The organism is Aporhodopirellula aestuarii (assembly GCF_023701485.1).
GTDB lineage: Bacteria > Planctomycetota > Planctomycetia > Pirellulales > Pirellulaceae > Rhodopirellula > Rhodopirellula aestuarii.
In genome coordinates this window covers 21,178-78,848 of sequence record NZ_JAMQBK010000063.1, presented here as the reverse complement: position 1 = coordinate 78,848, position 57,671 = coordinate 21,178, and the positions used below count along the sequence as shown (strand labels likewise).

50 protein-coding genes (1 of these 50 running past the window's edge) are annotated in these 57,671 nt (G+C 55.0%); 23 read left to right on the top strand and 27 right to left on the bottom strand.

Annotation, left to right across the window (positions count from 1 at the left end; translation table 11 throughout):
• From NB063_RS23855 to NB063_RS23845, 3 genes are all read left to right on the top strand, one after another.
• Positions 1 to 82, top strand: the end of a protein-coding gene (locus NB063_RS23855; RefSeq protein ID WP_250931431.1) for an esterase/lipase family protein. The gene continues 632 nt to the left of window position 1, outside the view; the window shows 82 of its 714 coding nt (coding positions 633-714); its start codon lies off the left edge, out of view; its stop codon occupies positions 80 to 82.
• Positions 79 to 414, top strand: coding sequence for a hypothetical protein (locus tag NB063_RS23850; RefSeq protein ID WP_250931429.1), 336 nt, complete (start codon positions 79 to 81; stop codon positions 412 to 414). Before NB063_RS23855 ends, NB063_RS23850 begins: the two co-directional genes overlap by 4 nt.
• A 146-nt stretch (positions 415 to 560) precedes the next feature.
• A complete protein-coding gene (locus tag NB063_RS23845; RefSeq protein ID WP_250931427.1) occupies positions 561 to 1,733 on the top strand; it encodes an App1 family protein in 1,173 nt (390 codons plus the stop codon).
• A gap of 86 nt (positions 1,734 to 1,819) precedes the next feature.
• Here NB063_RS23845 and NB063_RS23840 read toward each other — a convergent pair whose 3' ends face one another.
• A complete protein-coding gene (locus NB063_RS23840; protein WP_407652701.1) occupies positions 1,820 to 3,112 on the bottom strand; it encodes a vitamin K epoxide reductase family protein in 1,293 nt (430 codons plus the stop codon).
• A 706-nt stretch (positions 3,113 to 3,818) separates the two neighbouring features.
• On the opposite strand from NB063_RS23840, the gene NB063_RS23835 reads away from it, so the two are divergent.
• Positions 3,819 to 5,486: a hypothetical protein gene (locus NB063_RS23835; protein ID WP_250931423.1), complete on the top strand. Its 1,668-nt coding sequence runs from the start codon at positions 3,819 to 3,821 to the stop codon at positions 5,484 to 5,486.
• A gap of 106 nt (positions 5,487 to 5,592) precedes the next feature.
• On the opposite strand, the gene NB063_RS23830 is transcribed toward NB063_RS23835, so the two are convergent.
• Positions 5,593 to 6,393, bottom strand: coding sequence for a hypothetical protein (locus NB063_RS23830; protein ID WP_250931422.1), 801 nt, complete (start codon positions 6,391 to 6,393; stop codon positions 5,593 to 5,595).
• A 414-nt stretch (positions 6,394 to 6,807) separates the two neighbouring features.
• Between NB063_RS23830 and NB063_RS23825 the strand changes: the two genes are divergently transcribed.
• Genes NB063_RS23825 through NB063_RS23815 form a run of 3 tightly spaced genes read left to right on the top strand, consistent with a single transcriptional unit; the run spans position 6,808 to position 10,606 of the window.
• Positions 6,808 to 7,593 (top strand): N-formylglutamate amidohydrolase, encoded by a 786-nt coding sequence (locus tag NB063_RS23825; RefSeq protein ID WP_250931419.1) that lies wholly within the window; start codon positions 6,808 to 6,810, stop codon positions 7,591 to 7,593.
• Positions 7,590 to 9,560 (top strand): flavohemoglobin expression-modulating QEGLA motif protein, encoded by a 1,971-nt coding sequence (locus NB063_RS32490; protein WP_250931417.1) that lies wholly within the window; start codon positions 7,590 to 7,592, stop codon positions 9,558 to 9,560. The genes NB063_RS23825 and NB063_RS32490 overlap by 4 nt, the downstream gene beginning before the upstream one ends.
• Complete coding sequence (locus NB063_RS23815) at positions 9,560 to 10,606, top strand: glutathione synthetase (RefSeq protein WP_250931415.1); 1,047 nt, start codon at positions 9,560 to 9,562, stop codon at positions 10,604 to 10,606. The genes NB063_RS32490 and NB063_RS23815 overlap by 1 nt, the downstream gene beginning before the upstream one ends.
• A 175-nt stretch (positions 10,607 to 10,781) precedes the next feature.
• On the opposite strand, the gene NB063_RS23810 is transcribed toward NB063_RS23815, so the two are convergent.
• The 12 genes from NB063_RS23810 to NB063_RS23755 all read right to left on the bottom strand — a co-directional run bounded on the left by NB063_RS23810 (position 10,782) and on the right by NB063_RS23755 (position 27,014).
• A complete protein-coding gene (locus NB063_RS23810) occupies positions 10,782 to 12,098 on the bottom strand; it encodes an SGNH/GDSL hydrolase family protein (protein ID WP_250931413.1) in 1,317 nt (438 codons plus the stop codon).
• A gap of 33 nt (positions 12,099 to 12,131) precedes the next feature.
• Entirely contained in the window at positions 12,132 to 14,891 is a 2,760-nt protein-coding gene (locus NB063_RS23805) for a right-handed parallel beta-helix repeat-containing protein (RefSeq protein WP_250931411.1), read from the bottom strand.
• A gap of 17 nt (positions 14,892 to 14,908) precedes the next feature.
• Positions 14,909 to 15,550 (bottom strand): 3-keto-disaccharide hydrolase, encoded by a 642-nt coding sequence (locus NB063_RS23800; RefSeq protein ID WP_250931409.1) that lies wholly within the window; start codon positions 15,548 to 15,550, stop codon positions 14,909 to 14,911.
• 195 nt (positions 15,551 to 15,745) lie between these two features.
• A complete protein-coding gene (locus tag NB063_RS23795) occupies positions 15,746 to 17,020 on the bottom strand; it encodes an SGNH/GDSL hydrolase family protein (RefSeq protein WP_250931407.1) in 1,275 nt (424 codons plus the stop codon).
• A 67-nt stretch (positions 17,021 to 17,087) separates the two neighbouring features.
• Entirely contained in the window at positions 17,088 to 18,086 is a 999-nt protein-coding gene (locus tag NB063_RS23790) for a hypothetical protein (RefSeq protein WP_250931406.1), read from the bottom strand.
• Between the two features lie 106 nt (positions 18,087 to 18,192).
• Complete coding sequence (locus NB063_RS23785; RefSeq protein WP_250931405.1) at positions 18,193 to 19,488, bottom strand: DUF1552 domain-containing protein; 1,296 nt, start codon at positions 19,486 to 19,488, stop codon at positions 18,193 to 18,195.
• Between the two features lie 42 nt (positions 19,489 to 19,530).
• Entirely contained in the window at positions 19,531 to 22,257 is a 2,727-nt protein-coding gene (locus NB063_RS23780; RefSeq protein WP_250931404.1) for a DUF1592 domain-containing protein, read from the bottom strand.
• A 160-nt stretch (positions 22,258 to 22,417) separates the two neighbouring features.
• Complete coding sequence (locus NB063_RS23775; protein WP_250931403.1) at positions 22,418 to 23,662, bottom strand: DUF1559 domain-containing protein; 1,245 nt, start codon at positions 23,660 to 23,662, stop codon at positions 22,418 to 22,420.
• Between the two features lie 83 nt (positions 23,663 to 23,745).
• A complete protein-coding gene (locus NB063_RS23770; RefSeq protein WP_250931402.1) occupies positions 23,746 to 23,925 on the bottom strand; it encodes a hypothetical protein in 180 nt (59 codons plus the stop codon).
• A 425-nt stretch (positions 23,926 to 24,350) separates the two neighbouring features.
• Entirely contained in the window at positions 24,351 to 25,325 is a 975-nt protein-coding gene (locus NB063_RS23765; RefSeq protein ID WP_250931401.1) for an anti-sigma factor family protein, read from the bottom strand.
• Entirely contained in the window at positions 25,322 to 25,876 is a 555-nt protein-coding gene (locus NB063_RS23760) for a sigma-70 family RNA polymerase sigma factor (RefSeq protein WP_250931400.1), read from the bottom strand. The genes NB063_RS23765 and NB063_RS23760 overlap by 4 nt, the downstream gene beginning before the upstream one ends.
• A 667-nt stretch (positions 25,877 to 26,543) precedes the next feature.
• Positions 26,544 to 27,014 (bottom strand): VOC family protein, encoded by a 471-nt coding sequence (locus NB063_RS23755; protein WP_250931399.1) that lies wholly within the window; start codon positions 27,012 to 27,014, stop codon positions 26,544 to 26,546.
• A gap of 275 nt (positions 27,015 to 27,289) precedes the next feature.
• Here NB063_RS23755 and NB063_RS23750 point away from each other — a divergent pair, with 275 nt between their 5' ends.
• From NB063_RS23750 to NB063_RS23740, 3 genes are all read left to right on the top strand, one after another.
• On the top strand, positions 27,290 to 27,754 hold the full coding sequence (locus NB063_RS23750) for an SRPBCC family protein (RefSeq protein ID WP_250931398.1): 465 nt from the start codon (positions 27,290 to 27,292) through the stop codon (positions 27,752 to 27,754).
• 336 nt (positions 27,755 to 28,090) lie between these two features.
• Entirely contained in the window at positions 28,091 to 28,591 is a 501-nt protein-coding gene (locus NB063_RS23745; RefSeq protein WP_250931397.1) for a YciE/YciF ferroxidase family protein, read from the top strand.
• A gap of 53 nt (positions 28,592 to 28,644) precedes the next feature.
• Positions 28,645 to 30,093, top strand: a complete 1,449-nt coding sequence (locus NB063_RS23740; protein WP_250931396.1) for an FAD-dependent oxidoreductase — start codon at positions 28,645 to 28,647, stop codon at positions 30,091 to 30,093.
• A 56-nt stretch (positions 30,094 to 30,149) separates the two neighbouring features.
• Here NB063_RS23740 and NB063_RS23735 read toward each other — a convergent pair whose 3' ends face one another.
• Positions 30,150 to 30,329, bottom strand: coding sequence for a hypothetical protein (locus tag NB063_RS23735; protein WP_250931395.1), 180 nt, complete (start codon positions 30,327 to 30,329; stop codon positions 30,150 to 30,152).
• A gap of 52 nt (positions 30,330 to 30,381) precedes the next feature.
• Here NB063_RS23735 and NB063_RS23730 point away from each other — a divergent pair, with 52 nt between their 5' ends.
• The gene (locus tag NB063_RS23730; RefSeq protein WP_250931394.1) at positions 30,382 to 31,203 is read left to right on the top strand and encodes a hypothetical protein; all 822 of its coding nucleotides are present in this window, start codon (positions 30,382 to 30,384) and stop codon (positions 31,201 to 31,203) included.
• A gap of 596 nt (positions 31,204 to 31,799) precedes the next feature.
• On the opposite strand, the gene NB063_RS23725 is transcribed toward NB063_RS23730, so the two are convergent.
• Positions 31,800 to 32,309, bottom strand: coding sequence for a hypothetical protein (locus tag NB063_RS23725; RefSeq protein WP_250931393.1), 510 nt, complete (start codon positions 32,307 to 32,309; stop codon positions 31,800 to 31,802).
• Positions 32,310 to 32,499: 190 nt separating this feature from the next.
• On the opposite strand from NB063_RS23725, the gene NB063_RS23720 reads away from it, so the two are divergent.
• From NB063_RS23720 to NB063_RS23705, 4 genes are all read left to right on the top strand, one after another.
• Positions 32,500 to 33,519, top strand: a complete 1,020-nt coding sequence (locus NB063_RS23720) for an SDR family NAD(P)-dependent oxidoreductase (RefSeq protein ID WP_250931392.1) — start codon at positions 32,500 to 32,502, stop codon at positions 33,517 to 33,519.
• Between the two features lie 26 nt (positions 33,520 to 33,545).
• A complete protein-coding gene (locus tag NB063_RS23715) occupies positions 33,546 to 34,007 on the top strand; it encodes a hypothetical protein (protein WP_250931391.1) in 462 nt (153 codons plus the stop codon).
• Positions 34,008 to 34,058: 51 nt separating this feature from the next.
• Complete coding sequence (locus tag NB063_RS23710) at positions 34,059 to 34,676, top strand: class I SAM-dependent methyltransferase (RefSeq protein WP_250931390.1); 618 nt, start codon at positions 34,059 to 34,061, stop codon at positions 34,674 to 34,676.
• A 504-nt stretch (positions 34,677 to 35,180) separates the two neighbouring features.
• Positions 35,181 to 36,509 carry a carboxypeptidase regulatory-like domain-containing protein gene (locus NB063_RS23705; RefSeq protein ID WP_250931389.1) on the top strand — a complete coding sequence of 443 codons (1,329 nt, stop codon included), beginning with the start codon at positions 35,181 to 35,183 and terminating at the stop codon, positions 36,507 to 36,509.
• A 146-nt stretch (positions 36,510 to 36,655) separates the two neighbouring features.
• On the opposite strand, the gene NB063_RS23700 is transcribed toward NB063_RS23705, so the two are convergent.
• Positions 36,656 to 36,952 (bottom strand): hypothetical protein, encoded by a 297-nt coding sequence (locus tag NB063_RS23700; protein ID WP_250931388.1) that lies wholly within the window; start codon positions 36,950 to 36,952, stop codon positions 36,656 to 36,658.
• 643 nt (positions 36,953 to 37,595) lie between these two features.
• Between NB063_RS23700 and NB063_RS23695 the strand changes: the two genes are divergently transcribed.
• Positions 37,596 to 39,440: a sulfatase-like hydrolase/transferase gene (locus NB063_RS23695; RefSeq protein ID WP_250931387.1), complete on the top strand. Its 1,845-nt coding sequence runs from the start codon at positions 37,596 to 37,598 to the stop codon at positions 39,438 to 39,440.
• Positions 39,441 to 39,552: 112 nt separating this feature from the next.
• Here NB063_RS23695 and NB063_RS23690 read toward each other — a convergent pair whose 3' ends face one another.
• The gene (locus NB063_RS23690; protein WP_250931386.1) at positions 39,553 to 40,980 is read right to left on the bottom strand and encodes a sulfatase; all 1,428 of its coding nucleotides are present in this window, start codon (positions 40,978 to 40,980) and stop codon (positions 39,553 to 39,555) included.
• Positions 40,981 to 41,142: 162 nt separating this feature from the next.
• Positions 41,143 to 42,513 (bottom strand): hypothetical protein, encoded by a 1,371-nt coding sequence (locus NB063_RS23685; RefSeq protein WP_250931385.1) that lies wholly within the window; start codon positions 42,511 to 42,513, stop codon positions 41,143 to 41,145.
• Positions 42,514 to 43,062: 549 nt separating this feature from the next.
• Here NB063_RS23685 and NB063_RS23680 point away from each other — a divergent pair.
• The 6 genes from NB063_RS23680 (at position 43,063) to NB063_RS23655 (ending at position 49,699) form a co-directional block, all read left to right on the top strand.
• A complete protein-coding gene (locus NB063_RS23680) occupies positions 43,063 to 43,209 on the top strand; it encodes a hypothetical protein (protein ID WP_250931384.1) in 147 nt (48 codons plus the stop codon).
• 199 nt (positions 43,210 to 43,408) lie between these two features.
• Positions 43,409 to 44,341, top strand: coding sequence for an AraC family transcriptional regulator (locus tag NB063_RS23675; RefSeq protein WP_250931383.1), 933 nt, complete (start codon positions 43,409 to 43,411; stop codon positions 44,339 to 44,341).
• A gap of 335 nt (positions 44,342 to 44,676) precedes the next feature.
• Positions 44,677 to 44,904, top strand: coding sequence for a hypothetical protein (locus NB063_RS23670; protein ID WP_250931382.1), 228 nt, complete (start codon positions 44,677 to 44,679; stop codon positions 44,902 to 44,904).
• 84 nt (positions 44,905 to 44,988) lie between these two features.
• Positions 44,989 to 46,209: a DUF1559 domain-containing protein gene (locus tag NB063_RS23665; protein ID WP_250931381.1), complete on the top strand. Its 1,221-nt coding sequence runs from the start codon at positions 44,989 to 44,991 to the stop codon at positions 46,207 to 46,209.
• Positions 46,210 to 46,319: 110 nt separating this feature from the next.
• Complete coding sequence (locus NB063_RS23660) at positions 46,320 to 46,499, top strand: putative periplasmic lipoprotein (protein ID WP_250931380.1); 180 nt, start codon at positions 46,320 to 46,322, stop codon at positions 46,497 to 46,499.
• A gap of 845 nt (positions 46,500 to 47,344) precedes the next feature.
• Complete coding sequence (locus tag NB063_RS23655) at positions 47,345 to 49,699, top strand: family 78 glycoside hydrolase catalytic domain (protein WP_322975286.1); 2,355 nt, start codon at positions 47,345 to 47,347, stop codon at positions 49,697 to 49,699.
• Positions 49,700 to 49,710: 11 nt separating this feature from the next.
• Here the strand turns inward: NB063_RS23655 and NB063_RS23650 are convergent, their stop codons facing one another.
• On the bottom strand, positions 49,711 to 50,010 hold the full coding sequence (locus NB063_RS23650) for an MTH1187 family thiamine-binding protein (RefSeq protein WP_250931378.1): 300 nt from the start codon (positions 50,008 to 50,010) through the stop codon (positions 49,711 to 49,713).
• 366 nt (positions 50,011 to 50,376) lie between these two features.
• Between NB063_RS23650 and NB063_RS23645 the strand changes: the two genes are divergently transcribed.
• Complete coding sequence (locus NB063_RS23645) at positions 50,377 to 50,940, top strand: FKBP-type peptidyl-prolyl cis-trans isomerase (RefSeq protein WP_250931377.1); 564 nt, start codon at positions 50,377 to 50,379, stop codon at positions 50,938 to 50,940.
• 243 nt (positions 50,941 to 51,183) lie between these two features.
• Here NB063_RS23645 and NB063_RS23640 read toward each other — a convergent pair whose 3' ends face one another.
• The 7 genes from NB063_RS23640 to NB063_RS23610 form a co-directional block, all read right to left on the bottom strand.
• Positions 51,184 to 53,028, bottom strand: coding sequence for a YHYH protein (locus NB063_RS23640; protein WP_261367555.1), 1,845 nt, complete (start codon positions 53,026 to 53,028; stop codon positions 51,184 to 51,186).
• Positions 53,029 to 53,405: 377 nt separating this feature from the next.
• The gene (locus tag NB063_RS23635) at positions 53,406 to 54,164 is read right to left on the bottom strand and encodes an aromatic aminobenezylarsenical efflux permease ArsG family transporter (RefSeq protein ID WP_250931375.1); all 759 of its coding nucleotides are present in this window, start codon (positions 54,162 to 54,164) and stop codon (positions 53,406 to 53,408) included.
• 49 nt (positions 54,165 to 54,213) lie between these two features.
• Positions 54,214 to 54,624 (bottom strand): nitrophenyl compound nitroreductase subunit ArsF family protein, encoded by a 411-nt coding sequence (locus NB063_RS23630; protein WP_250931374.1) that lies wholly within the window; start codon positions 54,622 to 54,624, stop codon positions 54,214 to 54,216.
• Positions 54,625 to 54,671: 47 nt separating this feature from the next.
• Positions 54,672 to 55,313, bottom strand: coding sequence for a nitrophenyl compound nitroreductase subunit ArsF family protein (locus tag NB063_RS23625; protein WP_250931373.1), 642 nt, complete (start codon positions 55,311 to 55,313; stop codon positions 54,672 to 54,674).
• Positions 55,314 to 55,363: 50 nt separating this feature from the next.
• The gene (locus NB063_RS23620) at positions 55,364 to 55,600 is read right to left on the bottom strand and encodes a thioredoxin family protein (RefSeq protein WP_250931372.1); all 237 of its coding nucleotides are present in this window, start codon (positions 55,598 to 55,600) and stop codon (positions 55,364 to 55,366) included.
• A 15-nt stretch (positions 55,601 to 55,615) separates the two neighbouring features.
• On the bottom strand, positions 55,616 to 57,031 hold the full coding sequence (locus NB063_RS23615; RefSeq protein ID WP_250931371.1) for a permease: 1,416 nt from the start codon (positions 57,029 to 57,031) through the stop codon (positions 55,616 to 55,618).
• A 65-nt stretch (positions 57,032 to 57,096) separates the two neighbouring features.
• Complete coding sequence (locus NB063_RS23610) at positions 57,097 to 57,420, bottom strand: ArsR/SmtB family transcription factor (RefSeq protein WP_250931370.1); 324 nt, start codon at positions 57,418 to 57,420, stop codon at positions 57,097 to 57,099.
• Positions 57,421 to 57,671 lie beyond the last annotated feature (251 nt).

The window sequence follows — 57,671 nt, the reverse complement described above, 5'->3', positions numbered from 1 at the left end:
GCCCGGAAATGCCGCCAACATGTCGCCCATGACGAAAACGACGGCATCAGATCAACAACAACGACAGGAAAAAGAACGATGAAAACTCTACTTAGCATTTTGACTTTGGCTCTCGGACTCAGCTTCGTTGGCTGCAACGATTCCGTCTATGACGAACGTGCCGATGAGGTCCGCGACACGACCCAACAGTACGCCGACGACGTCCGTGACAACTACGACAACGCCGCCGAAAATGTCGAGAACCGCTACGAGTCGGCTCGCCCAGCGTTGGAAGACCAGGCTGATGAAGCCGCCGATAATCTCGAAGACCGCGGCGAACAAATTGCAGATCAAATCGAGCAATCGGGCGAAGAACGTGCCGACCAGCTCGAAGAGATGGACGATGAGGAAGCCGCAATCGAGGAAGTCGAATAAGGCGACCGTCCCCACCCCAGTAAGTTCCACCGATGGCTCGCCATCGGCCTGCATAACCGCAGCCCTCGCGGCGGGACCTGAAAACAACAACGTAACAGCCGATCCCTTGATCGGCTGTTTTCTTTCATAGATGGAGAATGACACCGATGAGCGCTGCGACCTCAGACGAATGGAAACGGCACATTTCCACTTGGCTCACCCGCACAGCTTCCTCGGCAGACGATATCGCTGATGCGAGCATTCGCAAGCTGCGCAAGCGGGTCGGCAGCGTGGGCGTTCCCAAGATTTTCCCATACATGGGCTTCGCTTCCTCCGATGCCGTTCATCTCCAAGGCCGGGTTCTGACGAATCCGCCCAATGTCCCCGATTTTCGCAATGACCGCTGGTGGCGAAACCTCAATGCCGCCGTCCGCCGGTTCATGAGCGATGAAGTCCCTGGTGTCACCGTTGAAGCGTCATTCGGAAACAAAACCGCGACCGCGACGAGCGATCCAGAGGGCTACTTTCATATCTCGCTGCCACGTAGCGGAGATCATACGAATACGTTCTGGGACGTCGCTTCGCTGCGAATTGTCGGTCATCCCAAATCACGTCGCCAGAGCGACCAAGTGAAGTGCGGTGTATTGACGGTCCCGGACAGCGCTCAATTTGCGGTCGTCAGCGATGTTGATGACACCATCCTACATACCGGTGCCACCGACATTGCGACGATGGCAAAGTTAACGTTCTTCGGCAATGCCCGCACGCGTGCTCCGCTCAATGGCGTGGCTGAACTGTACAAGCAACTTCAAAATGGCGGCTTCGACAAACCGACCAACCCGATTTTCTATGTCTCCAGCTCACCTTGGAATCTCTACGACTTTCTCGAAGATTTCTTAGAACTCAATTCAATTCCACGCGGCCCGCTCCTGCTGCGCGACCTTGGACTCGATGCTGACAAATTCATCAAATCCGGTCACGATCACAAACTGGATAAAGTTCGCCGTCTTCTCACCACGTTTGACAACCTTCCCTTCCTGCTGTTCGGAGATTCAGGCCAAGAGGATGCGCGGCTCTATGCGACCGCCGCGGAGGAATTCCCCGAACGAATCAGCGGGATCTTTATTCGCGATATCGACCCTCAAGTAGCAAGCGACCACGACCGCAGGGTGGATCAGTACGTTCGTCGGTCCGCCGCGGTGGGAGTGCCGATGTACCTTATTCAAGACAGTACGGCAGCCGCGGAGATTGCGATCGAACACGGCTGGCTCGATGCGGCGGTGCTCGACCAAATCAAACGGGCGACCAATCGCGACGAAAGCCGCCCCGAATCATCGTAATTTCAAACTCGCCAGATGCCGTCAAATGCATCTGACCTGACATGATCCGAGCAAGCCGCAATTCTTCGAGGGCTTGCGATCCAGCTTCAGCGATTCTGATTGATCAACTGAATCATCGTCTGGGGCGATTCCACCGCCCCCACGGTCGTCGTTCTCGAAAACAACAGCTTCGGAATCGTTCCCGCTCCAGCCTTCTGATACAACTGCACGTGACGCTTGACGTACTCGCCTGGCACCGATCCTTGAAGAATCCCGTCGAGCTTCGACTTGCCCACCAGAGACGCGGCATGGCTCACCGCCTGGGAATAATTCGGTTTTGATTCGAATAGGTAGTTGTGGAATTCCGCGAACTTTTCACGATCGCTCATCCACACAGCCACGGCCAACTTCGCCAGCTCGCATGATTCCGCGTGGCTTGCGTGTGTCGACTGGACGGTCGGGTTACATTTTCCGTCCAACGGAACAGGCAAGACAATCACCGCCAGCCGATCGCCAAAATGTTCCTTGGCCGCTTTCAGTGACGCATGCGTACGCTGACAGTGCGGACAGGTGTAATCAAACATTTCGACAAAAACGATTTCGGCATCCGGGCTTCCAATCAACGGCCAGTCTTTGGTCGAGAGTTTGACGCCACCCAAGATCTGAACGGTCTTGGCAGACTCCGCTTGCGACGCCCCGACATCACCGTACACGAGGGTTGCAGGGTTCGCTAAAGCGAGCGTCAACCGCGAAAGATCGGGGATGTTCCAGCTGGCGAGGGTTTCATCCATTTGATGTTGCAGGCTGACCGATGGTGGCGGAGCGAAAAACTCCTCTTCGGTGGCTTCTTCAGACAAACCGCTATCCGACTCAATTGTTGGCGCGGCCCCATGCTCGATTGTCTCAAAAGTCTGTGGCGGCTCGCTGTTCACTTGCAACGTGATCAACACCGCGAGGGCAGCGGAAGCTCCACCGGCGATCCATCGCAGAACGCTCGCTTTGACAGGGTGACTCCACAAAAACACGCCCGCCAAAACTAATCCCGCGACGTGAGCGACGAGGCAATAAGGGCACAGATGCCCCAGGGCGAAAATCTGCAGCCCGATGAACCAGATCGCTGCTCCACCGGCAGCGAGGCTTGCCAAACCAATCCCGGACCATCGAAGTCGCTGCCACCGCACACTACTCGGCCGGACAAGCAATAATCCGATCACGCAAGCGTGAGTGGCGATTGCGGGAACGCTCACCGGAACACCGAGGACCTTCGACCAACGACTGTGGAGCACGTGATGGCAGTCAAAAACGCTGCCGCCACTGCATCCCGCAACCGGAGACAAAGTGAGCGCCGACCAAGCTAGGTAAATGCTCGTCGCGATCGCGATCGTGCTGCACGTCAACATCACCGCCCACACCGTGGACGTCACGCCAGCCGTTGTCCCAGAAAAAAATGGCTTGCGTGAGGACAGTGAGTGGTGCCAGTTTGCTGAAGAACGGGAGATCGGGCGGTGCAGGTGAACGGTCGACATGGGGGGCTCCGGATACAGGTTGAAAACTCGAGTTGCCGAGCCCGCACCAATGCAGTTTGCATGCCAAAAGTCTCCCGCTCATTCGGCCATTCGTTACGGGCGCAAAGTCCCACGCCATTCGGTTCTGGTGCGGAAAAACGACGTGGGTCTGGTTGATTCGAAAGCAAATCGACCGCCTGGCGATCAACTCTTCCACCGGGCCCACGCAGCTCGCACTCCCATCGCTGCTACGCCCGCGTGATCTCACCGAACGCGACAACGAGCGATCCGTAAAACGCTTCCCCACGCCGCCTGCACGGCTGCGCCGATCGCAGCCTCGAAAGAACGCGGGCCATTTTCATGCTCCGCACCTAGTCCGCTCTCCTTCGTTGCGTCGTGGCAATATTGGAGAGCTCAGAATACGGCGGAGAAAACTTGGGTCGATTACGTCCGTCGAAAAGACAATTCCGCTGACCGAGCATGGCGATCGAGTTACAACTGATTGCGAACGGATAGAGTTATTGTTTCCTCGCGAACGATTGGGCCAAGTTTCGTAACCTGTCCGAACGCCCCCTCCCACATCCCCACCTCAAAGCTCCCCATGCTAAAAATCCGTCCAGTTTTCGTCACCGCGTTTCTGGCGATCATCGCGATCACTGCGTTCGATCACCCGTCAATCTATTCGGACGACGCGGCCCCCAGCCCCCAAAAAACATCCCGCCCTCGCCGCGCCGAAATGGCCGGCTACTTGCTCGTTCCCCATGAAAAGCTGCCTGAAAAGTATGACGCTGGATTTTCGCTCTACGTCTCCGCCTGGCCGTTGCTAGACAAATACCCAGGGAACCGGTTCCAAACCGGCCTCTTCGGTACCTGGATGTTTGCAAAGTCTGATGTGAAACGTTCGATGGCAAACTACAGTGACATCGAAGGCGGATTGGGTTGGTGGCGTGATACCCGGTTTGCCACCAAGACACCAAAATTCATCATGGGCGGCGTCGCAAAAAGCTTTAGTGAATGGGCCAACGGACCGGGTGCGGGTAAAGGACGCGACTGGGAAAATCCCCGAGGTAAGTACGGCATCGCTCAGCTAAGTCCTCACGTCGTTTGGCCACCAGACGGTCTGAACTTAAAACAAGGAACATGCGGCCAATTGTTCGGTTACGGATACCTTCCATTGCCACTCACCGAAGCAAAACCAACCACCGAGGGGACCGATGTACCAACGGGCGATCAAAGCTGGACGCTGTTTCTGAACACCGGCAACTTCAAAGGCCCTGTCGCGTTCTTCACTCCCAACTTTTGGGCCAAGCCGAGCGTCAAGGATCCTTCGTACGCCGGCACGTTTCTCGATAGCCAACCGGCCAATCCGAACAAAGCCATCCAAATGGAAACGCAGTACATCCCCGCGTATCAATCCACTGACTCAAACGGTGTGACCTATGCCCGCGTCGCTCCGACTTCGTTCCCTCGCGACGCCCAGGGCACGTCGCCAGTCGTTCATCAAGTCACCGCGTATTCCAAAGCCGCACTATGGGATTCCACGAAAGCATGGTTCCACGGTGGCGAACCGGTGAGCGGGACGATCAACACCGATGCTTCCGCAGTTCACGACTTCGAGAAAAGAGGCGGATCGACTTGGAAGCTTTATCCCGAATCGACACCCAAAGAACAGAGAACTCCCATTCGCTGGAACGCATTCGCAACCCCAATAACCCTCGGACCAACCACGTATGGTTATCGATGGGACAAAGAACTCACCACGCAAACGGATACGCCCGAAGGCCCACTCGTCACGTTGCCCCAATACTACCGCTTGGACGAAACGAGCGGATCCGGTCCGATTTGGGTTGCCGTTGAGCCCTCGGACGTTCCCGCTGAAACCGGATTGGTGGACGTTCAATTCGGAAATCCTCGTTCGACAACTCCAGAACCTTACATGACACCGGACGCTCCCGAAAGCTGCTGGAAATCTCCAGGTCCGGTTGCGGGTCCTTTCGAAACCAAACTCGGTGATGGAAGCACCGTCACGTACTACTGGTATCGATTTGCCGACCAACCGGCGTTATTAAACGCAGATTTAACTGACGAAGAGCGCGAAGCGATGCAGGCGAAAGTCGAGAAGCTCCATCGTGCGTGGAGACAAGACCAAGAATACCTGCCACCGCCGCAGGACGGCGAACTCGCCGATCTCGATCCCGCCGTCCTGGTGACTCCACCGGCAGGCATGGAAGTCGGTTTCGTACCGATCGCGACTCACCAAGGTCGATAGACCGATGGGCGCGGCGAGTCTGCAATTTGCCAACCTCTCCGAAAAAGATGACACAATAAAAAAGCCCCGCACCGAGGTGCGGGGCGAAGTTTCAAGTCACACGATCTCAATCAATGAACGCGACATGTCGCATCGCGATCGACTCGTTTTCGGTGTTCATCAGAACTTGATGCCAACCGTTCAAAACGATGGTTTTGTGGTCTCGGTGACGAACTCGTCCCCGAACAAACACACTCGGGTTGCGACGCTGGGCGACCCAGTGCAGGTTACGCAATTGCGGCCGACGGCTGATCAACCGCTCCCGCTGCGCTTCGGTCACCCCCTGAGGATATCCCGCCGCGACGTACACCAATTCCCCGCCTTGACGAACGACCTCTTCGCACAGGTGTGGTTTTCCGCCACCGCGTGCGATCGGTTCGCTTCGTAAAATCAAGCGTTCATTGACGAACGAATCACTCGGCAAAGGCACAAAGAACCATTCACCTTGGCGAACAAACGCCTCATTGCGTCGGCGATTCCGCTTGCGTGGCTTCACACCGAGTCGATTCTCGAGTGCTCGTACAGCAACCGGCTTCAATGCGTCGAACGCCGTTTGAACCGTCGAGACCGCAGCACGTTCGGGCACCGCGGCCACAAACCAATGTCGTTCATCGTGACCGCATAGAAACTTGTGCTTCCCGTCACGCTGGTCCGCCATCAACAGCAGGTGCCGCATGCTCGGCTGAACATCGAGCACACGAGTCGTCGAAATGAGTGGTGACGCCACCGCAATATCGAAGAATTCACCATCGCCATCGTTTCCGATATCGATCGTGATCCCTTCGATGCCATTGCGTCGCGAAGCACGATGAATTTGCGCACGTGCGCCAATCCGCGTGAATTGACGCTCAATCAATTGCATGTTCATGACATTGCCTTTCAAGAACTGTCAAACACATGGATGCACGCCGGCGGCCAACATGGCCGCTCCACTTCGCGTCATTCGTCCCAACACGTCGGGCCTTGCTCCTCTCGCGATCGCGCCAACAAGCAACCGTTAAGAGTTGAAAGAGAGAGAACGGAAATCTGAGATGGGTTCGCTGCTTTCTCAAATTCTCCCAATTTCGATTAAACAAAAGACCACCATCTACGAGCGGGATACGGTGACAGGACATCATCCCGTTCGGTTGATGGCCGACCACCTTTCGATGCGATCATGACGCGGGGTGGGGCCAGACCTTGGCACAGCGATTGCGTCTCCACGAACTTACCTCAGCCGGGATCCTCACCAACCCTTATTGAACGTGCGAGATCAAACCACACCACGCAGGAGTTTCTGTCCATGGCACTCAAACCTCATTGCATCTTCCAGCGTGGTACCGGACCGATCGTCGCTGCGGCGATCCACAACGGGCACCAAACCCGTAAAAGTGTTGAGCAAAGGTTAGCGATCGATGAGAAGCAACAACTTCGCGAAGAAGACCCAATCACCGGCGAATGGACGCAAATTGCCAAGACTCAAATTGTTGGCCTGCGTTCCCGTTTCGAAGTCGATTTGAATCGACCGAGGGACAAGGCCGTCTACGAAACACCCGCCGATGCGTGGGGACTTGAGGTCTGGGACACCCCGCCCGACCAGTCACTGATCGACGCGTCCCTACGCGAATACGACCTATTCTATGCAGAGGTGAAAGAACTACTCGAAGAAATGCTCGAAGAGTACCCGCGAGTCGTCGTGTACGACCTGCATACCTACAACCAACGTCGACAAGGCCCGGACGGCCCCGTCGCCAATCCGGCGACCAACCCAGAAGTCAACATAGGCACGGGAACCATGGATCGGCAGTTTTGGTCCCCTGTCGTCGAACGTTTAATGCGTGAACTAAGGTCCTACGACTTTCACGGTCGCCAGCTGGATGTACGAGAAAACGTGAAATTTCAAGGCGGGTACTTCTGCGAGTGGATTCACAAGACGTTCCCGCAGCAGGTCTGTGCGATCGCCATCGAATTCAAAAAGTTCTTCATGGACGAATGGGAAGGCGAGCCGGATCCGGATCAAGTCGAGTGCATCTACCAAGCACTCGAGGCAACAATACCAGGGGTACGCGAAGCATTGGAGAAAATGTGAACGCTACGTCTCAAGACGCTCCGTCGCGTCGATCCATAACCGATCAATACGAAGCAATCGCCGAAGCCGCCTGCGACCGTTTAGCGAAGAATAAACGGGTGCGACGTAACCTGCCCGGTGGCGGAAGACTGCGCATCGACCGCCAGTTGCCATTTCTATGTTTGCATCGTGGTAACGAGGAAGACGCCGTAACGCGTGAGCTGATTACGTCCGAGGCCGCCTATCTTTTTGCATCGGACAGCGTCAAACATCACGAAGGCTTGTCGCATCTGTGCTCTGAAATTAGCGCAGCGATGCAGGAACATTTTGGAACGTTTTTGTTGATTGAAGTCTGGGCGAAAGACTTGTCCGCCCAACGCAGCTCGTCCGCTGAATTCCAGATCGCATGCATCGATGGAGACGCGATCCCCTCCACCATCAACGCATTCGAAGAGGCCCTCAAGGCGATCCGCGTTGACGGCCGCCCACCTCAGGTCAATCGTCTCGTCGCCGACGTTGCTGAACTACGTGGCTTGCCGTCCCTGGCATCGGTATGCCCCGAAAACGGTTCCGGAGCTTGCTGTACCCTGGGCCTCATCGTCAATCCGTTTTACCGAGATCGTGTCACGGGCGCCGTCTATCCCGTCGCATTGCAAGTCCTCCGCTCGCAATTGGCAATCGCATTTCGCAAGACAGTTGCTGAGTTCACTGGCAATCCCAAAGGAAAGCACAAAGCACACTATGACACGCTCGGGCCGTCCTCAATGGTCAAAGCCGCCCGACTGATCGACCAACAACTATGCGAAGTTTCAGGATCGTTCGATTTTTTGTTGCAAGTCACCCCAACCAACGCAGACGAGGCTCGCATGGAGTTCGCAGCGTCGAGTTCCAAGGAACTTCCTTCTCTGCGATACCGACATCTGCCTTATCATCCCAACATTCTGAAACGGCGTTTGTTCGATATCGAGATCGAGCGTGTCGAAGATCCCACGCTGGCACATTTGTTCTGGGAAAAGCAAGACGAAATCGACCGACAACTGACCTCGCTTCGCGATTTGCATGCACCCGAACTGGCCCTGCACGAACTACCAAAGCAGTCGCATTTCCTGACCAGTAGCCTGCAACTTTATGGCACCGCCGAAGACTCCTTGGTCGAATTGGCCGAACAAATTCTCGAGCGGTTTGCCAAGGCTCCCCCTGCCTCGCAAGATTCAGCGAGTCAACGATCATCGGGAAAAAAGAAGTGTGTGGATTCAGAGGAACTCGCCTCCGCCGCTCGGGAGGAGATCGATCGTTACCACACGCGGATGAACGAATTCACCGCCTCGGTCGAACTCAGCGACACGATCGCATCCGGCATCATGGTATCGCATGACCGTCTCTTGATCTCGCGAGAAGTTTCCATCCCACGACGTCGTCTCGCGCCACTTTTGCATCATGAGGTAGGCACGCACCTGTTGACCTACTTCAACGGCCGATGCCAGCCGTTTCGGCAACTTTACGCGGGGCTAGCAGGCTACGAAGAGTTGCAAGAGGGGCTCGCCGTCTTGGCGGAATACCTGGTTGGTGGACTCACCCGTATGCGAATCCGAACTCTCGCGGCTCGCGTGATGGCGGTGCACTGGATGGTCAACGGAAAGTCGTTCGCTTCCGTGGTGAACCGCCTGCAACGACACCACCGATTTTCACGTCGCCAATCGTTTACGACAACCTTGCGAGTGTTCCGCGGCGGCGGACTGACAAAAGACATCATCTATCTCCGCGGCTTGCGAGATCTACTCGATTACCTGGCCAAAGGCCACGACATTGAACCGCTCTACGTTGGAAAGATCGGACTGCAACACGTTCCCTACATTCAAGAGCTAAGACGGCGCGGAATTATCACCCCGCCGCGTATCCTTCCTCGTTTCTTGGACGACGAATCCGCCCGCGATCGGCTCGAAGCTTGTCGGGGGAAGTCAGTCCTGGACCTTATGGAGACCGACTGATGAAAATCGCTTTTGTTGTCAATGATGTGATGACCGAACAAGCCGAGTACACGACAACACGCTTGGCGATGTCGGCAGTGAACATGGGACACGAGGCCTATCTGCTAGGCGTCGGCGATTTCATCTATGCACCCGAAGGATCGATCCAAGCTCATGGACGCAGCGCAAACGGCGCGACCTATGAATCGCTAGAGGACTATCTCGCTGCGGTGCAGAACAAAGAAAACGAAGACCAACGAATCAACTTAGACGAGCTCGACGTACTCTTGCTGCGGAACGACCCATCCGACGACGCGACCGAACGCCCCTGGGCTCAAACAAGTGGCATCCTGTTCGGACAGCTCGCGGCGACTCGCGGCGTGCTCGTACTCAATGATCCCTTCAGCCTCGCCAATGCCATCAACAAAACCTACTTCCAACACTTCCCCGAGCAGGTTCGTCCCAAGACGTGCATCAGCCGCGATATCGACGACATCAAGGCATTCATTGCCGAACAGGATGACAAAGTCGTTATCAAACCCTTGCAAGGTTCAGGCGGGCAAAGCGTTTTCCTCATCGGGGAAGACGAAAAAGCGAACCTAAACCAAATGATCGAAGCCGTCATCCGCGATGGCTACTGCATCGCCCAAGAGTATTTACCCGCCGCCGTTGAAGGCGATGTCCGGATGTTCGTGATTAACGGACGCCCGCTCATGAAAGACGGCAAATACGCGGCATTTCGACGCCGAAACGATACCGGAGATGCACGCAGCAACATGCATACGGGCGGCAAGTGCGTCGAAGCGGAAGTCACCGACAAAATGCTGGAACTCGTCGAAATGGTCCGCCCCAAACTCGTGCAAGATGGCATGTTCTTAGTTGGCTTAGACATCGTCGATGACAAACTGATGGAGATCAACGTCTTCAGCCCCGGCGGACTGGGGAGTTCCCAAGCTCTGACTGGAATCGACTTTGCCACCGAAGTTATCCATGACCTCGAACGCAAAGCCCAATACCGTTCCTACTACGGCGCCAGCATGTCGAACCGTGCACTCGCAACATTGTGATCGCTCACTCGATCCTCCTCCCGAAAGCGTCGAGCGAGGGGAGGGAAGAGCCTGCGATTAAGGTCAGCGAATCCAGGCCTCGCCCCTAAGCGGGCCTCCTCTTCGCGTTACGGCGAAAGCCTACGCAACTCGGCGAGACAAGAGCGCCCCCAACGGACCGTCATCGAAGTGTTGGTCACGGGACAATATCGCCGATGATCTGAATCTGTCCGACGCGAATGCACGTGCCTTGATACTTCGGCGACTTCAATTCGGTCTCGGGATCCTTCAATCGAAACGCGACGCTTTGGCGATCAGGCTGTTCCGAATCGACCTCCACGATCACCGTGTGCACCTCATCGGGATCAACGCCCATGGCGACGCCCAGCGTGGCGATACGGTGATAGGTACAGTAGCTATCAAATCGTGGCAGAGGACGATCCAATTTCTTGCCATCCACGGTCACAATCACCTGTCCGCCGTCGGTCCCCAAAAGGTCATATAGTTTTGCAACCGAGCCACGAAATTGGAAACTTAACTTGCTGCCCGGCTGAGTCGTCTCCCAAATCGTCCCCAGACGTTTGCTGAAGCTCTTGGCGAGTCTGTCGTCTGGCCCCAATTGTTTCCACTCCGGCGTCAACATGCTTTGATCGACCGGGATCATTTTGGCGGCTTGCCAGTGATCTTCCACGAACGTCGTTGCGAGTTTGGAGGCATGATCCATCGGTTGCGAAGTTTCACCGAACTTGGTCACCGCATCGGCTACCAGATCCGCGTAGATTTGGTGTCCCTCATCCAACGGATGGACCCCATCAGATGAGAACCGAACAACACCCTCACTGGCCGGCTCGTCCGATTTGAAAATCAAGCTTCCGGTCGCTTCCAACTCCACGATCTTTTTGGCGAAGTTGATCGATGGGATTGCATAGTGATCAGCGAGCAGTTCCATCGCGGACGCCGCACGCGGGTTGAAACCATTTCGCAAATCGTTTTCGTACCCGACTCGAAACGTGTATACGAAACAGATATCCGTGTTCGGATCCGCAGCCCATGTTTGCCTCACGATCCCTTCCATCGCCCGCCAAATCTGTTCCGGCTGAGCCCCGCCATCGTTGACCGCAAATTCCACGAACAACAAATCAGGTTTGTATTGCAACGCATCTCGCTGCAAACGAAAAACGCCCAGATCGCTCCCCGTCCCACCGATCGCCGCATGGATTTCCGAAACGTCCGCCTCTGGATACGCTTGCCGGAACCACTCGAGTGACTTCACCCGCCATCCATTGGCAGCCGTGATCGATCCGCCGAGATAGGCAATGCGAACGGTCTTACCATCACGAAGTTTCGCCAACACGTTGCCGATCCCGTCTCGAGCATGACAATGCTCCGCCTTCACCGGCTCAAACGTCGGCGTTTCAGCACGCACATCGGAGACGGAAAGGAAAACCGGCGAAATCAAAACTAGAAACAGGTGAAACCAAGAATGGCGACTCCTCTGGGAGCAATACATCATCGTGGCAATCTCAAAAGTGATCGTAAAGTTGAATTATCGTTTGTTGGTCATGTGGACATCGTCCAAGAAATAGGCCGCATCGCTACGAGCGGACGCGATAAAACCGACCCACCCAGTTTGAGTCCATTCAGGATCGCAATCCAGATCAACAAACTCGTGGCGACTTCCATCCGGAAGCAACAAAGTTGATTTCCAGCGGCTGTTGGAAACTCCCTGCACGGCTTCGATCGTGACTTCCACCCACGTATTGGCAGGAACGTCCATCAGCTTGCGACCGCGGGTATGAATCGCCCTATCGCTAAACTGGAGACTCGGTCCCGTTCGGTAGGGACTCGACTTGTTCCGCCATTCACACGACACCGCGACCGTCGGCTCCAAACGAATACGAAAGCTCAGTCGCGATTTACCGTCGGTGTACTTGGGATCCCAATGGAAGTGAGGGTTGTAGGCAGCCTTCATGTCGGCTGCGTCTTGGATCTTCAAACAGCGGCCACCACCATCGGGTGAATCTGCCACTGTGATCAGCGATTCTCTTCCCTCATGGCTCAACGAAGCAACGCGCAGGAGTGATACCGGACTGTCAGATTCAAAATCATCATTCAAATCCAAAACGAGCGGTGGGGGGACGACGTAGGGCTTGCGGAACTTCGTCGATGCCGCCAGTTTTTTCCATGAAGGATCACCTTGCACCCCGGCTGATTTCGTATCAAACGGGGCAAAACCGATTTGTTTCGCCGGCGAGTCGGGCTGGAGTCGGAAATCACGAGTGGCAGCGTCGACAAACATCGGATCGGCGACGACCGAATCGGTGTCGTGACCATCTGCGCGCCATTGATCCCAATCCTTGCCAGCGAAATCGAACGGTTGACCGCCCACGCGCCAGTAGAGATTGTGGTTCATGGCAACGCGGCTACCGTTCTTCCATCCCGAGTATCCGAGCAATCGTCCTTCATCAAAGAGCACCAAGTTGCGTTCAAAGGTAAACGACAAATGCGGTTCCGCTCGCGAGACTGCAACTTGCCCCTCTTGGCTAAATGCCAGAATGTTGTTGCGGACGATATTTTCGCGACCGTAGTGCTGATGAAAGCCGCCGTCACGCACGTCGTAGACCAAATTATTTTCGAACACGATGTGGGAACTGCCTTCGTCGGGATAGAGCCCCCAACCTCCATATCGGGTCGCGTAGATATCGTGGATGACGTTGTGCCTCACCGTCGTGCCTTCCGATGGGCCCAACGTGTAGACGCCTCCCATGTCGCTGAGAATGCGGTAGCCGACGTGATGTAAATGATTGAATTCAATCCGGTTGCGTTTGGCTCCACTCTCGGCATAGCCCCAACGCCAACCGACCGACACAGCCGTGTAGAAGAAATCCGCAATATCACAGTGCGTGATTGCGTTGTCCGAACTGTGCCCGATCCACACCCCGACAGCATGCGGAAGAATCCGACCACCACTGTGCAGAATACAGTTGTCGATCGTGATTCCGCCCGCCCGTACAGGCTCCGGTACCAACCCCGGCTCACCGATGCGTACCGCGCTGACACCAATGTCAAAGACGCGTGTCCGTTCGACCCGGCAATCACGACACGCCTTACGAAACCAAAACCCACTGCCTCCGACGTGTTCGACTGCGCAGTTGTGAAAACCGATGTCCGTCGCCCCATCGAGCTGGATCGCGGTGGCGTCCACATTTAACGCCGCTTGATGCGAGCGGATTCCCTTCTCAGGTATACGGTATTCAGCATGCTGAAAACGAAGGTTCTCAAACCGGATGTGCCTAACCCATTGCTTTGGATCATCGACAACACCTTGCATCTCGATCAAACGCGGCAGATTGCCCGCATACGACTCGACCGTCTCGATTTTGTCGTTTACATGGGGCTGATAGTACAACCAACCGTCCCCGCCGAGAAACCATTCACCTGGGGCATCGAGTGCACCAAAATAGTTCTCTAAGAAGTACAAACAATCCCGGTTCATGGGGTTGTGCGGCTTCATTCGCTCTCCGTGCGTCGTGAACAGCCCGCGATCAGCATCACAGGCTTGCAACCACTCACGCGTCGTGTCCCATTTGTGATAGGTAACGATCTGCACATCACGCAGCGCTTCCGGATCGATCGGTTTTAACGAAGCCAGATCCTCGGACGGCGCAGCGAACTGATGACGAAACGTTCCTGAGGACTTCTCAAGGGGTGTTTCACTGACGCCAAGCAACCGAAAGAAGTCCTCTTCGTTAGGCGTCCGCGCTCTCACGGCGCGCCGCCCGTTAACCCACATTTGCTCGAACCGCCAATCGTCATTTCCGGCTTCCTTTGGCACCTCAACACGTGTTCTCCAGAGTCCCGGATGGTCCGGGTCTCGTTGCCAGTCGAAAATCTTACGGCCACCGGAAAGCACAACGTCGCCGTCGGAATCACCGACGTAGCGAACCGGATGCCTCGCCGAAAAACCTGAATCCGCAGGCGTAAAAACGAGCGTCTGGTCCAGACGGTAGTGCCCAGGTCGGAGATGCACGGTCACCGCTCGTTCGCGTTTCGCAGCGAGGGCATCAAGGATCGCCCGTTGTGCTCGCTCGACCGACGCAAATGGCCGCGACTCGGTACCGGCCTGGTCATCTGATCCCGCCGGCGAAACATAGAAATGTGTTTCTGACTCATCCGCTGCACGACACAGCGTCGGCACGAGCACCAACATCCATGCGAGACCGAGAGCGTTTATCTCGCGAGATCGCAAACGGTTGCCGAAGTCAAAAACCCGGCAGACGAACCTCGTTAGCTTCCATGAACCCATGTTATCGTTTCCGTTGATTAAAGTTCACGAATCTTCAAATGTCGCCAACGCACTTCATAAGGACCGGTCCCTTTGCGGATTCCGTGTACCTGAAGGCCGATGAATCCTTTGGGGTGCGACTGGAATCGTTCCGGGTGCTTCAGGTCAGAGACCTGTGCACCGTTGATCCAAGTTTGGATCCGATCACCTTTGGCAACGATGCGATACGTGTTCCATTGTCCATTCTTAACATGGTCATTCGGCACGCGATCGGCGTCAGGTGTCATCCAACCACCAGCGGCCTCGCCATAGATGTAACCCGCCATCTTGTCGTACGAAATTTCGACCTGCGGTCCGTTGACACGCCCGGTCGGTTGATCGTCCTTACACTGGGAACGAATCTGAACACCGGAGTTCAGACCTGGATCGAGCATCACCTCAAACGTCATTTCAAAGTCACCGTACAGTTTGTCGGTACATAAAAACGAGTTGGGACTGCCCTCTGCCGTTGTACCGACAATCGCACCATCCTCGATTTGGTAGGTCGCCGTACCATTTCGTTGCGTCCAACCTTCCAAATTTTTTCCGTTGAACAAATCAACGAAATCGGTGGTCTCGGCGGCGGAAATGCTAAGGATGGTGGCGAGTACAAAACACAATGACGCAAGTGGTCGGATCATAGGGGTTCTCTTTCGAAACAGGGTAACAACATTGATGGAAATCACGGGGGCAAAAAGCTTTTCAGCACATCAGATCTAGCCTTGCAAGTTTTCGTCGTGATTTCGGGTGAATTGGAAATGGATTAAAGACGGAACAGCACTCATTCATCTCGAGACGTTGGAAACATTTCAAGACGGGCAACGCGATACAGCTGACTACTTTTCACTCAGTTTTGCTTCAATCTCATCAATAATCAGTTCAGCCATTTCGGCGTTAACCGAAGTGGGCCAATGAACGGCGTCGGGGCACGCGTCTCGCACCGTGTCAAATCTTGCTTCGCACAGCGAATACACGTCAATCTTCGATATTCCGTGAGTGTCCATGATCGCGTCAGTGACGTTGTTGAGACGGACGATGAGGTCGTTCTTCACCGGATCGATGACCGGACGCCCACTGTCCGGCGTTGTCCGCCAAGGTGTGCAGCGAACCCACATGAAGTCGGTGTTTGGAGCGATCTGTTTCAGATGCTTGACCACCCGCGTCATCTGCCCGGGGTATTTGACTTCGTCAACACGCCCGGGCGAACCGTTCCACATATGCAACGTCATCGCGTTCCAACTGACCACCTCATACGGTCCGTTCTCAAGCACCCCGTCCCACGCACGCAGGGCGGGAAATTCGTCATCCGTCACGGAGTAATTGAACCAGCTACCGCCGACCCAATAGTCAACGTACGCTCTGCCCAAAAAATGTCCGGTGATGAATCGACGGTACCCCATCGAGATCGAGTCGCCCACCACAAGAATGCGCGGCAGCGATGGATCTTTTATTTCAACACGTTGCATCGCGTAGCCTTCGCCGCTGAAGTAACGCATTCGATCGGCGTTTTCGTCAAATCCCGTCGGGAAAATTGCTTGGTCATAGACCTTGATTTTTCGAATCGCATACGGCGTAGTGGGGCTTGCCTCGACGTTTCCAAACGTGAGCGGTAGGCCGTTTGGTTTGACCGCGTCCGTCATCGCTAGGATCAAGTCGTCACGAAACAAAGTAAGTTTGCATTCTTTGACAACGATCGTGATCTTGGCGAAACCATCAGCCAAAAAACCACGCTGCTCGACTGCCTGATGGCCATTGATCGACAGCAGGCCCGCGTTGTAGGAGGGCGGATGATATCTCAGGCTCAGCCCTGATTCCGAGTCCATGTTTGACACTAAACGCAGACCGCCTTTTGCATCCGCGGCACGCCGAAATTCAAATTCGATCGTGTAGTTCTCTTGGTTACCAACTACCGCGGGTGGTAGGCAGAACGAGTTGGTCCCATCCAACGTGATCTCGCTCTCTCGCAACTCAATGTTGCCCGTAGACGAGGATGAATCGATCGACTCGCGACCGAGTTCCCAAGTCGGCTGGGCCTCGTGAGCCAGCAGCACTGATGCTGCGATGAGTGTCGCAGCGATCGTAGCTAATTTAAGTAAATTGCTAATGATCATGCGGGTACCGAGCGAAGTATGGCGGAAGTATCAAACGAGGTCATCTCCTGCAAAAGACCGTTCCGGCTTAGCGTTTCGAAAGACCGGAAGACTGATGAAGCGTCATCATTTCTTCATCGGAAATTGCTCGATCAAAGACGGCTAACCCACCAAACAATCCGATCGTTGCTTCGCGGGTGTACGAGCCAACTGCGTAGCGAGCCCCCACGGTGAAATCCGATCCGCCCGTCGGTTTAGATTCTGCATGTTTGACAGGATCGTAAGTAAAGATGCCGCGTCCGTGGTAATACGGATTCATGCCTCGATCGCCGCCACCAGGTCCCTCTTTCAAAAAGTACGGATCATTGCGGCGATCTTTCACCGGGTCCAGCTTTCGCTCTTCCATAAGGCCATTGATGTAAGCCCGGATGTACTCACTGTCATACGTGAATCCGAGCGTGCACCACTCGTCCGTCGGTACCGTGCGTGGCGTCGCGGCGTAGTCGGCACACCATGGAAACGCACTCCCATCGGCTCGACGTGTGACACCGCCTTCAGCAGAAATATGTGGTACCAATTGGTTGGGGCCGCCATAGGTCGGCATGTTCATCAACAACGCGTATTGCCGGGTTCCCGTGTCGTCATCCCTTCCTTTCCCTTCACTCCACATGCCCGCAATCGTACGACTGCGTCGAAGGTTTTCGATTCGAACAACAGCGAACATGCTGACTTGGGCGTCAGGTCCAGAAATATTCAGATCGCCTGTTTCTGCATGTGGGATGCGGAAATAGTGTTTGCCGTCGAGTTTCGCGGAATAGCCCGAGTAAGGGCCTTCGTTGACTCGCGGAATCGAACCACCAACCTCCATCAGCGGATGCAACTGCTCCGTCCCCGTCGACCTACGTTCTTCGCCCGCCTCTTCACCAAACGTCCAAAACGCGACCAGCCCTGGCATGTCGGTGACGACTTGAATGCCGTTCAGATTCGCCTCCGATGGGCTTGAGGAAGTTTGTTCTGCGGATACGCAAGTGACGCTCAACAGAAATAATATGGGTGTCAGGGAAGGCAGCGTGTTGCGGATCGGCATGGCAGTCATCTTCGGGCGGGAGGACAGGTGGGTAGGGGGCGGTGGGAATCTTACGATACCACGGTTTGGTTAGTGGCGGACGCGACTAAGTGAAGTCGCGGGCAATCTACGCGAGGATGTTTTTCAGCGGGCCGGTGCTGTCGCCGTGACTATCAACGTTCACGCCGACGCCTTGCAGCATCGCTAACCACGCATTGCACAACGGTGTGTCTTTCTCAACGACGATGTTCTCGCCAAGCCGAATGCCAGCCCCGCCTCCGGTTAGGACCGTGGGACAATTCGTGAGTTCATGCCCGGTCCGAATATTGCTGCCGTATGCCAGTGCGACGTGGTCGAACAATCGACTCCCGTCTGATTCCATGGTCGATTTGAGCTTATCGATCAAGCCCGACAACAATTCGCTTTGGGCAAGGTCACGCTGTTGTGACGCGGCAAGTTTCTCGCCTCGCGTGGAGTGATAGTGACTCATGTCGTGAGGAAAGACCTTGTTACCAATGCTAGTCAGCAAAGTCGCAACGGGCTGGCGATAGGTAATGACCCGCGTGCTATCGGTCTGAAATGCCGCCACCATCAAGTCATACATCATCTTGATTTCTTCACGACCGACCAAGCCAGACCTGGGCTCATCGAGCGGCGCGTCGGGACGTGCCACGCCCATCCACTGCTCGTCTTTGCTCAACCGGGTTTCGATATCACGGATACCTTCGAGGTATTCATCCAGTTTGGCGTTATCATTTTTCCCGAGTCCCCGCTGAAGACTGCGGGCGTTGTCGAGCACGGTGTCGAGAACGCTTCTTTTCCGAGCAAGCATCGCTTTTTGCTGCTCAAGAGGCGTGTCGTCTTTAGAAAAAAGCCGATGATAGGCGGCCAGCGGACCGTTCTCGCCACCGATCGGCTTTCCACTCGCGTCCCACGCCAGCGAGAGACCGATACCGTGTCCCGATCGGTCGCCGCTCTCGCTGTGATTAAACTGCAGCGAAGCGTAGCGGGTGTGTTTACCCAGTTGGTTCGCGGCGACCTGATCGGCAGAAATCGTATTGCAGAAACTCTGCCCCGGCTCGGCATACGGATTCGCCCCCGTCAACCACCATGTGCTACCCGCGTGACCTCCGTTGGAATACTTGTTCCACATTCCCTGCACCACCGAAAAATCGGCTTTGTGGCGTTCGAGCGGCTTCAGCCCGGCAGGCAATTCGTAGTCAGGTCCGGGTGTGTTGATGTCCGGAAACCACGACTCGTCGGTAATGCCCCAACCAAAACCCAAAAACGCGATCCGCTTGGGCGGCCCCACAATTTCCGCTGCCGAGGCAAATCGGCGAAAGCCAAACGATTCTAAAAACGGTAACGCAATGACCGCAGTACTGGACCTGAGAACTTGGCGTCGTGTCGTACGGGAATGCATGGCAAGAATCGCTCTTGATGGAGGAGTGGAAGGCTCGATGGTCTATCTGGTTTGAAATTCTTTGCTGCTAACCAATTCGCGAAGAAACGTGCGTAGGGCAAACTGCTCCTCGCGAGATTGGGCAAAGACGTGTTCAACCAAAGCCTCATCGCTGAACCCGACGGGGCGGCCCAATGCGTACTCGATCAGGTTCTCGGTGAATCCGCGAGCGAAATCATCCGACTTCGACGCGATCATGTCTCGCAATTCGAAATAGTTATTGAACGACTCACCACTGTGCAATTTCGCCGCCGCATCGATCTTCCAGGTCTTGTGGAGATTGGGGTCCGGCTTGCCGTTTTCGTCGGTGACCTGAAAGTGGTCCTCCGTTCGCCAAGCTCCTACGGCATCAAAGTTCTCAAGACCAAAACCGATCGGGTCAATTTTCCGATGACAACTCGCACACTGCGGTTCTTCTTGATGCGCAACCAATCGCTCTTGTGTCGTCAGCACTTGGCCAGCCAGTCGAGCAAGTTGTGGAATGTTCGGAGGAGCGGGCGGTGGAGGATCATTGAGCAGTTTTCGCAACACCCACGCCCCGCGTTCGACCGGACTGGTATCGTCACCATTGCTGCCCATCAAATGAATCGCCGCCATTCCCAGCAACCCACCACGAGGTGAATCAGCAGACAATTTGACCGGGCGGAATTCATCGCCGGCAACATCCTCGAGTCCGTAATAATTCGCCATCAATCCGTCAACGACGACATAGTTGGACTTCAACAGGTCACTCAAACTCCCATTATTCTTTAACAAAAAAGCGACCGTCTCAAACACTTCCTTTTTTGCTGAGATGCGGGTGGCATTATCAAATCGCGGATGTCGATCCAAGTTAACCTGAAAAAAATCGAAACGATCCAAACTCAGCCACTGGGACACAAACCCAGTCACGAAATCATGCGAACGTGGGTCATCCAGCAATCGCATTGTCTCGTGTACCAACACTTCCCGATCGGCCAAATGGTCTTGTTCAGCTAGCTCGCGCAGTCTGCTATCTGGCGGCGCTCCCCACAAGAAATACGACAAACGCGTGGCAAGTTCATGTTGCGTAAGCGGTCTGCGAGTTTCTTCGGCATCAGGTTCCGCAAGATACAAAAACATGGGTGATGCAAGGATGATTGCTAACGTTTCCTTGATCGCTACGCTGTGTTTCGTTCCGGCCTCCCGGCTCACCAGATAGATGCCCGTCAACTTGTCGACGTAATCTGACGGCGGTTCTTGTCCGCGGAACGCTTCACGTGCAAACCGCGTCAACGCCGCCCGAACGTCGTTCGCAGCAGGCGGGCCCGATCGGTCGTCGAGCGGCAGGGATCGCAGGGCGGCGACTCCTGGCGGTTTCGATTCAGCGACGTTGGGGACTCGTTCGATCTCCAACCAGTCCACCCACAGCGAAAACGTTCGCCCGATATCATCATTGGCTTCCCGTGCCGCTTTAGCAATTCGCGTCGTGTGGGCGTAGTCGTCACGCACGCCCTTCTCACGCAGGAACAACACCCGATCGTTATGGTTGCGATGCCCACGCGTTAGCGTAAAGGGGATCTCAACGATCTGCGGATTGTCCATCGTCGCGGTGATGTGATGCGCGCTGATGGGTTGCTGAGCGGCAGGATAGGTTCCGAACTCAATGAATTGCCGGTCTGGCGTCGCGTTATCGGTGATCGCCGCACGAAATCTTACGATGTACTCGCCAAGCGGCCAGCCATACGGAATCAACAGATTGATCGACGCGTTGTCCAAAACGGAGGGATGTTCATTCGGAATCGCCAGATACGCACCAGTGTCCACAGCCGGCTGCTGCATGTAGTAGTGATGATATCGGTGATGGTACTGACTGAGTGCTGCGATCGCCTTGTCGGCGTTATTCTCCACCGTGTTGAAGCCAAACGTTTCGGGAGCGGGTACCCCCGGGAACAACTGCCATTGCCGATAGATTGTGTGGCGATGTTTGCCGAGCGGTCCCGCTCGGATCTCTTCGACGATGGCGGCGTTTTCAGGGTGCTCAGTCGCCTCATCAACCAATTTCATCCACCGTGTCGCTCGATCTTTGGCATCGATTTGCCACTCGATGTAGTCGGCAACCTTCTGTGTTACCTGCTCCGCTTCGAGACGCACGACTCGTTTCTCGGCGGCACTGATCTCTCTGGCGAAAGTCTCTTCCAACGCTTCGCGTCCGAGTGACATGTATTGCTCGAACTGCGTCGACGACATGAACAGGTTCGAGCCGACTGTGTCGTAGCGACCACTGCCTGTATCGGCGGGCAACTCGGTAACATTGATTTCCACCCCCAGCAACTCTCGCAGGGTGTTGCGATACTCACGACGGTTGAGGCGCCGCATCGTGATCACACCCTTCTGATCGCCGAGACTCTTGCGCGCGGCGACCATCAAATTGGCGAGATCGTCCAAAAAGTTCGTCTTTGCATCGACCGACAGCGGCTCTTCGCCCTCCGGTGGCATCTCACCCGAGTTCAACGCCCCCAGCACTTTCTGCCAACGTGCTGCCATTTGCAGATCAGCGATCTCGAATGACAAATCGTCCACGCGAAAGTTTGCTTCTGCATTCTCCCCGCCATGACAGCCCTGACAATGCTCGACGAGCAAAGCACGATGTCGCTCATCCATCAGCACACGTGGTACTTCACTGGCGTTTGATAGCGACAACGGGCCAAGCAGCACCGCCAGGACAAAGAGGCCTGCGTGCTTTCCATGAGTGTGGGGGTGAAATGTCATGGGGAATGGTGTGCTTTCTCTCACCTGGGTTACCAACACTGGAATTCGCCAAACGCGTTGACTTGCGTGATGCACAACAACGCGTCGCGACGATTCCAAATGCCTAGTAAAATCCCCCGAGGCAAGCCAGGAGTTGCCTCGAGGTGTGACGACAACGGACCTAGAACTCCTGGTCAATGATTTCGGAATTGGCCCTGGTCCCCAACGCTCCCCACAATCCAAATGGGCTCGGCGAACCAGCAGGCAACTGCTTCGAACTCGGACCAACTTGCGGACTGCTCCGGTCACCCGCGTCGATCGAATCGGTCACAAACTTGACCGCGCCATCGGACATCAGCACATGGCAACCGCCTTGATGGCGACTGCTGGGCGGCAAGATGCCATCGCCCAGATGATTCGACTGCAAACAAACTTCGCTATTGGGCGGCGTGATCGTGGTCATCGCTGTGTAGAAAGGCCGATGCAACGCCCACTTGTAGCCGCGTCGTTCTTCCGTCCCACCGCTAAAGTGCAAATCGGACGGCAGCGTCGCCAGCCAAAATTGAGGCCGCTCGGGATCGATCCCCGGCTGGCATCGTTGAGCCCCGGTCGCGTAGTGCAACGCCGGAGGAGTATAGGTGTTCTTGATATCAACACCTTGGGTGCGAATATCACTATCGCCAAGGTCCGTTATGATTTCACCTGCGCAAATCGTATTGGACAAACCATCCAAGATATCGCGAAACGCCATTTTGTGACGTGTCTTGAAAACGCCTCGGCAACCTTCTCGAGCTTGTTTTTGATGCGTCGTATTCGTGAAAGCGTTGCCATCGGCACTGATCGCACCATCGGCCTGTCGCTCGACGGAATCACCCAAACAACATGCATAGTTCGTCCGCCCTTGCGAAGGCAACCCGAACCCCGGGTCGCTCGGGCAACGGAATGATGTGACGTTCGTAAGGAACGGCGGGTAGGGTGCTTGTGAATGATTATTGAGCGACCGGTACGGCAGCGGACCAAACGGCGGAAACATCGCTGTCCCGCTTTTGGCATCGAGCAACGGCTTGCTCATTTGCTCCCACAATGCCTGCTGTTCAACGAACGGAACGATGCCAACCAACCAACTCAGCTCAAGGCGATTACGACTCGTCGGGACCTGTGCCGCGTTGGTCGCATTGGGATCGGGATTCCATGACCCGATGTCCCCCGTACCCGTTCCATGCGTCGGCAATTGATTGAACGTCGAATGATAATTGTGAATCGCCAACCCAATCTGCTTGAAATTATTGCTGCAACTCATTCGTCTCGCGGCCTCCCGCGCCGACTGCACCGCCGGAAGCAGCAGCCCAACCAAAACGCCAATGATTGCGATCACAACGAGCAACTCAACTAACGTGAACGCTCTCCTAACCTTCGTAAAGTTCATAGTGGCACCATTTAGGGACTCGAAAAAACAGGATAAAAAACAGCCGGCTTCGTGATTGATAAACATCCAACCGCACATGCCAGCTACCGACGCAGTTCCTCCTCCTCTTCTTCCGTCAGCGGCTGCACACCGCCTTCTGGGTGAGCTTCCACGTAGGCGGTAAGCTCATCCAAGTCGGTGATCGCCTCACTCGAACCTGAACCACCACAGCCGACCAAGACCAGCAAAACCATCGTCGACGGAACGAAAATCAACGCGCGCATGAGACCATCCGGAAACGAGAAACGAAGTAAGAAAACGAAGGAACTGCAAACCCAACAAATGCCTCGCCTCAGCGACGGGGTTTTCGGGTTGCGATTCATTGAGGCGGGAAATGAAATGACGCGTACGTCAAGGCGGGGAACCAACGAAAGCGAATACTGTTCGTGAGCGATACTCACTCGAAACAAAACCTCGCCTTGTCAGCTAACGGGACATTCTCTCACCATACCTACTTCCCACCGGACGGAATTATTACGGAAGTTTTGGAATGAATTCTTAAAGTTTCTTCATTCCGCCCCGAGAGAGAGCTGAGCGACGCAATAGTAAGCGTGCGGCGATCGATCCCGCGAAGACAAAAGTCTCGCATCGAAAGTGGGTGACCACACGTGAGATTAGCTAGCTAAACGCAGCCAGAGGTGCACATTTGTCACTGCGCGGCAAACATCGTTTGAGTGAGCGCGACGTGAACATCGTCCACGAATTGCCCGTCGAATTCGATCGCCGGAGGCTCACTGTCGTGTCGCCCCGCCTCCTGATCGCAAACACTGATTTTCACAATCAAGAAACGCGCGTCGGCAGGTAACTGCAAGTCGACTCTGCCCTTGTGCCAGGGATCGACCGATGGCGTCAAATCAAACAGACGCCGCGTCGTTGCCAGGCAAATTCCTGGCGGTGTTTCGTTGGGCGATAGAATGGCGTTCCACTGCAAAACGTCTTCCGGCATCGCACTCAACGCATGCATCTCAAGCCCGCCGCGAAACCGTTTAGGGTCTATGGTCGGTGTGATTGAACTGAACGTTGCGCTGAGGGATGCCACCGCATCCTGTTTCGCCAGGAGTGATGCGTAGGACTGCAAACTGATGACTCGATACACGTCCGAAAAATAACCCACCGCCGGGCTCTTCCCTTCGTAGTCCGCTCGCAAAAAACGCAGCATGCGTTCACCATCAGACGGCTCCACGCCCGCAGCCGCCGTTGCGATTTCCGTATAGTCACCACTCCAAACATCCAGCGTCACCGGAAACCCGGTACTTTGCGGAGCTGGCCCCGTTTCGAAACTCTCATGAATCAACGTGAGAAGGTCACGCGGTTTCACTCCCGTTGCCGCCCAAATTGCCGAAGTGAACAACACCCCCGCCGCGAGCCCCGAGACCGCCGCAGCGAGCGGCCGCATCCACAAACGATTGCCATGACCCGGGAGCTGGGGCCTCAGCAGTTCGCTGGGCACTATCTCCGGATCCGTTCCCACCGAAAGATCACGTAACCCCTCTTCCAGCGTCGCCATCTCGCGAAATCGTGCACGAGCGGAGGGATCGCGTTCAAGCAACTGATTGAGCTCGCCCATGCGTTCCGGCGTGATTCGACCATCAAGGTAATCGCGTATGAGTTCCTGATCGTTCACGGATATTCCCTCGAAGTAGTTTCGTCTTTCAAACCATGCTCCACACACAACCGCAACCCACGGCGAACACGCCAAAGTTCCTGGTACAGAGCGTTGGTTTTCTTGCCAACCGATCGAGCCAAACTTTCAAATGGAGCCCCGGTGCTATACGCCAACGTCACTAAGCGCCGACGCACCTCCGGCAGCTTGTCCAGACAAGTTTGCAACTGATCCAATCGCATTTCACTCAGCGACAACTCCTCCAATGACTCTTCAGCCAACTTGACGAGGACATCTTCATTCAACACCAACCGATCTCGTGCACGGGCACGACGAAAACGGAGGATCTCAAACTTCGCTATCACACAAATCCATCTCGGAAACTCTTCAATGTCGCGAAGCTGATCGAGCTTCTTCCATGCCACCAACGAAACTTCTTGCATGATTTCATCAACGTCGTTTGGGCACGAGACTCCGCTGTTTCGAATGTAGGCGCGGACGACGCGTTCATATTTCGTCAACGCACGAACGTACGGCTCATGTTGCTGAACGTTTTCTGAATCAGTATGCATCGGCATATTTGTTTACCACCGTTCAGTCAGGATTCTTACGCCCGATTTCGGTCCAATTTCAAAAGAAAGAAAACTAACCCGATCCGCCTTCAAAAACTCGCCTTTGGTCCACCTCGCCACTCACTCAAAACAAAGCTTTCGAAACAGACCGGCGACAACGAAGAGTTTTTGCGATGCCGGCCGCTCAAATGCGACCACCGGCGGTCGTCTCTGTCGAACCACAAGATACCCCGTCGCACGGCCAGATGCCTCTTAAACCCCACTCGGGTTGAGGTGACAACTAAGATCGGTCATTCACGAACCACGATTCGCACCGTTCAAGCATTTCGGCTGAAATCAACTCTGTCCCACGCGTCTCATACACACATCAAACGTCAGGGCAACAGACGCAATGAATCTGATCGTACGTACATGTGGGGCCAGGGCATTCCAGACAGTCCGACGATCGGATGGATTGCTGTCGTTGGGCGATTCGTTCCAAGAATCTTGGCCGCAACTGCGATAGCTTCATCAAGCTCCGCCGCCTCAATCGAAAAGACAGCCTGCCAGATGAGCCTTTGTTTCATCCGGGCTGAGTCCTCGCGCGCCCCCATCCCACTCATCCGGCAAAAAAGCGTTGTCGTATGACTAGATCAACCAAACGCACTTCATTGAACTACCTGAACGACTAGCGACCATCAAAGGCTTTTTGCAGCGTCGCGACGTCCATTTTCGTCATTTTCCATAACGCCTCGAACATCCGCTGCAGAGCAACCGGATCGTCACTCGCCAGCCACTGCTGAACCTCCGTCGGCTGGATTTGCCAAGCGACTCCGAATCGATCCCTCAGCCACCCACACGCGACCTCGGATCCGCCGTCGGCAGTCAACCCGGACCAGATCGTATCGATTTCTTCTTGCGAATCACACCAAACGGCCAACGACAATGCTTCGGTAAAGGTCCAGTCCTGCCCCGCATTGAGTGTGACAAAGTTCATGCCGCAGATCTCAAACTCCACTGTCAAGACAGCACCGTCGGACGGATTTTTGACGTGGCGAATCAGCTTGCCGTCGGGAAAAACCGAGACATAGAAGTTCGCCGCTTCTTCGGCACGATCGGTGAACGAGAGAAACGGTGTGATGCGCTGTCGGATTTGCATGAGATCTGATTCACAAATGAGGTTGGTTAGCGTTCTCCCGAGTTGTCGAACGAGAACGTCCGCGATCGACAATAAATCGTAACCGTTCACATCATTGCGCGTGGCAGCCTTTGTCGCCTGACATCACGACGCCGGCTTTTTCCAGAACTCGGAGAGAATCGGCTAAATGGTACGGATACAAAAATGAGATCATGAACTTGTACGCAAACCGCCCAACAAGGTATCCTGCAACCTTTAGGTTGCACATATCCCCTCTCCCAAATGGCAAAAATGTCATGAACAAAAGCACGACCGATCGGATCGAAAAGCAGATTGAAATCGACGCACCCGTTTCGCGAGTCTGGCAATCGATTACGGATTCCCAAGAGTTCGGTCAGTGGTTCAGGGTCAATCTGGAAGGGCCCTTTGTTGTTGGTGAAGTGACACGCGGACAAATCACGTACCCTGGTTACGAGCATGTCACCATGGAAGTGATCGTCGAGGCGATCGAACCGGACGATCGATTCGCGTTCTGGTGGCGTCCTTATGCCATCGATCCCAACGTCGACTATTCCGCGGAGCCGCGAACGCTGGTCGAGTTCACGCTCGAACCGACCGCCACCGGCACCCTGGTCCGCGTGAGCGAATCAGGCTTTGACGGCATCCCCGCGCACCGTCGCGACGAAGCATTTCGCATGAACGACGGCGGTTGGGCTGCTCAGGTGGTCAACGTTCGCGACCATGTTCACGCAAACCCTTGATCTGACCGAGTCCAGTTTGCGATCGACGCTGCGCGACGACATCGATGGCGTTGAAAGCAGTCGGAAACACCCCAACTGAGCGAACCGGCCCTCGATCTCTCGTACTCGGTCGAACGTTTTCCCTCCACAAGATGCGGCTGATTCTCAATCGTTCAGGCAGAGAATCGAACAACGGATTTGGCATATGCGCCCTCCACAAAAGTTTTCCAGTGATCCGCCCCACAGTTTGTGGCCTGTTGTCGAGAAAGGTCTTTGACGCGGCACGAGAAGTGCAAAACGCACCTGCGTCCGTGCCATTCAAATTCCCAAGAACTCCACAACCAAGGAAAACAAACCATGTCACTTGATGCACTCGCCGATGCTTTTTATGACGAACTTCGAGACCTGTTCAGCGCCGAAAAACAGCTCACCAAAGCTCTTCCCAAGATGGTGAAAAATGCATCTTCGGAAGAACTGCGAAAGGCATTCGAAAGTCACCTTGCTGAAACTGAGGAACACGTCCAACGTGTCGAGAAAGCCTTCGAGGAAACCGGCAAGGCAGCACGTGCCAAGACCTGCGAAGCCATGAAGGGTTTGATCGAAGAGGCCGATGAACTGATGGAAAAGGATGGCGACGCATCGGTCAAAGATGCGTTGATGATCGCGGCCGCTCAAAAGGTGGAACACTACGAAATCGCGACCTACGGCACTCTTTGCACATGGGCGGAAGTGCTGGGTTACCAAAACGCACTTGGTCTTCTAAAAGAGAACATGTCCGATGAAGAAGCTGCCGACGAGAAGCTTTCTGAACTCGCCAAGACAATCAATCTGGAAGCTGCGTCTGCAAAAAAAAACTAAGTCCGCCGACGGATCGCGTCCCATCCGATGCCGCAATTCATCATGCGTATTGGATGAGACGGCGATCCATCAATCAGCAATTCCCGCTCCTCACCGGCGACCACCAGACGGACGTGTTGGTCATCGGTGGAGGAATCACCGGACTGAGCACCGCTCTGGAACTGCTGTCGCGAGGTGTGAAGGTAACCGTTTGTGAGGCTAACACGATCGGTGCAGGAACAACCGGTGGCAGCAGCGGTCACCTGGACGCCCATCCCGAACAGGGGCCGAGTCGATTGATCGAACAGTTGGGTGCCGAAGGCGCAAAATCATTGACTGAGGCTCGGCTGCGGGCCATTGATCTCATCGAAAAGCGATGCGACGAATCCTGCTCGTTCGGTCGTGTGCCCGCCTATTTCTACACCGAACGCCGCGAGAATCTTGATGCGATCTGTAACAGTTTTCAGGATGCGAAGAAGATCGGTCTCGATGCGAACTGGATGGAAAACGTCCCGATCAGCCGAGCGATTGTTGGATATCAGATCAACCACATGGCAAAAATCGATTGCTTGGCTTACGTTAAACGACTCGCGGCGCTCGTTGCCGAATACGGCGGTCGCATCTTCGAACACACGATGGTCAGCGGTCCCGTCGAAGCCAAACCGTCGTCGCTCCAGACGTCCGGCGGCACCGTTGCGTTTGATCAGGTTGTGTGTGCCGTCCACTGCAATTACACCAATTCGCAGCGTCTCTATCTCCAAACGCCGGCGTACCAGTCGTATGTCATCGCGGCAAAGGTGCGCGCCGCACTACCCGATGCGTTGTTCTGGGACGATTCAGACCCGTACCACTATGTCAGACGCGCGACTGCAGATGGCCGAACCATACTGGTCGGCGGTCAGGATCATCGTACCGGCAATGGCGATGAACCCGTTGCCCTTCGAGCACTCGAATCGTGGACCCGAGAGAGGTTCGATGTCGAAGAAATCGTGTCGCAATGGAGTGCCGAATTGTTCGAACCCAGCGACGGATTGCCGTTCATCGGAAAAGTTGCAGGGACGGAAAACGTTTGGATCGCGACCGGATTGAGCGGAATCGGTTTGACACTCGGAACGGTTTCCGCATCCATGATCGCCGATCTGATGGAAGGAAAACAACATCCATTGGAAGACCATCTTTCACCCGCTCGAACACCAATCGGATCGGTATCGACCGTTGTCGCCGAGCAGCTTCCCGCGGCGATGAATTTTGCTCAGCGTATTTGGCCTGCCCAGAGTGTGGATGTCGAGCAATTATCCGCTGGCGAGGGAACGGTTGGCAAACTTCACGACAAACACACCGCCGTCTGTCGCGACCAAACAGGGTGCGTCCACAAGCTCAGCCCCATCTGCACCCACATGGGCGGTGTATTGCGTTGGAACCCCGTCGAACAAACCTGGGACTGTCCCGTCCACGGCGGTCGATTTGCAGCCGACGGGAAACGTCTCTATGGCCCTCCCGAAACGGATCTTGATGAAGCGTAATCAGTCATTGGAAGCAACGGTTGAGGTACGCGGCGAAACGCGGCGGGGTCGTTGACTTACAAATCCGATACGTAGTTGAAGGATCCCATTGCTCCGCTCGCTTGCGTCTTCTGTAGCGAGGCAAGCTGCGATGAGCACATCACGCGACGAACGAATTGACGACTTCCGATATCGGAAGCGTGACGATATGGCACAGAGATTGCGTATTCGTCTGTGGGTGCTAAGTCAGCACTCACGAGTCGTACTCGACTCGAGTTGTATTTCCCCACACGTTGGAAACTAGGACAAATGATGATTCAAAAAACAGCGATGTTCGCACTTGCCACGATGACAACTTGGAGCTTCAGTGCAATCGACGCGGACGCGGGCCACCGTCACCGCCTCTTCGGAAACCACCACCATGCAGGTTATGCGACCAACGCATGCTGCGGTTCCCAAACTCACGCAACTTACTCGACAAACTATGCACCGGCGTACACGTCGCATGCGGTGCAAACAACGCACGCCTACGCCCCTCAGGGTTGCGGCGGCTCAAACCAGATCGGCACGCAACACTACGACGGTCAAGCCTATCAACAATCAGGCACGTATCAACAGTCAGGCACCAGTGTTCATGACGGCCAGATCTACGATGCACCCGCTGCCATGGACCCGCACTCGGCCAGCCAGAGCAATGGCATCCAAGGCAATCGCCACCAGGCCAACTATGGGAACGCTGACGCGGACGTGAATGTTGGCACCGATCAAGGTGCCAACAATAACGCCGGCGTCCGTGGCAATTTGAACGCGGATGTCAACGCCAACACGGGCGTGAACGCGAATACGGGTATCAATGCCAATACGGGTGTGAATGCGAACACTGGTGTGAATGCCAACACGGGTATCAATGCGAATCGGAGCGGAGACGCCAACGCTCGTGCTAACGTCCGTGCTAACGGACTCGATTCTGACATCAATGCCGAAGGCAATCTAAACACAGATCGAAACGGCGGCCTGGATGCCAATATCCGTTCGAACACCGACGCCGAGATCGCTCCGTCTACGAGCGGCAACACGCAACTCGATGTCGATGCTGGTGGTGCCGGCGACATCACACCATCTGGATTCTAGATCCATCCACCGCGAACGAAGCGGAGATGGCCTCACCTTCACGCACGTATTCTCGGATACGTGCGTTTTTTCGTTTGACGACACGAAAGCGTTGTCTCACCTGAGGTCTTGGGTTGCTCGAACCGGAAGGCTCGCGACCTAACGTCAAAAGTCCTAGCGGAACGGCGCAAGCCGTCCGGTCTCACACCCATTTTCAATGCATAAAGCACTGAGTAAGCAGCGACACTTTTCATGTCGTGGAATCTCCACGGCACCGAAAGCGGGTAGCACATCTCATCCTCAGTCTCGGGGGACGTCGATTGTATTACTGAAGGATTTCAAATGCAGCGGAACGGCGCGAGCCGTCCGGTGACTCGGGACCGGACGGCTCGCGCCGTTCCGCTAAAAAAGGGCACTAAAACAATCAACGTCCCGAGCGACCGAGCTACGTGAATTGTGACGATGGTAAATAGTGACGCTGTCCAGCTAACGTGGCGGGCAACCGTGAACTCTTTCTTTCAACGAGACGAGCCAGCGAGCTGCTCGTCTACAAAAGCGGCGGCAATACGAACATTCGCATCACCGCCACTTTTCTCTGCGTGGGATTACAGCCGGACTCAACGAGGTTTGTTGATTCGGGTATTCACGCGGTCGTACGCATCCATCGCGGCGGGGCGGGCTTCTTCCCAAGTCATGTACTGGGCCCCACCTTCGTTTTCCCACCGTTGGCGGGCGATCGCTTCTCGCGTCACCCACTCCTCGTTCGCGTCCGCATCGAAGGCTTCCCAACCCGCCTGATACGCGGGCTGATATTGATCGTATCCGTACGCATCATTGTAGTAGGGACGCTGAGAATGCGTCTCTTCCCAATATGCCGATTCAACGGTCGGATCAATGTTCTCTGCGACGGCCTTCCCTGCGTACCCACCTGCTACTCCACCCACGATCGCACCGGCCACCGTTCCAACCGGACCGGCAACGGATCCCGCTGCGGCCCCCGCGGCAGCTCCGCCGAGTGCGGCGCCCACGCCCGTTCCAACTGGATGCGATCCGGCCGCCCCGGTGATCGGGTCCTCATTTCGAAGTTCTTCACGAGTCTCTTCATTCTTCGTTTTCTTTACCGACATATTTCTGATTCCTTAAGTGGGGAAATGGCAATCAAAACGTACCGATCGCATAACCGGAACGCCGTCAAAGACGACCGCTTGCCAAGAACAACCGAGATAGCATTTGTCATGCCGCCGTTTCGGATCGGCGCGGGACTTGCTTACCCCGCTCTACAACAATCTGACCTGTCCCTCTCCGGCCTTAGCCCCTATGAACACGATCACCAAGCTCGCCGTCGCCGCAACCGCTGGATTCGCCGGCGTTGAGATTGCAAAACGCCTTGTGCGACGAAGTCGAGACTTTGATTGGCAAGGAAAACGCGTGGTTGTGACCGGCGGCTCGCGAGGTCTAGGCTTGGTCATCGCCCGACAGCTAGCCGATCGGGGTGCTCGAATCGCGATCACCGCGAGAAACAAAACCAACCTTGCAAACGCGGCTTCCGATCTTCGCCAGCGGGGAGCAGATGTGATCGCTCATCCATGTGACGTTCGCGATCCCGAACAAGTTTCCGAATTCATCGATCGAGTTACTGAACAATTTGGCGGCGTAGATGTTCTCTTCAACGTCGCCGGGATCATCACCGTCGGTCCGCTAGAATCGATGACGCCAGATGACTTTCGCGATTCGATGCAGACCAACTGCTGGGGTGCGTTGCATACGTCCATGAAAGTCATTCCTCTGATGCGAAATGCTGGATGGGGACGGATCGTCAACATCGCGTCCATCGGCGGCAAACGAGCCGTCCCTCACATGTTGCCCTATGCGGCGAGCAAGTTCGCACTCGTCGGTTTGTCCAACGGGATGCGTGCGGAACTCAAACACGAAAACATTTTTGTCACGACGGCCTGTCCCGGATTGATGCGAACCGGTAGTCCACGTCATGCCATTTTCAAAGGGCAGCATCGTAAGGAATACGCATGGTTCAGCATCGGCGATTCCCTGCCAATGATCTCAATGGATGTGGAAACCGCCGCAGAGCAAATCCTTACGGCTTGCCGGCAAGGCCGCGGTGAAGTGTTCATCCACAGCCCGATGAACATCACCATCGCCCTCCAAAACCTCTTTCCCGAACTAACCAATGACCTACTCGCCCGAGTCGCGACAGTGCTCCCCAAAATGGGAGGCATCGGCCAGCAATCCGCGAAGGGTCACGAGAGCGAATCGATCTGGTCGCCGTCCGTTCTCACCACGCTGACCCAGGAATCTGCGGCCGCGAACAACCAATACTGAATCGTCCTCCACTTCGAAGGAAACCAATGATGTTGCCCGCCACCAACCGACGTGCCGAAAACCATACCAGCGAAGAGATCAATCGCGAAATTGCACGCCAAACCCAACAGCGGATCGCCTACTACACGACGAAATCCCCACAAGAGATTTCTGAAAGGATTCGTGAACTCGATTACGAATGGGACATCGAACGTGCATTGGAATCCAATGCATCCGCACTTGCCTTTTCCGGCATCGTGCTCGCCGCGACGGTGAACAAGAAATGGCTCATTCTACCGGGCTTGGTCACGGGGTTTCTGTTTCAACACGCGTTGCAAGGTTGGTGTCCACCCTTACCTATTCTCAGAAGATTGGGTTTCCGCACTGCCGCCGAAATCAACGAAGAGCGATACGCGCTGAAGGCACTTCGTGGCGACTTTGAACGGATCATCTCACGCGATGGCGTCTACGGAGACCATCACGCCGCCTTCGCCGCGGCACAACAATAGTCCCGGAGTTTCCTTCGCCACTATCCGCTTTCCCGTTGATATTTCGCCATCATGACCGATCCAACCGCAACTCTTCGCCGACGAGATTTTTGGACACGAGCCCTTGCCGTGGTGAGAGAATGGTTATCGCATCCGTCTCAGGTAGCGTCAGTGATTCCGAGTTTCCCATCGCTGACCCGCACGATTGCCAAACGCGATTGCATTCGAAGCGCGCGGCAAATGGTCGACCTCGGCCCGGGAACCGGTGGCACCACCGAACGCCTGCTCGACACCGCTCGCCACGACTGCCGCGTCTTAGCCATTGAAAAAACGTCTGGATTCATCGAGACGCTTAACGCAATCGGCGATCCGCGACTTACCGTCGTTCAGGACGATGTCGTGGGTCTTGAACGCATTCTGCTCATGCACGAAATGAAATCGCCTGACGTCATTATCTCGGGAATTCCGTTCTCGTCACTTGACGCTGACACGGCTCAATCGGCGATGAAGGCGATTTATCGAACACTCGGCGATGGCGGGACGTTCATCGCCTACCAGTTGAGAGGGCACGTCGCTGAATACGCTCGCCCTTTATTCGGTGAACCCGTAGCCGTTCAATATGTCCTCTTGAATCTCCCACCGCTGCGAATATTCACGTGGCAAAAACCAAGCTCCCACGCCGCACCCTAACGCCGAGCGGGATCTGCTATATCGTCCATTCACCGCCATGCGTGGAAAACAACGAAACACTATTCGTCCGTCCATCTCTATCACGAGCGTTAAGCAGACGCCACTTTGCTCTATTGTTACGGCAGCAGTTTTGATGTTTTCACGTATGCAGTTTGCGACGCTGGTTTTGCACCTGAGAGTGGCGACAGATCAACAGGACGCCGCCACTTCGATCGTTCAATAGGCATCGAAAGTGTTGTGGGTGCGTTATTTGCGAACAATGCATTGGTAACCCGAAGCTTGAGCGATGGATTCTTCGTAACTCCTTCCCTCGCTTACGCTTCGAGTTACCTTTTGCTCGAAAGTGGCGCTGTCCAGTTAAGGTATCCGGATCATTCAAAAAAGCTGCTGTGACTCTTCGTGATATCCACCCCGTGTAACTCACGAACACGGTTGCGTATCGCGATTTGACAATCGCTCGATGCTCTCCCTACGATCCCGACCCCCACCTCAATCGCCCCGCCCATGAAAATGCGAAACCGTTCTTTATTCTCGTCCGTCACCTTTGGCTTGATCTTCACATCGTTGATCACACCCCGAGCGCATGTCGCTGCCAACGAGGTTACTTTGCAAGGGATTGTTCGAGACACCAGCGACAACATTCTTCCCGGTGTCGCCATCGCTGTTATTGGAACCAACGCGACTGCTGTGACCGACGAAAATGGCAAGTTTTCATTCTCGGTAACCGCCCCCGAACAGGTTCAACTGGAGCTGAGCAAAGAGGGATATCTCGAAGCAGAGTTGTCCGTTTCGGACCCGACGCAGCCCATCGAAGCCGCACTCGCTGCGCTGACCGATGACACAGGCTTGATCCGACATACGGCAATGATTTCGATGTCGCATAGCTTGATCGAGATTCGGCGCGACACCAAACAATATAAGAATCGGCCAATGACCGATGAACTCTACCAAGAGATCGTGAGCCGATATGGAGAAAAACCCGCCGAGGAAGCGGTCTTCCGAATCTACCTTCCACCGCGTGTCCCCAAGATCAATGGGTTGTTGCTGATCTCCGAACACGGCGTCGGTGGCGCCATGATGGAACATGACCTCGTTAGAGAATTTGCCGATCGACATCACGTGGCGTTGATTGGTGTACTCGGCAATGCCATTCAACGCGGAATCTATCCTGCCAGCGCTCTGGATAGCATCTTGGTCGACATTGCTGATCGCGTGAATCATCCCGAGATCACCTCTGCCCCCGTCTTCACGTTCGGTCACTCCAACGGAACAGGTTTCTCAGCCTCGTACGCCGCAATGCGTCCCGACCGCGTGATCGGTTGGGTCTCCTTTCATTCAGGCGGCAGCTGGCATCTTGTGTTCCCCGGCGTTGAAAACGTGCCCGGACTCGTGATGCATGGCAACAAAGATAGCTATTTCGATCAAGGGCAAGCTCCCGCGATTGAAGACCTGCGGGTGCAACGTGACGCTCCCGTTGCACTTTTGGTTGACGGTGAAGGTGGACACTGGCCACGCAAACGCGAAGCGACTTTCGCTCTCGTGCTCGCCTTCTACGAATCGTGCTTGCGGATCCGTGTTGATGGCCGCGACCCAAACATCACTACGAAAACGTGGCCTGTCGCTCCGCTAAAACCCGCGGTCATCCAACGAGGCTGGTTAGGAAGCACCTACGATCGCAGCGTTGGCGGCATGCAAAAACTTGATATCGCCCGCTACAACGACTACCAAGGTGATCGAAGGAAAGCCAACTGGCTTCCCGATGAAACGTTTGCCGAAGCGTGGCAAAATTATGGAGAGACACTCGACCTATCGGGCAGTCGGTTTGCTCAATAGCGATTCGCCGTCGCCACACCCAACGTTGATCGTAAGCCCCAAAGTTACGGAAATCGTCACGACTACCGGGGCAAGATCTGCGAGTCGAAATTCTTGACGCGATCCGCTATCACAGCCGATTGCCGCCTGTGAATCCCCAAGGCAATTCAATCCTCGTCTGGCTCGGCAGGCTGGGTACGAACGCTAGGGCGTCTCGACTTCGCCGCTACGATCAACGCATCGATCTCTCCGACGTGACTTTCAGGCACACGACTGCGACGAGATTTCTTCCAAATGATCTCGCGCAGGGTTTCGAGATCTTCCAGCGGAATGACCGGAAACTGCGTCCATTCGCTTTCAGACTTTAGTTTGGACCTGAGCTGCCATTTTCCGGCATGGTGTGTGGCGCAGACCAGTCGGACGGCGCCTTCCTCGGTGGTCTCGCGCCACTCGTGCTTTTTCATAACGGTCGTTTTTCATCATCCGGGGAGTCGGCACGGCCCCTCGCCAAAATGGCGAAAAGGATCGTGCTTAAGACGCTGAACAGCATTTTCAAACGAAACCCTGAACAAGCATTATCTGAGCAATCCTACCGTGCTCGCAGCCTCTCGGCGATCCCAGAAGAACATCCCCGGTCATTTCCAAAGCCGCCTTTGTACCAACCGAACCATCTGCCGATGAGATACGCGTCGCAGAGATAATCCAATCACGCGACGAACACGGATCTGCAAGCTTCCCACGCGGTCTGCAGCGTGTGCATCTTTGGCGTCGATGCCCGCCGCCGGAATGCGGGCGTAAAGAATCGATGGAAGTCTAGCAGGCGGACCGAAAGGAATACCGGTGAATTCGCCAGGAGAAACCGCTAGGAACCTGCTAACATCGGAACGACAATTCACCGCACAAATCGTCGACCGGGATTCGTTGGAGTCCCACCGTTGCTTGTGTTAGAATCACACGCTGCAACCTCAGCATCCAGCGGCAAACACAGTTCTACTACCACGAATACAGCCAACGGCCTCACCACTCAATGAGACCGAAGTTCTTGACAACGTCCGCGACGTCTTCTCCGCTGAGCTTCCCTTTTCGACTTATCACCACAGGTCCATCATGAAAATACTATTCACGTTCTTAATTGTGCTCACGCTTTCTGGACAAGCGGTTTTCAGCCAGGATCGACCAAACGTTGTGATCTTGATGCCCGATGACGTCAGTCACCGAGTATTCACCTATTACAATCCCGATTCGACTTCTCAGACTCCCAACATTGACAAGCTCGCCGAGACGAGTATCCGCCTGACAGACTTTCACGTGTCCCCCAGTTGCGCTCCGACGCGAGCGGCTTTCCTGACCGGCCGATCCAACAGCGTGGCGGGAATTTGGCACACCATCGCGGGACGAAGCTTGCTCCGCAATGATGAACTCACCATCGCCGACGTGTTCAAACACAACGGATACGCTACCGGAATGGTTGGCAAGTGGCACCTGGGAGACAACTATCCGTTTCGCCCAAAAGACAGAGGCTTTGAATACGTAGCCTGGACAAAAGGTGGCGGTGCGGGACAGCAACCTGACTATTGGGGAAACATGCATCACTCCGCCCATTATTGGGTGAACGATGAGTTGGTCGAGATGACAGATGAAGACGATGGACTTGAGGGGGCATTTCTTACCAACTCAATGTTCAACCGTGCCTTCGAGTTTATGGAAGACAACCAGAACAAGAACAAACCGTTTTTTCTCTACTTCCCAACCGCCGCCGCCCATAGCCCTTGGCCCAAAGGCCCTGCCGACGCACGACCGGGCGTGCCAGCCAAACCGGCCACCGTTGAAAACATTGACAAGAACATCGGTCGTCTGATGAATTTCCTCGACGACAACAAGTTGGCCGAAAACACAATCCTCATCTTTTTCACCGATAACGGTAGCGGTGAATTTATCTATCGAGGCGGTAAGATCTCGTTTTATGACGGCGGGACACGTGTCCCGAGCTACGTCCGTTGGCCCGCCGGTGGGCTCGGCGGTGAAGGCAAAGGAAGAGACGTCACGCCTTTGACTGCCCATATGGATTGGCTGCCCACGCTAATGGACATCATCGGATTGGAAGATGTGCCCAACCGACCGGCCAAATTGAAGCTGCACGGACAGAGCTTTAAGAATTTTTTGGACACCGATCCGAGCAACGATCCTGGCCCCGAGTTCAAAGACAGAACGGTGACCATCTGCAACATGCGAAAGGAAAACTTCGAGAAGTATAGAAACGTCTCGGTGAAGAAGGACGAGTGGGACGGAAATACGATTACCCACAAATGGAGGCTAACTCGGTCCGGCGCCAAATCGAACTGGGAACTTTGGGACGTGCTCGCGGACAAGGCGCAGACCCAAAACCTCATTGGAGATCCCGCCCATGCTGCGATTGTCGAAGAGCTCAAACAAGCCTACGAAGACTGGTATCAGTTAGTGGCAGAACGCGCCGACGAGTTTCCCCGCACCGTCATTGGCCATCCGGCCGAACCCATCACGCAGTTAAACAGCCATGACTTTCACAAACAAGAGTTGTGGAACCACAAACTGGTTGCCGAGGGAGCTACCGGAAGCGGTTTCCTAGCCGTGGAGTTCGCCAAGCCTGGGACATATCGATTTGACCTTCGCCGATGGCCCAAGGAGGTCGAAGATCAGTCAACGTTGACAACGGCACCGAGTGGAGTTGTCTATGACGGAAAGACGGTCCCCAAAGCAATCGATGTTTCCAGTGCACGAATCAAAATTTGGAATGGCGATGACGTGTACGTAGACGAGCGCAAAGACGCAGACAAGGACGCCGATGGCGTCACGTTCACTGTGTCCGACCTGCCCGCTGGTCCCGCTTTCCTGCAAACCTGGTTTTACAACTCGGCAGGTGAAATGGAAGGCGCGGTTTACTACAACTACGCGAGCCCAGTGAGTTTGAAGTAGAGTCGCGCGTCAACCGTGGTGACAAAGCGGACATACTCTCCGAATCGCAGGAGCATCACTCGCTTGGAACTGTAGCCCGCTCCGCATGTAGCCCATCGTCAAAGAGAGATTCTCATTTTTTCGTCTTCTTTTCTTTGGGCTGCATCGAGGCTCCCACACTCGTTCGCCACTCGTTGAGTCTCTCGAGCAAGCGCTGACGCTCGGCAGGCCGCTGCTGAGCGAGGTTGTTCGATTCTCCGGGGTCGACAGCGAGGTCGTAGAGTTCAACCTTTTCATGCGTGGGGAATTCGATCAACTTCAGATCGCCCCTACGGATGGCCGACGAAAACCAGTCGCCCGTGCTGGTTGGACGCGGTGCTGGGTTGTGCCAGTAGAAGGTGTCGCGATCTGGTGCGACCCCGCCTTGCAACAAACTGACGAGGCTAACCCCGTCGTTCCCCGCTTTTTCGGGTTTGGGAATGCCGGCGATCTCAACAAACGTGGGAAAGAGGTCCAGCGTGCTGACAGGCGTCGCGATCTCTACCCCCGCCTTCACCTTCCCCGGCCAACGGACGATCAACGGAATCCGCAGACCGCCTTCATACAAATGACCTTTCCCCGCTCGCAACGGACGGTTCGACGTTGCGACCCCACGTTGGTTTCCCCGCGCACTCAAGCCACCGTGATCACTCGCGAGGACGACGACGGTGTTGTCTTCGATACCGAGCCGCCTGAGCTGGTTGAGCAAGCGACCGACTCCGTTGTCAACGCTCTGAATCATGGCAGCATACGTCGCATTATTCTGAACAAGCATATTTTCGCCGGCGCTCTCCAATTCCCACACCGCGTCTGGCTTTGGCAGTCCGGCGAGTTTCGCCTCATAGCGTTTGACAAGGTGCTTCTTGGCTTCGATCGGTGTGTGAACGGCGTAATGCGCAAGGACCGCAAAGAACGGTTTGCCACTGCTCTTGGTGCTTGTCTCAATAAAACTCAGCGTCTCCTGAGTGAGTCGATCGGTTAGGTATTCGCCTTCCGGCGCATCATCAAGTCCGACGATCGCAGCTTTTTCACCGTGGCCTTTTGAACGAGAAACCGTATAGGGAGCGAAGAAAGACCGAGTTGATCCCGCAGCTCCGGCAGCGACGATCGTGTCGAAGCCAACCTTATCCGGGCTGGAGGAGCCATCGCCGAGATGCCATTTCCCACAGTAGAAGGTGCTGTAGCCCGCGTCCTTGAACGCCTGACCGATCGTCGCGTCACGATCAGGCTCAACGTGAGGGCTGTCCTTCTGCCCCTGTGCTCTCGCCGGATGTTTGCCAGTGAAGATCGCGTAGCGTGACGGGACGCAGCGCGGATACGCCACGTATGCCTGAGTGAACCGCACGCCGCGGGCGGCAAGCCGATCCATGTTGGGAGTTTCGTAAAGCGTCGATCCGTAACAACTGAGATCACGTGCACCGAAGTCATCCACAAGAATAAACAGCACGTTGGGTTGCGGCGCAGCCTCGGCGGATGTCAACGCAAACAACAGCAAAATGGCGGGCAGTAGATAGTTCGTCATATGTTAAGCGCAATCAGGGGACACTCGATCTTGGACCAAACGACTACGATTGTCCATGAAGTATCGAGTGAGCACCATCGCGCAAACTCCGCACCATGCGAGATCCCAACGAAACGTCGTTTCGGTGTTGCGCTCGCGCATTTTCCGAGCTGCCGAGCTCAACTACCGCCTCGTCGTGTCAAAATGCTCAATCAGCGGGTAGACGCGAGTATTGAGTTCACGCATGGCGTCGAGCAACGGCGTGTAGGGTTCGTAGCGTGCATTGAACATGCCTTTGTTGCTATCCCTGTTGCTTGGATCAGTGTTGGGATTGCTGGGGTCGTTGTCCATGTATTTGAACCAGTGCCATCCGACACACGTTTTGGATTCCATCAGCGCTAACGTGAAGTTTTGGTAGAACGCACCGCGATCAGCCTGGGTCTTCACCAACCACCCGGCACCGCTGGTGTTGCCCATCCCGCTGTCGGCCCCCTTGGCATAGAACTCTGTGATGAGAATGGGCTTACCCGACCATTTCAACCAGTTGTCGAGATGCTCTTTGTTCGGGGTCCAGACATTGTAATAGTTGATCGAGATCGCATCGCACCAACGGCCTGCGGCACGCCACGCAGCAGCGTTATTCACTGCGGGACCATGGAAGCGAGACCCCAGACAAAGATGATGAGGCAGGGCTGCACGGATGGCCTTGGTCGTGATACGAAAATAGGTTTCATAGACATGTTCGACGAACTCACGACGAAGGTCATCGTTGATTTTGCCTTTTCCACGCATGAAAGCCTCCGCCCCCGCCTTCATGTTGGCGAAACCGCGTTTGGAATCGTCGAGCGCCAACATGCGATCAAGCATGTCTTTGGCAACGGGCAGCTCGTTGTCCGAAAACACACCGACGAGCCAAGGATCTTGCTTCATGTCGCCGAGTCGTTCGGCACATTGCGTCATGCAATACTTTTCAAAGTCCGGATGAAACACGGGCAGACAATCGTGCGCAAATCCGGTGTGACCGGACGCTTGATGGGTAAGATTGAGTTTCCTGCCAAAGCCACTCATCAGATGCAGCGTGACGGTGTATGGCATGGGCTTCGACGACGCACGCAGCACGTTGTCATCGGAGAACCCGCCGCATCCGTTGAACCCGAGCGAGCGAAAACTTTCGAGCGTCTTGTCCGCCCAACGCTCGTTCGAACCGAACAGACGTTGGAATGGCTCCTTCGAACCGTAGTCGTCGTGTGGCTTGACACTTCCAACACCGCTAAAAATGAATCGTCCGCCGTCGGGATCGATCAACCACCATCGATCGTTAATCTTTTCAACACGGAAGAAGCCCGTGCCGTCACGTTTACCATCTGCCAAGCCGCCAAAGCGGGTCAGCGCATCAGCTGCAACGGGTTCGACGTCGATACCTTTCAATGTTCGCGTCTGGCGCGACGTCCACTCTTTCCCACCTTTGGGCTGAGTATCGATCCACCGTGTCTCCGCGTGCAGAACGGAGGAAAGGGCGAGTAAGGAAACGAGCAAACATCGAATCACTGACATTGACAACACAGTATTAAATTCCCTTCCGTTTTTTACTTGAAGACTTGTCAGACGCCGAACTGCCCTCATTCTTGTCGATGAAGAATCAGGACCGAGCGAACCGTCGATCACTGATCGATATTGAAGGAACCCCGTGGGTGAAATCCTAGAACATCGCCTGCAGATTCAGACAGAAACAATCCGCTTGATTGCCCTCGTTCAAAACCCGTTAGTATCGTCGGCGGTTGTTTCTCAAACAAGTCATCAGCCATCTTTTGTAGAAACCCGGATGACGGCGGAAACAATTGAACAGGGGCACCTAGTACGATACAGCGTTGCGTTTTGAGTCAACGGTGAATGACGACGCGGTTGGAATCGTCCGGACTTTGACGACGCTTTGGAATCTTCCCCAGTAATAAAGTACTCTTTAATGTTGCTTCAGCAATCCAATGGGTGCTGGGGCGGTACTTCGGCGGCCACCACCGCTGCCGTGATCCTCGGGGAGTGTTTGGCGGGCTGGAGTCGCACGCGACGACAAGTGCGGTCCAGCCGCGTTCAAAGGAAGATACCATGCGTCGACTCATCCAATCGGTTGCCAAAGCTTTATTCGCCCAACCAAGCAATCGCAGAAGCTTGGACGCCCTGTCCATGAAGCTGCACGATGTCGTTCGACTTGGCAAACAAGAACAACTCGTTTCCAACCTGTCGAACAACTGAACGGACAAGGCCAGTCAGGCACGGCAAAGCCGAGTACCAGATGTTGTCCATTCGGCAACGCCTGCGTCCTTTCCCGGCCGGTTCCTTGCTCAACGAACCGCCAAAAGCCCCCCTTGTTTTGCGGCGTCCTCACTTTTGACGTCTCGTGTCGACTAGAATACCCGACGGATGCACATTCGATGGTAAGGAGGTAATAAGATTGACCGACGGAAAATACGAAGGCTATTACCACTATCTGCCTGTCAATGAAGCTGCCATTTCGTGGGGCATGTACTTAACCGGCGTGGGACGCGTGGCCGTGCCGCCGGACGCGGAGTACCCACCCAACGGGCACCCCGGGCTCTACCAATTCACTTGGGCGAGAGGGCGTGTGCTGCCGGAATTTCAGATGGTTTTGATTTCCAAAGGCACCGGCATCTTCGAGTCAGAAGACACCGGCGAAATCCCGGTCGCTGCAGGCCACGCGTTCCTTCTCTTTCCCGGTGTCTGGCATCGCTACAAACCTCAAAAAAACACGGGTTGGCACGAACACTGGATCTCGTTCAACGGCGTGATGACTCACCGTTTACAAGAGCTCGATCTGATTCATCCACAACGGGCGGTCGGGTCGGTCAAAGGATATAAAGCCGTCACGAAGAGTTTCGATCGCTTGATTCAGCGGGTCAAAGCATCGCCTAATCAGAACTCCGTCATGCTATCCATGCAGGTCATGGCCTTAATCGCCAGCGTGATCGAAGCGATGGCTGGTCCTGGGGAAATCGCCGGTGGCAACCGGACGGTTCGTCAAAAGGAAATCTCCGATCCGCTGGTCGCCGAAACGTTGGACCTCATTTGGACTCACAGTGACCGCGCATTTACCGTGAAAGCGTTTGCTGATCGTTTGGCAGTGAGTCGCCGCGTATTAGAACGTCGATTTTCTGCGGAACTTGGGCACACCATTCTCGAAGAGATGATCGCCTGCCGATTGAGCCGAGCCAAACGACTGCTTCGCGAAACACGTTTGGGAGTTAAGGAGGTTGCCTATATCGCCGGTTTCCCAAGTGAAGAACGGATGCGGGTGACGTTCAACGCAACCGAAAACATGTCCCCGTCGCAATATCGAGCTGCTGCCTTTGATCGAGGCGTGAAATAAGTCGCGGCCTTATCAACGTAGACGGCGGTATGAGATGACGGCGGACCGTCTGTCAACGCTGTAAATGGTCCGGTGCAAATTTGTCGTTCGATCATCCCCTTGAATTTTGGATGCGATCCCCGGTTTTCTGATTCGCGACCAAAGAAAGCGGCGCCGCACGGCAAACGGCTTGGCCCGACGCGGCGTGCATTGGAAAGGCCGCTCGGGTTCGCTCCGCTGATCCATCACGGGGAAATCTCACGCGAAAAATAGCGGCATCCCTACGCAATGATCAGCGTCCCCCGCGCATGCGTGCAGAACCTCATGTCGCGGCGACCTCTTTCATTTCGACGCCCATGAACCGGTTTTTCAGGGTCTTGCCCGACGACGAGCAGACCGGCGGAAAGTCGCAAAACAAGGGGTCAAAATTCATTGCCGAACCCTTGCCTTCGAATACATTTATCTCATTGGACACGCCTAGCGAGCATCCGAGCACCGTTAACAGCTTTCCTTTGGCTCGGGGACGTACTCACGACGCCAGCCGTCTCGACAACCCGGCGGGCGGAATGGGCACGGTGATCTGATCGCGAGCGACGTGTCGATACTTGCGGAACACAACCGACAATTCAGTTCTTTTCAGTTCGTTTTTTCTTTTCTGGAGCATTGACATGAAACGCGTTCGATTCGGATTTACCCTCGTAGAGCTTTTGGTGGTGATCGCCATTATTGGAGTTTTGGTGGGGCTGCTGCTACCTGCCGTGCAGGCGGCCCGTGAAGCAGCACGGCGAATGAGTTGCAGCAACAATTTCAAACAGATCGGGTTGGGAATTCACAACTACCATGCGGCCTACCAATCGTTGCCCATTCATGGCAACGGAACCGATATTCCGGGCGGCTCCGCACCATGGTCGTCGCTCAATAGCACGGTTTCGAATAATCGCCACGGATCGTTTCTGATTGCAATCTTGCCGTTCGTTGAACAGCAGGCATTGTGGGAACAAATCAGCAACCCACTTGCGAATCCTGGTAGCACCCCTAATCCATGGCAGGCCATGGGACCGGGGCCAGCGGTGATCGCGTACGCACCATGGACGACCGAACTTCCCGGTTATCGTTGCCCCAGTGATCCTGGCTTCGGATTGCCGGCACTTGGAAGAACTAACTACGGTGCCTGCACCGGAGACTCCTCCGTCATGTCTCGCGAAGGGGCGGTCTACGTTCAAACCGTCGCAAACGGTGCCACCATGCCGTATTCGTCGAACAACTCAACGCAAGCCGAGCGTTCACGGCTTGTACATCGTGGGATGTTTGTGTTGTTCGGCCGCATGCAATTTCGAGATACGCTCGACGGTTTGGCCAATACGATCATGTGTGGTGAATTGGCAACCGACCTCGGTGATGCCGACAACCGAACCTCACGGCCTGGTTCCGCATTTGCCGACACCGGCAGCGGACGAAACGAATGCCGCAAAGATCCGAAATGGCAATACCAACACCACGATCCACTTCGTCCGCAATTCTGGAGCCCCGCCGCAGCGGCGACGGTCAGTGCAACGAGTGCTCGTGGATATCGCTGGCACGACTGCCATCCGCTGTTCAGCCAGATTCATACGATTCTGCCGCCCAACTCGGGCCTTTGCACCGGCTTCAATGACAGTCACGACCAAACCGTGACCGTCTCAAGTCGGCACCAAGGTGGAGCTCACGTGCTGATGGGTGACGGAGCGGTGAAGTTCATCACCGACTCCATCGAAGCAGGCAACAGCAATCGCCACATGGTCTCTTACCACGGGTCTCCCGCATCCGAAGCTGGCGAGCCGAGCCCTTATGGGCTCTGGGGAGCGTTGGGCACTCGTGCCAATAAAGAAGTCATTGACACTGCCTTCTAGCATTCAACGCATTTCCTAAAACATCATGATGCAGTCTCGTCACCATAAACCGTGGCGAGGCTGCCTCGTTTACTTCTCATCGACACATCTGGACTTTTGAAAGAGATTACATGAAAACGAAAAACTTATTGTGTCTGGCGGTCATTTGCTTGCTGGTGGGGTGCTCAAGTTCTGATCCGGCTTCCATCACCGATGGTGCCAGCCAACAGCAAATTGACGACTACAATGCACTCATTGAAGCAGAGGCGAAAAGCGTCTCCGAATCACCCGAGCTGAAACGAAACGAATAGTTGCACGCTCTCGCGAACGTCGTCTCGCTGACGGGAAACTCCACAACAAACAGTTGCTGAGATCACCGATGCAATGCAACGATCAGCCGCTCTTCGTCAGCTCCATCTGTTAGATTGAGAACCGCCGCTGACGCAGAACGGCTGATTTTTTTCCACTTGGTTCAACGCGCCGTTAACGTTTTGATGCGTTCACGATCCAAGGTGTTAGCGACGAATCGACTTCATAGCTTGGAACGCAAGCCACCCACTCGCTCCGGCATCGCGTTTTCGTTGCCTCGAACATCCTTCACTAGAAGGCGTCACTTTGCACCAAAACATCGTGAATTGCCAATCAAACGCGAACCCCTGCGCCAGAAGGTGGATTTCCAGCGTGTCCCACGTTCTCGCGAGCGTCGCGACTTCAAAGTGCCGCTGTCCAACTGATGCTTTATTATCGTTGAAATTGAGGGCGAGACCGGACGGCTCGCGCCGTTCCGCTACGCTTTTTAGCGGTAGGGCGAGAACGTTCCGGTTCGAGCACCCCCAAGTTTCAGGTTAGATAACACACTGATAACCAACTGAATAAACCGACAAGCGAAAGCTTCGCCAAGCACGCGTTCGCCCTAAAGGCTTGACGATTTCCGCTACGTCCGGTCCCAGTAGACCAATCGGGATGAAGCACCAGCATTCATCCGCCATCGCATTTTTTATTACTCAATTGTTCGCCACTTGTCATGCCTACTCGCAACTACCTTCTGCTTCTCTTGCTGTTGATCGCTGTCCCTTCTTCCACTGGGCAAGACGCGCCTCCTGCCGCGATCACCAAACCCGCATTCGACTCCAACAATCAAGACTCGTATGCGGCGATGATTAGTCGCGGTTACACTCCCTTGTTCAACGGCAAAGACCTGACGGGGTGGCGCAATCCTTATCCGTTCGGCGAGGCCAAGGTAGTCGATGGCGAAATCCATCTGCTCGCGGACAAGAAGTTCTTTTTGGTTACAGAAAAGAAGTATTCAGACTTTCGGGTCAGCGTCGAAATACACCTTCCTGAAGGCCCAGCCAACTCGGGAGTCATGTTCCGATGCCATGTTGACCCCGATGCGGACAAGAAGGTGTTCGGGTACCAAGCCGAGTGCGATGGTTCGGACCGACGCTGGTCGGGTGGATTCTTCGACGAAGCTCGCCGAGGCTGGATTTGGCCGAGCACGCCAGGAAGATCAGAAAAGCAGTTCTTAGAACATGAAACGCAATCCAAAGCTGCGTTCGCAACCCCGATCATCGCCAATGCCCTCAATCGAAACGGTTGGAATCGGTTTGAGATCACATGCGTGAAAGATCTCATTACGATCGAACTCAATGGAATCCAAACCGTTCGCTTTCGTGACACGACGGATGCAAGCGGCTTCATCGGAATTCAGCACCACGGTGAAGAAGGTCAGACCTATCGTTTTCGCAATCTCTTCATCAAAGAGTTGCCGCAGGTTCCCGCCGAACGCCACGTGAGTTTAACCGAGCAAGAGCCGGTATCCATCAAACGCATCAACGACACGACAACGCTTATTGACTTTGGGAAGGTCGCCTTTGGCAACATCGCGATGCCGGTACCGTCAGGTCGCGGAACAGCCGCGGTGCATTTTGGCGAAAAGTTAAAAGACGGTCGCATCGACCAGAATCCGCCGGGGACCGTCCGCTACGGCATGACCCCGATTCGTCTTGGCGGACAAATGGGGAATTGGATCGTTCCCACACCCGTCGACGCTCGCAACATCGAACAAGCGGGGCTGATCTACGCGAACCCACCGGCCGTTTTAACGCCCGCGCAATGGCGATCTGTCATGCCGTTTCGCTGGGTCGAAATCGAAGGTGTTAGTTCCGACTATCCGTTCGATCTTATCCGCCGGCGCGCCGCATTCTCGAATACGTGGAATGACGATGCCAGTTCCTTCGAATGCTCTGACGAGACGCTCAATCGCATTTGGGATCTCTGTAAATACAGCATCAAGGCCACCACGTTCGCAGGCGTCTATGTCGATGGCGATCGTGAGCGAATTCCCTACGAAGCCGACGCGTACTTGAATCAGATCAGCCACTACACCACCGATAGTGACGTCACCATGGCGGCACGCACATTTGATTGGCTGATGGAAAATGGCACTTGGCCAACCGAGTGGGCACCGCACATGGTTTTCATGGCCCATGCCGAGTGGGTGTATTCGGGCGACAACGATTGGCTGAAACATCGATACGAATCGCTGAAGACCAAAACATTGATGCACCGCAGCGGAGACGATGGCTTGATTCGCAGCGACGAATCCGATCAGAAACGTCACGACATCGTTGACTGGCCCCAAAAGGAACGCGACAGCTTTGTGTTTACCGAAATCAACACGGTCGTCAACGCGTTTCATATCGAAGCGATTGAGCAGATGGCTGAGATGGCACGTGCGATCGGCAAGGATTCCGACGCGGAGGCATTTGAAGCTCGCGCGGAACTAGCGAAACAATCCTTCCAGAAACTCTTGTTCGACGAATCCGCCGGGATCTATCGCGACGGCGTGGGCACCGACCACAGCAGCATTCATGCAAACTTCTTTCCATTAGCATTCGGGCTCGTGCCGGAAGACAAAATCGCGGGCGTCACCGAATGGCTGAGTAAAAAGCAGATGCAGTGCAGCCCCTACGCGGCACAGTATTTCATGGAAGCGTTATTCAACCACGGACGCGATGAGCAGGCGTTGGATCTAATCACCGCCGACGGTGACCGCAGCTGGAAGCACATGGTCGACAGTGGAACCACGATCAGCTGGGAAGCGTGGGATCTAAAATACAAACCCAACCAAGATTGGAATCACGCTTGGGGTGCCGCGCCCGCAAACCTGTTGCCGCGATTCGTCTTAGGCGTCCAGCCAGCCACGCCGGGCTGGACCACAGCAACCGTCCGGCCATGCCCCTGCGGTCTGACTTTTGCCCACGGCAAAGTCCCCACCCCGCGTGGACCGATCGACATCGAATGGACCAACAAGACCCATTTCAAGATCACCGTGACACTCCCGGAAACGATCTCGGCAAAAGTGGACCTTCCCGCCACAAAGGCGAGCACCGGTGTCCTCATCGACGGACAACCCGTCGCGGCGACGAAGTCAGGCGATCGCTGGATTTTAAAGGACGAGGTCCACGGCTCGGTCACCATCGAGGTAACGCAACCCGCTAGCAATTGAATCAGGGCTTCCTACCGGACCGGCGCGATCACGCTGTTGATTTTGTCTTGCATCGATTGCTCGCGGTCCGTGCGAGTTCCGACTTTGATGCTGGTCGTGATTCGCGGCGCGCCGAGTGCGTGAACGCGTTCGTGGCAATGTTTGATCGCCGCAAACACTTCGTCCCAGTCACCCTCGATGTTTGTGCCGTAGGCGTGAAGCTGGTGTTCCAATCCCGCTTCCTGCAACACTTTCTGGCATTCAGCGACGTACTTGCCCACGGATACTCCCACCCCCATCGGGACGACACACAAATCGACAATGACTTTCATCTCAGTTGATTCCCTCACTTTTCGGCTCGGTCTGTTGTTTAACCACGGAGTTTAAACTCTCGCGTCTCGAACGGCAGTGGCCCAATGAGCAAGATTCCAGCCTTCACGATTCACTCTCGCTGGTCACCGCGGAACATCATGGCACACTGATTCTCTTGATGGGGGAGGGAGTGGAACCAGACGCGATTTCAGTCGCTGGTACGAGACGTCTGCTGCAACGAAAGTTATTTGCTATCAAACGTTTCAACTGTCCGGATCTGCGTTTGCTAAATAACGGACTTTCGAGAAATGCCGGGTTTCGCTAACCTCCCCACCGAAGAATGGTGACTAGGTTCACTTCCGATGGGTGTACGGGATGGATACAGGATGCGAGACGATAAGCTAGGAGCGGAAATGAAGACTTGGTTGCCATGGTGTCTGTTGAGCCTCGTATTCCTCGTTCCGGCATGTCGTTCCGCTGCGCCCCCCAGCCCTGATAGTTCTTATGATTTGGCACCCCCGGTTGCCGAAACAACGACATGGAAACCGGTTTCGTTCATCGACAGGCCTGAACTCCAAGCCGGAACGGGCGCGATGGATGCAGGTGTCGCACCGGAATTCTCGGCGACCGATTCAGGCCTGAGGTATCGCGTTCTGCGAAACTCAGACGGTCAAAAGCCGACGGCCGCCAGCACGGTGACCGTCCACTATCGCGGCTGGCTCAACAATGGAAAAGTATTCGACAGCTCGTACGAGCGTGGTGAACCGACAACTTTTCCTTTGCGAAATGTCATCGACGGTTGGACGGAAGGGATGCAGCTCGTGGGCGAGGGCGGAATGATCGAACTGTGGGTACCTTCGAAACTCGGCTACGGCGAACGAGGTTCCCCAGGCTCCATTCCCGCTCACGCGAACCTTCACTTCATCGTCGAACTCGTGAGTATCGACTAACCGTGATGTCGAGGCAGGCCTTCATTGTCATTAACAATGGCGACATTTGCGTTGGGGGAGCGTCGGTGTCGGTTTTAAGCAAGCCTCGAAAGCGCTACCATCCGGCTTCCGACAACCGAGACATCACGACCAGAAAGACGCAACACGCGCAAGGTTGCTTCACCGCCTGATACCGATTCAGAATCTGATCCAAAACGGGTCAGAAAGTGGTGGCTTGCATCGTCAAAAATTGATTTTTGGCGACTACTGAATTTGCTCGACTCGCTCGCTTTTAGAAGTGGAGTTTTTCAGAACAAACCAAGCCCCCGTGACCAGGACGGCAATCGCAAATCCGATCAAGATCATCCATGAGCCGCCTCGGGATCGGGTGTATTGGAAGTCCAAGGTGCCTTGAGCCAATGTGATGCCAGAAATGCTTTCGAGCAGTTCGTCTCGCGTCACCCGGTCGGTTGCAAAATCAGGCTTTTCGGACAGGGCATAAACGGTGAGGTGGTACTGTTTCGCCCCCGGTCCCTTCGATTTCATTGGGTCGTATCCCGCGTGCCCCTTGTCATTGAACCCCACAGTCCCGACTCCGTTCGCATTTCGAGGCAGGCTCGTGACATCGGCCGGGATGTCGTAAACCAGCCAATAGGACTTCACATCACCAGGCCCCGGCGTGTGCCACAAGTTCAGTGCATAACACTGAGTTCCGTCCGGCCCTTTCGTCCAAGCGATCGGTGGCGACTCGCCCGCGCTATCGCCGGTGAACTCGAGAGGCAATTCGTCACCTGCGGCAAATGCGGGACTGGTGACGTTCAATCGCGACGTGTTGGACGCACGACCTTCGTCGGGACCGGCATCCGATTCTGAGACATCGGATTGCGGAAGAAACGGTTTGCCCATGCGACTGCGATAAGTCTCGCTCCGTGTTTCCCCAGCTGGATCCTGAAACGTGAAGTCAACGGTGCTGTCGTCCTTGACGACATAGATCACTGATCCTTGCCGCCCTCTGACGTCGTACTCCAGCTTGAACCGGTTACCCGTTTTATTGAATCCAGTAATCACCGCGTCACGTAGCGGTCGCAGGTCAGGGCGGATCGGTTCGGCACGCGGCTGCGGATCAACCTGACCACCACGCTGGGTGACTTCGCCGTAGAAGCCACCATTCAAGTAGGGGTAGGTTTTCTGAGCGTGATAGTGGTAATTGCCAGCGGCGTCTTTGTGCCCGCCAAGATCGTCAAGCGTTGCAAAATCAGTCGCCTGCGGATCTTGATAGCCAAAGATCGGATATCCGTCCAACGCATAGCCAATTGGCTTGTCTTTGCCTGCTGTTTTTTCGAGATGAACCGGAGCAATGTGATAGTGGTAATCGTCGCCACGACCGCAATGACCACCGTACTCATCCAATTCACCAAACAAAAAGGCGTCATCACCGCGATTGTTCAACGGGTTGAAGATGGGCACGCCATTGACGGCCAGAGCGATAGCACCGCGTAAAAAATCGTTCTTGGTCGACATCGGACTCTTCGCCGGGACGGGGTGCAAAGGAATCCGCCACGCATTTTCCCCAAGGTATTTCTGCGGGATCGGAACTTGCTGTTGCCAAGACCGAATGCCAATCATCATCGGATGCTCCGGCAAACCATTAGAACCAACGTAAAGAAAGTCCTTGTCCCAACGAAGCCGCAGCAACTTCGCAAACGGTTGGAAGTGCTCACCGATGGCGGGCATGGTCTCTTTCTCTGCCGCACTCCCTGTTGTGGCTTGCACCCGCTGGTTCAACATCACGAGCTGAGTCACATGCTGACGGTTGAGAGCTCGGATCGTGTGCATTCGTTCCTGAACCCAGGCTTGGTCAGAGGCGGCCAATTGATTGATCGCTAAATCCGTGAGTGCCCCATCCTCTCTGCGAATTTGCACCCTGCCGTCCCTTGCGGAAACAAACGATCCGTTTAAGTGCGATCCACCCGAGGCGACGGACCAAGATCGCGATCGAGTGAGCGTGTGCGCGTGGCCGTGATGCCCACCTTCGTGTGCCGCGGGCTGGGTGGTTGTCATCAGACACAGCAGGCTCGCAACCGCCAGGATGAGAGGGCGTGAGTTCATGAGCATGGAATCTTTTTGGCAGACGTATCGAATTGTCATCACCGTTGTTTACGAGGCGGTCCACTCGGAACAATGTCGTTCAGATTGGAGAAATCAGGGCGAGCGTTTACGTCGGGTGGTGTGACAACGAGGTGTCGAAAAATGATGCTGTTATCGATTTTGGCATCTCCCGTCCCAGTGAAATGTGCGTCTTCCAAGGCGAACCCGGACTCGCATCCGGGGCTTTCGCCTGCCGTCGCTATCGCGACTAAGAATGGAAGCCTTCCTTGCGTGGTCTCGAATTCTAATCATCCCTGCCGAGCTGCTGAACAGCTTTGCTTCCAACGCGGCCTGCCGGACCTTGATCTTTGGTTCGGCAATGCCTGCCTCTTTCCGGTTTACGCGATGGAAACTTCGAATACATAGGTCAACGAAAAGTAGACGCCCAACAGGATGAATACCCATCCGGTCGCCATCCGCGCCCACCACTCGACCTTTCCGAGCATGTTGTAGGTTTTCCCCAATGACTTGGCACTATAGGCCAACAGCAAAGCAACCACGAGAACGGGCAGCGCCGTACCGATGCCGTAGACCAAAGGCAACACGATTGCTCCGCCAGGGACCGTTGCTGATGGCAGCGTCACGCCGACCTGTGACAAGACGCTGGTGATGGCGCCGGAATCGGATCCAAGTGTCAGTGCCAGCAAACCAAAGAACCAAGCTGCCGAGGTGGGACAAAACGAGACCGCAAACAGAGCACCAAGCAACAACGCACCCCAGACTCCCATCGCATCGACACGCTGCTTGAGCTTGTCCGTGATCATCCCGCCTCCGAAGCTGAACGTCACCAAGTCGGCCAGGAACATCCCAAGCAGCAGGAAGATGGGGCCGAGCAAAAGGTGCATGTATTTTTGCAAGAACACCGACACCGACGGTATCGACATGCTGGTCCATGTCAGAAGTCCCGCTAGAGCAATATAAAGCAGGCACCGACCCAGCGTGTAAAGCAGCCCCGCATGAATCACGCGGCTTGAGTTGCCGACATTGCCGCCGATGTACGAGATCGCTGCGATATTGGTTGCCAACGGGCAGGGGCTAATCGAAGTCAGCACGCCCAAATACAAGGCCGCCAAGGAGTAAAGGGAATAAGTAATCACAGCTGCACTCCATTGTCGGTGCGGACCAACGAGCGGGTTCCGGGTCGGTTCATTTGATATGCACTTTGACGTTCTCTTGCACGTACTCAATGAAAACTGGCTTCTCGCGCACCTTCACCCAAATGTCCTTCAGATCGGTGTACTCGCTTACCTTTGCATCCACCACCTTCGCAATAATCAACGCTGGCCCGGTCACTTTGTAAGCCTTTGCGAGATTTGCGTTCTCTGGCTGTTGAAAGTCGATGTAGCGAAACTCGACGGTGCCTTGGTTTATTTCGGTTGCGAACCCAGACGTGACTGCCTCTTCGGCGTAACTACCCATCATCTTGCATGTCGGACAACGCTCAGTGCGGTGGAAGTACATCACCACCACACGATCTGCCGGTGGATCGGCTGCCAAGGCGGTCATCGGAATCATTGTGCTGCAAGTCACAGCAGCGATCATCATCAGACGGAACACGAGAAACTCCCATTCAAGTAGTAAAGTGGTTTGGTTGAAAACGTTGTCTATTCAGGCAGCGGCAAATCGGCTGGCGACGGTTCTTCGCTGTCGATGGGCGTGTCATCTTCCACTGGCTGCGATTGCGTCCGGGCGATCGATTTGGATTGATAGACTTCACTCAGCATTGCGTCGATTTCATCGTGGATGAAGCTTGCGAAGGCTGGCTTGTCGTTGACGATTCCCCAAACTTGGTCGAGCCGCTTCCAATCGGCCATTTCGTCGTCCTCGAATCGCGTCAGCACGACGACCGGCATCACAATCTCGAACTTCTCCATCAGTCCAGAACGGTCATCTTCGTAATTCAACGTCTTCCAAGTGATTGTTCCGTCTTGCAGCTCCGCCGCGTATTGCGATTGCACAACTTCACTTGTTTGCGACTCGATCGCACGACAGGTCGTGCATCGTGTGGTGCTGTAGAAGTAATTGACAACGACGCGGTCAGGTTTCTCAGCCGACGTTACCGCCGTGCTGGATGCGACCGGAAATCCGCCCGACGCAGTCAACGCTTCGAGCTGATCGGCAATCCGAGTCAACTGCGGTTCAAGCCTGCTTGCGGCTTGGTTGTCCATTGCTTTGGCGATCAACACGACGATGGTCGCGAAGAAGAACGTCAGCAAACACACCGACAGTGATTTCTGTAAGTCCATGTCTAGATTTTCAATGCTCGAGTTTGATTCTTCTCACGCCGCGCGATCGACTACTGCTGTAGCAACCGAACGATTTCTTCGGGCGACGCGACCTTACCGACGATCTTGACATGACCGTCAACAGCCAACGCCGGTGTGCTGATGACGCCGAAACTGACGATCTCGTTGATGTCCTCAATCTTTTGAACATCCGCTTCGATGTACGCTGACCTAAGGGCAGTCTCCACATTCTCTTTAAGCGAAACACATTTTTTGCATCCGGTTCCTAACACTTGAATCGTTGTCATTTCAGTTACCTTTCATTATTCCAAAGGGATTGCGGACGCAGTCGAAGTGACCGCTGTTACCGCAGGAGCAGCGAATGTCTTCGCTTGAGAAGGGAAAATCGTGCCGTACGTCATGCCAGCGACGGTCGCCATGATGACCACCAGGGCAACAAAGACAGCTGTCTTGAGGTTTCCTATCACACTTCGGATGACCAGGATGCTGGGCAACGAAAGTGCAGGTCCGGCCAACAGCAAAGCCAGCGCTGGTCCCGTCGCCATCCCGTTCCGCATCAGTGCTCCTAAAATGGGTACTTCGGTGAGGGTCGCGAAGTAAAAGAGGCACCCCACGACCGACGCGATCAAGTTCGATAGGAAGCTGTTGTCGCCGACCAGCGACGCAACCTGTTTCTCAGGGATCAAAGCCCCCAAGAATCCGACGACAAAGACGCCGCCGAAGAGCAGCGGGATCAGCATCTTGGAAAAATCCCAGGTGTTGTCCATCCATTGACCGAAGTCCTCGCGGTCCAGCCACATCAGGCTCATCACGGCAACCAAAACTCCCATCATTCCGGCAAGGTACCAGCGAACGTGGTGGATTTGCGTGACCCACGTTTCAACGTCCTCAATGCTCGCGATCTCGGACTTCGCTAACCGCACGACTTCCGAGGCTTCGTGCCCGAGCACCGCGGATTGAAGTCGCAAATCGTAGCTCGTACCGGTTTCGTATTGCAGCGTCGCTGCGAACTGGGTGCCATCAGTCAGTTGCACATCCTTGTCACCAGGATTGAACCAATCGCTAAAGATCAGGAAGGCCAGCATCGCCGCTAGCATCGTCGCCGACTGCCAAAGAGGACGTTTCGACGCAGGCGGATCAGGCATTGCCATCGTCGCTTTGTTTCGATCTTCCTCGCTTTGGCGGAAAAACAATGCCATCAAAAGTCCAATGATCACGCCAAACACCATCGCACCGATCACGCGAGCAACGCCCAGCTCAAAGCCGAGTACGCGAGCGGTCAGGAAGATCGCGAGCACGTTGATCGCCGGACCGGCGTACAAAAAGCAAGCCGCCGGCCCCAGTCCCGCACCGATTCGATAAATGCCCGCAAACATCGGCAGAACGCTGCAAGAACACACCGCCAACACGGTGCCAGAGACGGAAGCAACCGAATAGGATTCGGTCTTACTTGCCTTCGGCCCCAGGTGCTTGAGCACCGACTCTTTTGTCAGGAACGTTGTGATCGCCCCGGCGATAAACAAAGCGGGGACGACGCAGGCGAGAGTGTGGTTGCGTGCGTACCACTGCAGCAGCACGAATGCCTCCACGATCGCTCCGGTCACATTGGCCGCGATCGGGCTCGCGTCGGGATCGAACGAAGGTGTCGCCAACGGCACGAAGTAGGCGAACAAAAAAACGCTCAAGAACGCTGCAAAGATCTTCCATTCTCGTAACACTGATCCGCTCCACCTACCCGTGCGTATTTGCACAAATGCACAAATACAAGCTCAAAAAAACACAACTACGACAACACCTTCAATTGATTTTTCAAGTGACCATGGACGACCGACTCAATACAGCCGAACAGACTGGTCAGACATTTCACTCGCAGTCGATAAAACACCATCTGCCCGTGTTTCTCGCTCTCGACAATTCCAGCATTCTTGAGCTGGGTCAGATGCCGTGAAACAGTGGACATGTCCGTTCCGATCGCCTCGGTGAGTTCACAAACGCACACCTCGTCATGCTCGGACAGAATATCGACCAGTTTCAGACGAGCCGGGTGCGCGAGCGCCTTGAGCACTTTGGCGCGGCTTTCGTATTTGGCTTTCTCGTCTTTGTCCATGCTGATCTCTATCGGCGATTGCTTACTTGCACGATTAGCCAAATATACACAGGTCGCAAAAGCGTGGCAAGAGCAGCATCGGGAAACTCGCCACAATCACCGCAAGGCCGCGAAGCAGACTCGTGAATCTGATCCACGAAAGGCGTGCCCCGTTGTGACGAAACGAGTGCTGTACTTGCACGTTTCAATCAACAGGATCGAACGAGTCGCATTGCAAGTGCCAGGGTCAAGCAGGTAGGCAGGAATCATCT

What these genes read in the sequence shown, in the direction of transcription:
- NB063_RS23850 (WP_250931429.1), top strand. Translation starts at nt 79, where the DNA reads ATGAAAACTCTACTTAGCATTTTGACTTTGGCTCTCGGACTCAGCTTC.
- NB063_RS23845 (WP_250931427.1), top strand. Translation starts at nt 561, where the DNA reads ATGAGCGCTGCGACCTCAGACGAATGGAAACGGCACATTTCCACTTGG.
- NB063_RS23840 (WP_407652701.1), bottom strand. Translation starts at nt 3,112, where the DNA reads ATGTTGACGTGCAGCACGATCGCGATCGCGACGAGCATTTACCTAGCT.
- NB063_RS23835 (WP_250931423.1), top strand. Translation starts at nt 3,819, where the DNA reads ATGCTAAAAATCCGTCCAGTTTTCGTCACCGCGTTTCTGGCGATCATC.
- NB063_RS23830 (WP_250931422.1), bottom strand. Translation starts at nt 6,393, where the DNA reads ATGAACATGCAATTGATTGAGCGTCAATTCACGCGGATTGGCGCACGT.
- NB063_RS23825 (WP_250931419.1), top strand. Translation starts at nt 6,808, where the DNA reads ATGGCACTCAAACCTCATTGCATCTTCCAGCGTGGTACCGGACCGATC.
- NB063_RS23815 (WP_250931415.1), top strand. Translation starts at nt 9,560, where the DNA reads ATGAAAATCGCTTTTGTTGTCAATGATGTGATGACCGAACAAGCCGAG.
- NB063_RS23810 (WP_250931413.1), bottom strand. Translation starts at nt 12,098, where the DNA reads ATGATGTATTGCTCCCAGAGGAGTCGCCATTCTTGGTTTCACCTGTTT.
- NB063_RS23805 (WP_250931411.1), bottom strand. Translation starts at nt 14,891, where the DNA reads ATGGGTTCATGGAAGCTAACGAGGTTCGTCTGCCGGGTTTTTGACTTC.
- NB063_RS23800 (WP_250931409.1), bottom strand. Translation starts at nt 15,550, where the DNA reads ATGATCCGACCACTTGCGTCATTGTGTTTTGTACTCGCCACCATCCTT.
- NB063_RS23795 (WP_250931407.1), bottom strand. Translation starts at nt 17,020, where the DNA reads ATGATCATTAGCAATTTACTTAAATTAGCTACGATCGCTGCGACACTC.
- NB063_RS23790 (WP_250931406.1), bottom strand. Translation starts at nt 18,086, where the DNA reads ATGCCGATCCGCAACACGCTGCCTTCCCTGACACCCATATTATTTCTG.
- NB063_RS23785 (WP_250931405.1), bottom strand. Translation starts at nt 19,488, where the DNA reads ATGCATTCCCGTACGACACGACGCCAAGTTCTCAGGTCCAGTACTGCG.
- NB063_RS23780 (WP_250931404.1), bottom strand. Translation starts at nt 22,257, where the DNA reads ATGACATTTCACCCCCACACTCATGGAAAGCACGCAGGCCTCTTTGTC.
- NB063_RS23775 (WP_250931403.1), bottom strand. Translation starts at nt 23,662, where the DNA reads ATGAACTTTACGAAGGTTAGGAGAGCGTTCACGTTAGTTGAGTTGCTC.
- NB063_RS23770 (WP_250931402.1), bottom strand. Translation starts at nt 23,925, where the DNA reads ATGCGCGCGTTGATTTTCGTTCCGTCGACGATGGTTTTGCTGGTCTTG.
- NB063_RS23760 (WP_250931400.1), bottom strand. Translation starts at nt 25,876, where the DNA reads ATGCATACTGATTCAGAAAACGTTCAGCAACATGAGCCGTACGTTCGT.
- NB063_RS23755 (WP_250931399.1), bottom strand. Translation starts at nt 27,014, where the DNA reads ATGCAAATCCGACAGCGCATCACACCGTTTCTCTCGTTCACCGATCGT.
- NB063_RS23750 (WP_250931398.1), top strand. Translation starts at nt 27,290, where the DNA reads ATGAACAAAAGCACGACCGATCGGATCGAAAAGCAGATTGAAATCGAC.
- NB063_RS23745 (WP_250931397.1), top strand. Translation starts at nt 28,091, where the DNA reads ATGTCACTTGATGCACTCGCCGATGCTTTTTATGACGAACTTCGAGAC.
- NB063_RS23740 (WP_250931396.1), top strand. Translation starts at nt 28,645, where the DNA reads ATGAGACGGCGATCCATCAATCAGCAATTCCCGCTCCTCACCGGCGAC.
- NB063_RS23730 (WP_250931394.1), top strand. Translation starts at nt 30,382, where the DNA reads ATGATGATTCAAAAAACAGCGATGTTCGCACTTGCCACGATGACAACT.
- NB063_RS23725 (WP_250931393.1), bottom strand. Translation starts at nt 32,309, where the DNA reads ATGTCGGTAAAGAAAACGAAGAATGAAGAGACTCGTGAAGAACTTCGA.
- NB063_RS23720 (WP_250931392.1), top strand. Translation starts at nt 32,500, where the DNA reads ATGAACACGATCACCAAGCTCGCCGTCGCCGCAACCGCTGGATTCGCC.
- NB063_RS23715 (WP_250931391.1), top strand. Translation starts at nt 33,546, where the DNA reads ATGATGTTGCCCGCCACCAACCGACGTGCCGAAAACCATACCAGCGAA.
- NB063_RS23710 (WP_250931390.1), top strand. Translation starts at nt 34,059, where the DNA reads ATGACCGATCCAACCGCAACTCTTCGCCGACGAGATTTTTGGACACGA.
- NB063_RS23705 (WP_250931389.1), top strand. Translation starts at nt 35,181, where the DNA reads ATGAAAATGCGAAACCGTTCTTTATTCTCGTCCGTCACCTTTGGCTTG.
- NB063_RS23700 (WP_250931388.1), bottom strand. Translation starts at nt 36,952, where the DNA reads ATGAAAAAGCACGAGTGGCGCGAGACCACCGAGGAAGGCGCCGTCCGA.
- NB063_RS23695 (WP_250931387.1), top strand. Translation starts at nt 37,596, where the DNA reads ATGAAAATACTATTCACGTTCTTAATTGTGCTCACGCTTTCTGGACAA.
- NB063_RS23690 (WP_250931386.1), bottom strand. Translation starts at nt 40,980, where the DNA reads ATGACGAACTATCTACTGCCCGCCATTTTGCTGTTGTTTGCGTTGACA.
- NB063_RS23685 (WP_250931385.1), bottom strand. Translation starts at nt 42,513, where the DNA reads ATGTCAGTGATTCGATGTTTGCTCGTTTCCTTACTCGCCCTTTCCTCC.
- NB063_RS23680 (WP_250931384.1), top strand. Translation starts at nt 43,063, where the DNA reads ATGCGTCGACTCATCCAATCGGTTGCCAAAGCTTTATTCGCCCAACCA.
- NB063_RS23670 (WP_250931382.1), top strand. Translation starts at nt 44,677, where the DNA reads ATGAACCGGTTTTTCAGGGTCTTGCCCGACGACGAGCAGACCGGCGGA.
- NB063_RS23665 (WP_250931381.1), top strand. Translation starts at nt 44,989, where the DNA reads ATGAAACGCGTTCGATTCGGATTTACCCTCGTAGAGCTTTTGGTGGTG.
- NB063_RS23660 (WP_250931380.1), top strand. Translation starts at nt 46,320, where the DNA reads ATGAAAACGAAAAACTTATTGTGTCTGGCGGTCATTTGCTTGCTGGTG.
- NB063_RS23655 (WP_322975286.1), top strand. Translation starts at nt 47,345, where the DNA reads ATGATTAGTCGCGGTTACACTCCCTTGTTCAACGGCAAAGACCTGACG.
- NB063_RS23650 (WP_250931378.1), bottom strand. Translation starts at nt 50,010, where the DNA reads ATGAAAGTCATTGTCGATTTGTGTGTCGTCCCGATGGGGGTGGGAGTA.
- NB063_RS23645 (WP_250931377.1), top strand. Translation starts at nt 50,377, where the DNA reads ATGCGAGACGATAAGCTAGGAGCGGAAATGAAGACTTGGTTGCCATGG.
- NB063_RS23640 (WP_261367555.1), bottom strand. Translation starts at nt 53,028, where the DNA reads ATGAACTCACGCCCTCTCATCCTGGCGGTTGCGAGCCTGCTGTGTCTG.
- NB063_RS23625 (WP_250931373.1), bottom strand. Translation starts at nt 55,313, where the DNA reads ATGGACTTACAGAAATCACTGTCGGTGTGTTTGCTGACGTTCTTCTTC.
- NB063_RS23620 (WP_250931372.1), bottom strand. Translation starts at nt 55,600, where the DNA reads ATGACAACGATTCAAGTGTTAGGAACCGGATGCAAAAAATGTGTTTCG.
- NB063_RS23610 (WP_250931370.1), bottom strand. Translation starts at nt 57,420, where the DNA reads ATGGACAAAGACGAGAAAGCCAAATACGAAAGCCGCGCCAAAGTGCTC.